The sequence below is a fragment of the Pseudomonas sp. IT-196MI5 genome, assembly GCF_949767415.1.
Taxonomy (GTDB): Bacteria; Pseudomonadota; Gammaproteobacteria; order Pseudomonadales; family Pseudomonadaceae; genus Aquipseudomonas.
Genome location: NZ_CATKPZ010000005.1, coordinates 55,812 through 112,951, shown reverse-complemented (window position 1 = coordinate 112,951; position 57,140 = coordinate 55,812). Strand labels below are relative to the sequence as shown.

General features: G+C 57.2%; 51 protein-coding genes, 1 tRNA gene and 3 pseudogenes (2 of these 55 cut by a window edge). 31 read left to right on the top strand and 24 right to left on the bottom strand.

The window, feature by feature from the left end; genetic code table 11:
- Window positions 1–754: the 5' portion of a glutamate--tRNA ligase gene (gene gltX, locus ACM6IK_RS03890; protein ID WP_108217797.1), read on the bottom strand. Its footprint begins 728 nt before the window's first position; only the first 754 of its 1,482 coding nucleotides appear in the window; the start codon lies at window positions 752–754; its stop codon lies off the left edge, out of view.
- Window positions 755–973: 219 nt separating this feature from the next.
- On the opposite strand from gltX, the gene ACM6IK_RS03885 reads away from it, so the two are divergent.
- Together ACM6IK_RS03885 and ACM6IK_RS03880 are read left to right on the top strand one after the other, a co-directional pair.
- Complete coding sequence (locus ACM6IK_RS03885) at window positions 974–2,062, top strand: HlyD family secretion protein (protein ID WP_414873230.1); 1,089 nt, start codon at window positions 974–976, stop codon at window positions 2,060–2,062.
- Between the two features lie 49 nt (window positions 2,063–2,111).
- Window positions 2,112–3,602 carry an MDR family MFS transporter gene (locus tag ACM6IK_RS03880; RefSeq protein ID WP_414873262.1) on the top strand — a complete coding sequence of 497 codons (1,491 nt, stop codon included), beginning with the start codon at window positions 2,112–2,114 and terminating at the stop codon, window positions 3,600–3,602.
- A gap of 103 nt (window positions 3,603–3,705) precedes the next feature.
- On the opposite strand, the gene uvrB is transcribed toward ACM6IK_RS03880, so the two are convergent.
- Window positions 3,706–5,721 (bottom strand): excinuclease ABC subunit UvrB, encoded by a 2,016-nt coding sequence (gene uvrB / locus ACM6IK_RS03875; protein WP_414873229.1) that lies wholly within the window; start codon window positions 5,719–5,721, stop codon window positions 3,706–3,708.
- A gap of 335 nt (window positions 5,722–6,056) precedes the next feature.
- Here uvrB and ACM6IK_RS03870 point away from each other — a divergent pair, with 335 nt between their 5' ends.
- Window positions 6,057–7,253, top strand: coding sequence for an amino acid aminotransferase (locus ACM6IK_RS03870; protein WP_414873228.1), 1,197 nt, complete (start codon window positions 6,057–6,059; stop codon window positions 7,251–7,253).
- 238 nt (window positions 7,254–7,491) lie between these two features.
- Window positions 7,492–7,710, top strand: a complete 219-nt coding sequence (locus ACM6IK_RS03865; RefSeq protein WP_414873227.1) for a hypothetical protein — start codon at window positions 7,492–7,494, stop codon at window positions 7,708–7,710.
- Here the strand turns inward: ACM6IK_RS03865 and ACM6IK_RS03860 are convergent.
- On the bottom strand, window positions 7,707–7,937 hold the full coding sequence (locus ACM6IK_RS03860) for a hypothetical protein (protein WP_414873226.1): 231 nt from the start codon (window positions 7,935–7,937) through the stop codon (window positions 7,707–7,709). The two genes, ACM6IK_RS03865 and ACM6IK_RS03860, sit on opposite strands and share 4 nt — an antisense overlap.
- Before the next feature lie 227 nt (window positions 7,938–8,164).
- Here ACM6IK_RS03860 and ACM6IK_RS03855 point away from each other — a divergent pair.
- The 4 genes and pseudogenes from ACM6IK_RS03855 to ACM6IK_RS03840 all read left to right on the top strand — a co-directional run.
- A tRNA-Asn gene (locus tag ACM6IK_RS03855) sits at window positions 8,165–8,240 on the top strand.
- Between the two features lie 161 nt (window positions 8,241–8,401).
- Complete coding sequence (locus tag ACM6IK_RS03850; RefSeq protein WP_414873225.1) at window positions 8,402–9,724, top strand: tyrosine-type recombinase/integrase; 1,323 nt, start codon at window positions 8,402–8,404, stop codon at window positions 9,722–9,724.
- A gap of 906 nt (window positions 9,725–10,630) precedes the next feature.
- Complete coding sequence (locus tag ACM6IK_RS03845; protein WP_414873224.1) at window positions 10,631–11,611, top strand: integrase domain-containing protein; 981 nt, start codon at window positions 10,631–10,633, stop codon at window positions 11,609–11,611.
- Window positions 11,608–11,877, top strand: a pseudogene (locus tag ACM6IK_RS03840) (hypothetical protein); the annotation flags it as partial. The gene ACM6IK_RS03845 and the pseudogene ACM6IK_RS03840, both read left to right, overlap by 4 nt.
- 341 nt (window positions 11,878–12,218) lie before the next feature.
- Here the strand turns inward: ACM6IK_RS03840 and ACM6IK_RS03835 are convergent.
- The 3 genes from ACM6IK_RS03835 to ACM6IK_RS03825 all read right to left on the bottom strand — a co-directional run bounded on the left by ACM6IK_RS03835 (window position 12,219) and on the right by ACM6IK_RS03825 (window position 14,542).
- Window positions 12,219–13,097 carry a LysR substrate-binding domain-containing protein gene (locus tag ACM6IK_RS03835; protein WP_046026913.1) on the bottom strand — a complete coding sequence of 293 codons (879 nt, stop codon included), beginning with the start codon at window positions 13,095–13,097 and terminating at the stop codon, window positions 12,219–12,221.
- Between the two features lie 51 nt (window positions 13,098–13,148).
- The gene (locus tag ACM6IK_RS03830; protein ID WP_414873223.1) at window positions 13,149–13,925 is read right to left on the bottom strand and encodes a creatininase; all 777 of its coding nucleotides are present in this window, start codon (window positions 13,923–13,925) and stop codon (window positions 13,149–13,151) included.
- Between the two features lie 65 nt (window positions 13,926–13,990).
- Window positions 13,991–14,542: a VOC family protein gene (locus ACM6IK_RS03825; protein ID WP_052961850.1), complete on the bottom strand. Its 552-nt coding sequence runs from the start codon at window positions 14,540–14,542 to the stop codon at window positions 13,991–13,993.
- Between the two features lie 244 nt (window positions 14,543–14,786).
- On the opposite strand from ACM6IK_RS03825, the gene ACM6IK_RS03820 reads away from it, so the two are divergent.
- Window positions 14,787–15,437, top strand: coding sequence for an FMN-dependent NADH-azoreductase (locus ACM6IK_RS03820; RefSeq protein ID WP_414873222.1), 651 nt, complete (start codon window positions 14,787–14,789; stop codon window positions 15,435–15,437).
- Window positions 15,430–16,785, top strand: coding sequence for an amidase family protein (locus ACM6IK_RS03815; protein WP_414873221.1), 1,356 nt, complete (start codon window positions 15,430–15,432; stop codon window positions 16,783–16,785). The genes ACM6IK_RS03820 and ACM6IK_RS03815 overlap by 8 nt, the downstream gene beginning before the upstream one ends.
- A gap of 48 nt (window positions 16,786–16,833) precedes the next feature.
- Here the strand turns inward: ACM6IK_RS03815 and ACM6IK_RS03810 are convergent, their stop codons facing one another.
- Entirely contained in the window at window positions 16,834–18,252 is a 1,419-nt protein-coding gene (locus ACM6IK_RS03810; protein ID WP_046026917.1) for an APC family permease, read from the bottom strand.
- Between the two features lie 733 nt (window positions 18,253–18,985).
- On the opposite strand from ACM6IK_RS03810, the gene ACM6IK_RS03805 reads away from it, so the two are divergent.
- From ACM6IK_RS03805 to ACM6IK_RS03770, 8 genes and pseudogenes are all read left to right on the top strand, one after another.
- Window positions 18,986–19,618, top strand: coding sequence for a DUF1989 domain-containing protein (locus ACM6IK_RS03805; protein WP_414873220.1), 633 nt, complete (start codon window positions 18,986–18,988; stop codon window positions 19,616–19,618).
- Between the two features lie 76 nt (window positions 19,619–19,694).
- On the top strand, window positions 19,695–20,618 hold the full coding sequence (locus tag ACM6IK_RS03800; RefSeq protein ID WP_414873219.1) for a LysR family transcriptional regulator: 924 nt from the start codon (window positions 19,695–19,697) through the stop codon (window positions 20,616–20,618).
- 138 nt (window positions 20,619–20,756) lie between these two features.
- Window positions 20,757–21,989, top strand: a pseudogene (locus ACM6IK_RS03795) (chemotaxis protein); the annotation flags it as partial.
- Between the two features lie 150 nt (window positions 21,990–22,139).
- Window positions 22,140–22,895, top strand: coding sequence for a methyl-accepting chemotaxis protein (locus ACM6IK_RS03790; protein ID WP_414873261.1), 756 nt, complete (start codon window positions 22,140–22,142; stop codon window positions 22,893–22,895).
- A 401-nt stretch (window positions 22,896–23,296) separates the two neighbouring features.
- Window positions 23,297–24,727, top strand: a complete 1,431-nt coding sequence (locus tag ACM6IK_RS03785) for a purine-cytosine permease family protein (RefSeq protein WP_414873218.1) — start codon at window positions 23,297–23,299, stop codon at window positions 24,725–24,727.
- A gap of 1,304 nt (window positions 24,728–26,031) precedes the next feature.
- Window positions 26,032–26,252: pseudogene (locus ACM6IK_RS03780) on the top strand (integrase arm-type DNA-binding domain-containing protein); the annotation flags it as partial.
- 127 nt (window positions 26,253–26,379) lie between these two features.
- Window positions 26,380–26,712: a carboxymuconolactone decarboxylase family protein gene (locus ACM6IK_RS03775; protein WP_414873217.1), complete on the top strand. Its 333-nt coding sequence runs from the start codon at window positions 26,380–26,382 to the stop codon at window positions 26,710–26,712.
- A 44-nt stretch (window positions 26,713–26,756) separates the two neighbouring features.
- A complete protein-coding gene (locus tag ACM6IK_RS03770; RefSeq protein WP_414873216.1) occupies window positions 26,757–27,863 on the top strand; it encodes an alkene reductase in 1,107 nt (368 codons plus the stop codon).
- Window positions 27,864–27,968: 105 nt separating this feature from the next.
- On the opposite strand, the gene ACM6IK_RS03765 is transcribed toward ACM6IK_RS03770, so the two are convergent.
- From ACM6IK_RS03765 to ACM6IK_RS03755, 3 genes are all read right to left on the bottom strand, one after another.
- On the bottom strand, window positions 27,969–28,742 hold the full coding sequence (locus tag ACM6IK_RS03765) for a type 1 glutamine amidotransferase (RefSeq protein ID WP_414873215.1): 774 nt from the start codon (window positions 28,740–28,742) through the stop codon (window positions 27,969–27,971).
- A gap of 67 nt (window positions 28,743–28,809) precedes the next feature.
- Window positions 28,810–29,697, bottom strand: coding sequence for a dihydrodipicolinate synthase family protein (locus ACM6IK_RS03760; protein WP_414873214.1), 888 nt, complete (start codon window positions 29,695–29,697; stop codon window positions 28,810–28,812).
- 41 nt (window positions 29,698–29,738) lie between these two features.
- On the bottom strand, window positions 29,739–30,521 hold the full coding sequence (locus ACM6IK_RS03755; RefSeq protein ID WP_414873213.1) for an aldolase: 783 nt from the start codon (window positions 30,519–30,521) through the stop codon (window positions 29,739–29,741).
- 134 nt (window positions 30,522–30,655) lie between these two features.
- Between ACM6IK_RS03755 and ACM6IK_RS03750 the strand changes: the two genes are divergently transcribed.
- Entirely contained in the window at window positions 30,656–31,192 is a 537-nt protein-coding gene (locus ACM6IK_RS03750; RefSeq protein WP_108217810.1) for a helix-turn-helix domain-containing protein, read from the top strand.
- Between the two features lie 59 nt (window positions 31,193–31,251).
- Here the strand turns inward: ACM6IK_RS03750 and ACM6IK_RS03745 are convergent, their stop codons facing one another.
- The 5 genes from ACM6IK_RS03745 to ACM6IK_RS03725 all read right to left on the bottom strand — a co-directional run bounded on the left by ACM6IK_RS03745 (window position 31,252) and on the right by ACM6IK_RS03725 (window position 37,663).
- On the bottom strand, window positions 31,252–31,581 hold the full coding sequence (locus ACM6IK_RS03745) for a thioredoxin family protein (protein WP_414873212.1): 330 nt from the start codon (window positions 31,579–31,581) through the stop codon (window positions 31,252–31,254).
- Window positions 31,582–31,716: 135 nt separating this feature from the next.
- Window positions 31,717–32,271: an OsmC family protein gene (locus ACM6IK_RS03740; protein WP_414873211.1), complete on the bottom strand. Its 555-nt coding sequence runs from the start codon at window positions 32,269–32,271 to the stop codon at window positions 31,717–31,719.
- 355 nt (window positions 32,272–32,626) lie between these two features.
- Window positions 32,627–33,202, bottom strand: coding sequence for a TetR/AcrR family transcriptional regulator (locus tag ACM6IK_RS03735; RefSeq protein ID WP_414873210.1), 576 nt, complete (start codon window positions 33,200–33,202; stop codon window positions 32,627–32,629).
- A 211-nt stretch (window positions 33,203–33,413) separates the two neighbouring features.
- Entirely contained in the window at window positions 33,414–36,557 is a 3,144-nt protein-coding gene (locus ACM6IK_RS03730; RefSeq protein WP_414873209.1) for an efflux RND transporter permease subunit, read from the bottom strand.
- Window positions 36,554–37,663: an efflux RND transporter periplasmic adaptor subunit gene (locus ACM6IK_RS03725; protein ID WP_414873260.1), complete on the bottom strand. Its 1,110-nt coding sequence runs from the start codon at window positions 37,661–37,663 to the stop codon at window positions 36,554–36,556. Before ACM6IK_RS03725 ends, ACM6IK_RS03730 begins: the two co-directional genes overlap by 4 nt.
- 218 nt (window positions 37,664–37,881) lie before the next feature.
- Between ACM6IK_RS03725 and ACM6IK_RS03720 the strand changes: the two genes are divergently transcribed.
- A complete protein-coding gene (locus tag ACM6IK_RS03720; RefSeq protein ID WP_414873208.1) occupies window positions 37,882–39,342 on the top strand; it encodes an efflux transporter outer membrane subunit in 1,461 nt (486 codons plus the stop codon).
- A gap of 80 nt (window positions 39,343–39,422) precedes the next feature.
- On the opposite strand, the gene ACM6IK_RS03715 is transcribed toward ACM6IK_RS03720, so the two are convergent.
- The 3 genes from ACM6IK_RS03715 to ACM6IK_RS03705 all read right to left on the bottom strand — a co-directional run bounded on the left by ACM6IK_RS03715 (window position 39,423) and on the right by ACM6IK_RS03705 (window position 43,152).
- Window positions 39,423–40,694, bottom strand: a complete 1,272-nt coding sequence (locus tag ACM6IK_RS03715; RefSeq protein ID WP_414873207.1) for an OmpP1/FadL family transporter — start codon at window positions 40,692–40,694, stop codon at window positions 39,423–39,425.
- Between the two features lie 199 nt (window positions 40,695–40,893).
- Window positions 40,894–41,520: a TetR/AcrR family transcriptional regulator gene (locus ACM6IK_RS03710; RefSeq protein WP_414873206.1), complete on the bottom strand. Its 627-nt coding sequence runs from the start codon at window positions 41,518–41,520 to the stop codon at window positions 40,894–40,896.
- 114 nt (window positions 41,521–41,634) lie between these two features.
- Window positions 41,635–43,152, bottom strand: a complete 1,518-nt coding sequence (locus ACM6IK_RS03705; RefSeq protein ID WP_414873205.1) for a nucleobase:cation symporter-2 family protein — start codon at window positions 43,150–43,152, stop codon at window positions 41,635–41,637.
- Between the two features lie 256 nt (window positions 43,153–43,408).
- On the opposite strand from ACM6IK_RS03705, the gene ACM6IK_RS03700 reads away from it, so the two are divergent.
- Window positions 43,409–43,690, top strand: a complete 282-nt coding sequence (locus ACM6IK_RS03700) for a BrnT family toxin (RefSeq protein WP_414873204.1) — start codon at window positions 43,409–43,411, stop codon at window positions 43,688–43,690.
- Between the two features lie 3 nt (window positions 43,691–43,693).
- Window positions 43,694–43,999 carry a BrnA antitoxin family protein gene (locus ACM6IK_RS03695; protein WP_414873203.1) on the top strand — a complete coding sequence of 102 codons (306 nt, stop codon included), beginning with the start codon at window positions 43,694–43,696 and terminating at the stop codon, window positions 43,997–43,999.
- A 55-nt stretch (window positions 44,000–44,054) separates the two neighbouring features.
- Here the strand turns inward: ACM6IK_RS03695 and ACM6IK_RS03690 are convergent, their stop codons facing one another.
- Both ACM6IK_RS03690 and ACM6IK_RS03685 read right to left on the bottom strand, forming a co-directional pair.
- On the bottom strand, window positions 44,055–44,885 hold the full coding sequence (locus ACM6IK_RS03690) for an arylamine N-acetyltransferase family protein (protein ID WP_414873202.1): 831 nt from the start codon (window positions 44,883–44,885) through the stop codon (window positions 44,055–44,057).
- 114 nt (window positions 44,886–44,999) lie between these two features.
- Entirely contained in the window at window positions 45,000–45,794 is a 795-nt protein-coding gene (locus ACM6IK_RS03685) for an exodeoxyribonuclease III (RefSeq protein WP_414873201.1), read from the bottom strand.
- A gap of 209 nt (window positions 45,795–46,003) precedes the next feature.
- Between ACM6IK_RS03685 and ACM6IK_RS03680 the strand changes: the two genes are divergently transcribed.
- Window positions 46,004–46,330, top strand: a complete 327-nt coding sequence (locus ACM6IK_RS03680; RefSeq protein WP_414873200.1) for a hypothetical protein — start codon at window positions 46,004–46,006, stop codon at window positions 46,328–46,330.
- Window positions 46,331–46,399: 69 nt separating this feature from the next.
- Here ACM6IK_RS03680 and ACM6IK_RS03675 read toward each other — a convergent pair whose 3' ends face one another.
- Window positions 46,400–47,971 carry a diguanylate cyclase gene (locus tag ACM6IK_RS03675; protein WP_414873199.1) on the bottom strand — a complete coding sequence of 524 codons (1,572 nt, stop codon included), beginning with the start codon at window positions 47,969–47,971 and terminating at the stop codon, window positions 46,400–46,402.
- A 205-nt stretch (window positions 47,972–48,176) separates the two neighbouring features.
- On the opposite strand from ACM6IK_RS03675, the gene ACM6IK_RS03670 reads away from it, so the two are divergent.
- Window positions 48,177–48,644, top strand: coding sequence for a hypothetical protein (locus ACM6IK_RS03670; protein WP_414873198.1), 468 nt, complete (start codon window positions 48,177–48,179; stop codon window positions 48,642–48,644).
- 157 nt (window positions 48,645–48,801) lie between these two features.
- Here ACM6IK_RS03670 and ACM6IK_RS03665 read toward each other — a convergent pair whose 3' ends face one another.
- The gene (locus ACM6IK_RS03665; RefSeq protein WP_414873197.1) at window positions 48,802–50,556 is read right to left on the bottom strand and encodes a L,D-transpeptidase family protein; all 1,755 of its coding nucleotides are present in this window, start codon (window positions 50,554–50,556) and stop codon (window positions 48,802–48,804) included.
- An 85-nt stretch (window positions 50,557–50,641) separates the two neighbouring features.
- Here ACM6IK_RS03665 and ACM6IK_RS03660 point away from each other — a divergent pair, with 85 nt between their 5' ends.
- The 7 genes from ACM6IK_RS03660 to ACM6IK_RS03630 all read left to right on the top strand — a co-directional run bounded on the left by ACM6IK_RS03660 (window position 50,642) and on the right by ACM6IK_RS03630 (window position 56,155).
- Entirely contained in the window at window positions 50,642–51,343 is a 702-nt protein-coding gene (locus ACM6IK_RS03660) for a murein L,D-transpeptidase catalytic domain family protein (protein ID WP_414873196.1), read from the top strand.
- 107 nt (window positions 51,344–51,450) lie between these two features.
- Window positions 51,451–53,157 carry a copper resistance system multicopper oxidase gene (locus ACM6IK_RS03655; protein WP_414873195.1) on the top strand — a complete coding sequence of 569 codons (1,707 nt, stop codon included), beginning with the start codon at window positions 51,451–51,453 and terminating at the stop codon, window positions 53,155–53,157.
- Window positions 53,158–53,167: 10 nt separating this feature from the next.
- Window positions 53,168–54,055, top strand: coding sequence for a copper resistance protein B (locus tag ACM6IK_RS03650; RefSeq protein WP_414873194.1), 888 nt, complete (start codon window positions 53,168–53,170; stop codon window positions 54,053–54,055).
- 52 nt (window positions 54,056–54,107) lie between these two features.
- The gene (gene copC / locus ACM6IK_RS03645) at window positions 54,108–54,491 is read left to right on the top strand and encodes a copper homeostasis periplasmic binding protein CopC (protein WP_414873193.1); all 384 of its coding nucleotides are present in this window, start codon (window positions 54,108–54,110) and stop codon (window positions 54,489–54,491) included.
- 3 nt (window positions 54,492–54,494) lie between these two features.
- The gene (gene copD, locus ACM6IK_RS03640) at window positions 54,495–55,451 is read left to right on the top strand and encodes a copper homeostasis membrane protein CopD (RefSeq protein ID WP_414873192.1); all 957 of its coding nucleotides are present in this window, start codon (window positions 54,495–54,497) and stop codon (window positions 55,449–55,451) included.
- A 187-nt stretch (window positions 55,452–55,638) separates the two neighbouring features.
- Complete coding sequence (locus ACM6IK_RS03635) at window positions 55,639–55,878, top strand: type II toxin-antitoxin system RelB/DinJ family antitoxin (protein ID WP_223457013.1); 240 nt, start codon at window positions 55,639–55,641, stop codon at window positions 55,876–55,878.
- The gene (locus ACM6IK_RS03630; protein WP_150672807.1) at window positions 55,868–56,155 is read left to right on the top strand and encodes a type II toxin-antitoxin system RelE family toxin; all 288 of its coding nucleotides are present in this window, start codon (window positions 55,868–55,870) and stop codon (window positions 56,153–56,155) included. Before ACM6IK_RS03635 ends, ACM6IK_RS03630 begins: the two co-directional genes overlap by 11 nt.
- A 193-nt stretch (window positions 56,156–56,348) precedes the next feature.
- Here the strand turns inward: ACM6IK_RS03630 and ACM6IK_RS03625 are convergent, their stop codons facing one another.
- Both ACM6IK_RS03625 and ACM6IK_RS03620 read right to left on the bottom strand, forming a co-directional pair.
- On the bottom strand, window positions 56,349–56,732 hold the full coding sequence (locus ACM6IK_RS03625; RefSeq protein WP_414873191.1) for a hypothetical protein: 384 nt from the start codon (window positions 56,730–56,732) through the stop codon (window positions 56,349–56,351).
- On the bottom strand, window positions 56,729–57,140 hold the 3' portion of the coding sequence (locus ACM6IK_RS03620) for a hypothetical protein (protein WP_414873190.1). Its footprint extends 68 nt past the window's final position; only the last 412 of its 480 coding nucleotides appear in the window; its start codon lies beyond the right edge, outside the window — the gene reads right to left on this strand; its stop codon occupies window positions 56,729–56,731. The genes ACM6IK_RS03625 and ACM6IK_RS03620 overlap by 4 nt, the downstream gene beginning before the upstream one ends.

The following is a 57,140-nucleotide window of genomic DNA, read 5'->3' as shown; positions in this document are numbered from 1 at the left end:
GCTTGCTCTTGTCCGGGTTACGCAGCAGCGGCATGTAGCACAGCTCCGGTTGTTCCCAGCCGAAGTACTCGTAAAGCAGGATCAGCTTCGGTGCCGATGGCAGCCACTCTTCGCCGCGCAATACATGGGTGATGCCCATCAGGTGATCGTCGACCACGTTGGCCAGGAAGTACGTCGGCAGGCCGTCGGTCTTCATCAGGACTTGCATGTCCATGCGGTCCCACGGGATTTCAACGTCGCCGCGCAGCATGTCCGGCACCACGCAGACGCCTTCGCTCGGCACCTTCATGCGGATAACGTGCGGCTCACCAGCCGCCAGGCGACGGGCGACTTCTTCCTTGGACAGCAGCAGCGCGCGGCCGTCGTAGCGCGGGGTTTCGCCACGGGCCATCTGCTCGGCGCGCATCTGGTCCAGTTCTTCGGCGGTGCAGAAGCACGGGAACGCATGGCCCAGGTCGACCAGTTGCTGGCAATACTTCTGATAAATATCGCCGCGCTCGCTTTGACGGTATGGACCGTGCGGGCCACCGACGTCAGGGCCTTCGCTCCATTCGATGCCGAGCCAGCGCAAGGCGTCGAAAATCTGCTGTTCGGACTCGCGGGTCGAACGCAGTTGATCGGTGTCTTCGATCCGCAGGATGAACTCACCGCCGTGCTGCTTGGCAAAGCAGTAGTTGAACAAGGCGATGTAAGCGGTACCTACGTGGGGATCCCCGGTAGGCGATGGCGCGATGCGAGTGCGGACGGTGGTCATGGCATGTCTCGAAAAGAAAAAAAGCAAAGTTCAAACAAGGCGCGAATGGTAACAGGCGACACCCGCCCGGCTCCAGCGAACAGGGCATTTAAGCCAAGGTTGCGGCTGTAACGCCTGTATGCCGTGGATATCGGCCGACGGCATTTACCGTTTATCGGCTGTATGCCAGATTCACCTGCCGATAACTTCCCTTACAATTTCTCGACTACAGTTTTCCTCATGCCTGCCCAACTCAAGCGTCGCCTCTTCACCTTCCTGCTGATGGTCCTGTTGATTGCGGGGGGCCTGTTTGCCCAGTGGTTCTTCAAGGGGCGCTTTTATGAAAGCACCGACAACGCTTATGTCCAGGGCGAGATCACCCGTGTGTCGAGCCAATTGGGCGCGCGCATCGATCAGGTGCTGGTGCAGGACAACCAGCATGTCGAGAAAGGCCAGTTGCTGGTCAAACTCGAAGGCGACGACTTCCGCCTCGCTGTCGACCGCGCCAATGCCGTGCTGGCCACCCGCCAGGCCGAGCGCCTGCAAGCCCAGAGCAAACTGACCCAGCAGGCCAGCCTGATTGCCGCCAGCGAAGCGCAAGTCGCGTCCAGCCAGGCCAGCCTGGGCCGTTCGCAGATCGACCTGACCCGCGCCGAGACCTTGCGCAAACCCGGCTATGTCTCGGAAGAACGGGTGACCACCCTCTCCGCCGAATCCCACATCGCCCGCTCGCAAGTGGCCAAGGCCCAGGCCGACGCACAAAGTCAGCGCCAGCAGGTCAATGCACTGACCGCCGAGATCAAACGCCTCGACGCACAGATTGCCAACGCCGAAACCGATCGGGCCCAGGCCGAACTGAACCTCACCCGCAGCGAAATCCATGCGCCCATCAGCGGCCTGATCGGCCAGCGCGCTGCACGCAATGGCCAGTACGTGCAGGCCGGCGCTTACCTGCTGTCGATCGTGCCCGATGAAGACATCTGGATTCAGGCCAACTTCAAGGAAACCCAGATCGGCCACATGCAGCCCGGCCAGAAAGCCGAGCTGACCTTCGACGCCTACAGCGACACCCCGATCGAAGGCCGGGTCGACAGCCTGTTCGCCGCCTCGGGCGCGCAGTTCAGCCTGTTGCCGCCGGACAATGCCACCGGCAACTTCACCAAGGTCGTGCAGCGGATCCCGGTAAAACTGACCTTCGCCGCCGACAACCCGCTGCGCGGCAAGATCCGCCCGGGCATGTCAGTGACCGCCAAGGTGAACATCAAGGACGCCCCTGAGGACGTCACCAGCAAAGTGAGCAGCAAAGACGCCGCTGACAATGGCCGGTGATCAACTGATCCGCCCGGTCGGCGAACCGACCCGGCGCGACTGGATCGCGGTGATGAGCGTGATGCTCGGCGCCTTCATGGCGGTGCTCGACATCCAGATCACCAACTCCTCGCTCAAGGACATCCAGGGCGCGCTGTCGGCGACCCTGGAAGAAGGTTCGTGGATTTCCACCTCGTACCTGGTGGCGGAAATCATCATGATTCCGCTCACCGCCTGGCTCGTGCAGTTGCTGTCGGCGCGACGCCTGGCCGTGTGGGTGTCCCTCGGGTTTCTCGCGGCCTCCCTGCTCTGCTCCATGGCCTGGAGCCTGGAAAGCATGATCATGTTTCGCGCCTTGCAGGGCTTTACCGGCGGCGCGCTGATTCCGCTCGCGTTCACCCTGACTCTGATCAAACTCCCGGAACACCACCGCGCCAAGGGCATGGCCATGTTCGCCATGACCGCCACCTTCGCCCCCTCCATCGGCCCGACCCTCGGCGGCTGGCTGACGGAAAACTGGGGCTGGGAATACATCTTCTACATCAACATCCCGCCCGGCCTGATCATGATCGCCGGCCTGATGTACGGCCTGGAGAAGAAAGAAGCGCACTGGGAATTGCTGAAAAGCACCGACTACGCCGGCATTCTCACCCTCGGCGTCGGGCTCGGTTGCTTGCAAGTGTTTCTGGAGGAAGGCCATCGCAAGGACTGGCTGGAGTCGAACCTGATCGTGACCCTGGGCAGCATCGCACTGGTCAGCCTGATCACCTTTGTGATCGTGCAGTTTTCCAAACCCAATCCGCTGATCAACCTTGGCATCCTCGGCAACCGCAACTTCGGTTTATCCAGCATTTCCAGCGTCGGAATGGGAGTCGGGTTGTACGGATCGATCTACCTGCTGCCGCTGTACCTGGCGCAGATCCAGAACTACAACGCCTTGCAGATTGGCGAAGTGATCATGTGGATGGGCGTGCCGCAGCTGTTTCTGATCCCGCTGGTGCCCAAGCTGATGAAGTTCGTCTCGCCGAAATGGCTGTGCACGCTGGGCTTCGGGCTGTTCGGGTTGGCGAGCTTCTCTTCGGGCGTGCTGAACCCGGACTTTGCCGGGCCGCAGTTCAATCAGATCCAGATCATCCGCGCCCTGGGACAGCCGCTGATCATGGTCACCATCTCGCTGATCGCTACTGCCTACATCCTGCCCCAGGATGCGGGATCGGCCTCGAGCCTGTTCAACATCCTGCGCAACCTCGGCGGCGCCATCGGCATCGCCCTGCTCGCCACCCTGCTGGATGCGCGGACCAAGGTTTACTTTGACTACCTGCGTGAGTCGATCGTGCCGAGCAATCCGCAGGTGGCCGAGCGCATTGCCTCGCTGACCGACCGACTGGGCAGTGAAACGGCGGCACTGGGCAAACTCAGCGAAATTGCGCATCAACAGGCGTCGATCATGGCCTATAACGATGCGTTTCATTTTGTCGGGATTGCGCTGGGGATCAGCATGCTGGCGGTGTTGCTGACCAGGAAATTGCCGGTGGGGTTGAAGGCTGGGGAAGCGCACTGAGACCGAGTTGCCCCAATCGCGAGCAGGCTCACTCCTACAGGGATCACATTGAACCCTGTAGGAGTGAGCCTGCTCGCGATGAGGCCAGTTCAGGCACTAAAGATCAAACAGTCAGTAGGCGCTCGCGCAACTTGGTAATCTCGTCGCGCATCTGCGCCGCCGCTTCGAACTCCAGGTCGCGGGCAAGCTGATACATCTTCTCTTCCAGGGCCTTGATACGCTTGGCGATCTCGCCCGGCGAGCGCAATTCCGCTTCGTACCTGGCGTTTTCCTCGGCGGCCTTGGCCATTCCTTTGCGCTTCTTGCTGCGCGAACCGGGTACGGTGGCGCCCTCCATGATGTCGGCGACGTCCTTGAACACGCCTTTGGGGGTAATGCCATTGGCCAGGTTGAAGGCGATCTGCTTGTCGCGGCGGCGCTCGGTTTCGCCGATGGCGCGCTCCATCGAGCCTGTGATCCGGTCGGCATACAGAATCGCCCGACCATTGAGGTTACGCGCCGCCCGGCCGATGGTCTGGATCAGCGAGCGCTCGGAACGCAGGAAACCCTCCTTGTCGGCATCGAGGATCGCCACCAGCGAGACTTCCGGCATGTCCAGACCTTCACGCAACAGGTTGATCCCCACCAGCACATCGAAAGTACCGAGACGCAGATCGCGGATGATCTCGACCCGCTCCACGGTGTCGATGTCCGAGTGCAGATAGCGCACGCGCACGCCGTGGTCGGCCAGGTAATCGGTCAAGTCTTCAGCCATGCGCTTGGTCAACGTGGTGACCAGTACCCGCTCTTCAACCGCGACGCGCTTGGTGATTTCCGACAGCAAGTCGTCGACCTGGGTCAGTGCCGGGCGGATCTCGATTTGTGGGTCCACCAGCCCGGTCGGGCGCACCACCATGTCAATGACGCGCCCGGCGTGCTCGGCTTCATAGTTGCCTGGCGTCGCCGAGACGAAAATCGTCTGTGGGCTGATGCTTTCCCACTCATCGAAACGCATCGGCCGGTTGTCCAGGGCCGAAGGCAGGCGGAAACCGTATTCCACCAGCGTCTCTTTACGCGAGCGGTCGCCCTTGTACATGGCGCCAACCTGCGGAACGCTGACGTGGGACTCGTCGATCACCAGCAAGGCATCGGCCGGCAGGTAATCGTAAAGGGTTGGTGGCGCCGCGCCGGCTTCGCGGCCGGACAGATAGCGCGAGTAGTTTTCGATGCCGTTGCAGTAACCCAGTTCGAGGATCATCTCCAGGTCGAAACGGGTGCGCTGCTCCAGGCGTTGGGCTTCCACCAGTTTGTTGTTGGAGCGCAGGTATTCCAGGCGCTCCTGCAACTCGACCTTGATCCCTTCGACCGCGCCCATCAGGGTTTCCCGTGGCGTCACGTAGTGGCTCTTGGGGTAGAAGGTGAAGCGCGGCAGTTTGCGAATGACTTCGCCGGTCAGCGGATCGAACGCCGACAGGCTTTCCACCTCATCGTCGAACAGCTCGATGCGGATCGCTTCGAAATCGGATTCCGCCGGGTGGATATCGATCACGTCGCCACGCACCCGAAAGGTCGCGCGGGCAAAATCCATGTCGTTGCGGGTGTATTGCAGGTCGGCCAGGCGACGCAGCAATTCGCGTTGATCGAGCCGGTCGCCGCGGTCCACGTGCAACACCATCTTCAAATAGGTTTCCGGACTGCCCAGACCGTAGATGCAGGACACCGTGGTGACGATGATCGCGTCCTTGCGCTCGAGCAATGCCTTGGTCGCCGACAGACGCATCTGCTCGATGTGGTCGTTGATCGACGCATCCTTCTCGATGAAGGTGTCCGAGGACGGCACGTAGGCTTCCGGCTGGTAGTAGTCGTAGTAGGAAACGAAATACTCCACCGCGTTGTTCGGGAAGAACGCCTTGAACTCACCGTACAACTGCGCCGCCAGGGTCTTGTTCGGCGCCAGCACCAGGGTCGGGCGCTGCACCTGGGCGATCACGTTGGCGATGCTGAAGGTCTTGCCCGAGCCGGTCACACCGAGCAGCGTCTGGTGCGCCAGCCCGGCTTCGATGCCCTCGACCATCAGGCGGATGGCTTCCGGCTGATCGCCGGCGGGCTCGAAGCGGGTGACTAGCTGGAATTCAGACATGAAATACCTCTGGATCACTCTTGCCGGCAAAACCGGCACGAACGAAAAAGACCGCAAACGACCGATGTCGCCCGAGGAAAAAACTGGATTGTGCTCAATGTGGAGCCGATTGCCAGCGCTTTCAAGGCAAACGTCCTACATCCGGTAAAGCCTGCGACACGATCAATCGATTAACGGTCGAAAAATAATCGGAAAAACTTAACCGAAAAGCCGAATCGCCTGTCGCCAGCAATCGCCGATGGCCTCTATACTAGCTCCCCGTTTGTGCACCGCTCTAGTGCATTCGGCTGGAGCGCGACACGTCCCTCCACTCTCCATTCAGAGCCGCCGCAATAATGAGCCTGTTCTCCGCTGTCGAAATGGCACCACGCGATCCAATCCTGGGCCTCAACGAAGCATTCAACGCCGATACCCGTACCAACAAGGTCAACCTGGGGGTCGGTGTTTACTGCAACGAGGAGGGGCGAATTCCACTCCTGCGCGCCGTTGTCGAAGCCGAAACCATTCGCGCCGCTCAACACGTTTCCCGTGGCTACCTGCCAATCGACGGTATCGCCGCCTACGACCACGCCGTGCAGAAATTGCTGTTCGGCAATGACTCGCCGCTGATCGCCGCTGGCCGCGTCATCACCACCCAGGCCGTTGGCGGTACCGGCGCTCTGAAAATCGGTGCCGATTTCCTCAAGCAACTGTTGCCGAACGCCGTTGTGGCAATCAGCGATCCGAGCTGGGAAAACCACCGCGCGCTGTTCGAAACCGCGGGTTTCCCGGTGCAGAACTACCGCTACTACGACGCCGCGACCCACGACGTGAATCGCACCGGCATGCTGGAAGACCTGAAGGCGCTGCCAAACGGCTCGATCATCGTGCTGCACGCCTGCTGCCATAACCCGACTGGCGTGGACCTGAGCCCGGCCGACTGGAAAAACGTCCTGGAAGTCGTTAAAGCCAAAGGCCACGTGCCATTCCTCGACATGGCGTACCAAGGTTTCGGCGATGGCATCGACGAGGACGCCGCTGCCGTGCGTCTGTTCGCCGAGTCGGGCCTGACCTTCTTCGCCTCCAGCTCGTTCTCCAAATCGTTCTCGCTGTACGGCGAGCGCGTCGGTGCCCTGTCGATCGTCAGCGAATCGAAAGAAGAAAGCGCGCGCGTGCTGTCGCAAGTCAAACGCGTGATCCGCACCAACTACTCCAACCCGCCGACCCACGGTGCCAGCGTTGTCGCTGCAGTGCTGAACAGCCCGGAACTGCGCGCCCAGTGGGAGGCCGAACTGGCCGAAATGCGTCTGCGCATTCGTGGCATGCGTACCCAGATGGTCGACCTGCTGGCACAAAAAGCGCCTCAGCGCGATTTCAGCTTCGTCGGTCGTCAGTGCGGCATGTTCTCGTACTCCGGCTTGAGCGTTGAGCAGGTTCACCGCTTGCGCAACGAGTTCGGCATCTACGCCCTGGACACCGGCCGCATCTGCGTGGCCGCGCTGAACCAGAGCAACATCAAGGCCGTTACGGATGCCATCGTTCAGGTGATCTGAATCGCGTCGTGATACAAAAAACGGGAAGCCATGGGGCTTCCCGTTTTTTATTTGTCGCAGATAAATCTCAAAGCACGGGCTCAGCCCTCTAAACTCCACACAATCCAAAATGTAGGAGCGAGCCTGCTCGCGATAGCGATGTACCAGTCACCATTGATGGTGAATGTGCTATTGCCATCGCGAGCAGGCTCGCTCCTACAGGTTTTGTGTACACCCTGGAATTCCTGCGAGAACCCACATGAAAAACGATGACCTTCGCGCTGACCGCGATGACCTGGATGACCTGGATGACCTGGATCACTTCACCCCCCGCGCCCCGACAAAACGCGGCAACAACCTGGTGATGCAAGTGGCCGCCGGTGTGTTTCTCGGCGGCCTGGCCCTGTGGCTGGTGCAATTGGGTGCCACGGCGCTCTACGCTAAACTGATGGTTGCCACGATTACCTTCGGCGGTTAAGCCAGCTCGGTCGCACGCTGACTGACCGCATCGTCATAGGCGACGTAGAGCGATTCGGCGACCTGACCCTTGATCGCCTTGGTGCTTTCCAGGCCGAGGACAAACCCTTCGGCCTTGCCGCCAGCGCGGTTCAATGCTTCAGCGGTGCCGGCCTGAGTGATGGCGTCGAACAACTTTTCGGCGTGGGGGCCGACACCTTTGGGCAGGCTGATCTGAGAGATGCTCATGGGCGCCCCTCATAGTGTCGAGGTGTGAGGGTCAAATGATTCATGGCGCATACCTTTTCGGCGAATGGCCGGCAGCGCGTGTCACCACTTCCGGGCGGCCATGGTAGACCTCTGGGGCGATCCTGGTAACCGCCAATCGCCGCTAAACCACCGCCCATCCCGCTGATTCGCTCCAATTGTTATTCGATGCTTGACTTCTCTTTTTGAATCAGTAAGATACGCGCCATTCCGCGATAGCTCAGTTGGTAGAGCAAGTGACTGTTAATCACTGGGTCCCTGGTTCGAGTCCAGGTCGTGGAGCCAGACAAGGTTCCAGAGAAGGCTTTCAAAATCTCTGAAACCCCCGAAAACCCGCCTTCTGGCGGGTTTTTTCGTTTTGGCGTTCTGTCGGATTCCGGTGGATACCAGCCATTTTAAGGGTAGAGTTTGGGATAAAGGTCAGTTCGATAAAAGGGAGTACCCTTATGTCGCGCACTACTGCTCCACTCTCCGACGCCGCTTGCCGTTCGGCCAAGCCCACAGACCGCGCCTACAAGCTTTTCGACGGCGACGGCCTTTACCTTCTAGTCCAACCCAATGGCCGCAAAGGCTGGCGTCTCAGATACGTCAAACCTGATGGCCGGGAAGGACTGACCTCATTCGGCAACTACCCCATCGTTGGCCTCGCGGATGCGCGCCGCAAGCGCTTGGAGGTCAAGCGAATGCTGGCGGATGGCATTGACCCTATAGGAGCCAAGAACCAAGCCAAGACGGACGCTCTGATCAAAGGCCGCACCTTTGAAAGCGTTGCCCTCGGCTGGCACATGGAAATGTCAGCCAAGTGGGCACCGGACTATTCCAAGACAGTGATGAGTCGCCTCAAAACTCATCTCTTCCCGCTGATCGGCGCCCGCGCCATTGTCGACCTTGATACCCACGACCTTATGCGGCCCCTGGACGCGATTAAGAAGCGCGGAACGATAGACATTGCTTTAAGGGTACAAAACTACCTGCAGAGCATCATGCGCGAGGCAAAGCGCCTCCGGCTTATCACCGTAAACCCTGCTTACGACCTCGTAGGCTCGATCAAAGCCTCGCGGGTCGTCCACCGCCCCGCCTTATCCTTATCGCGCTTGCCTGAATTGCAGGAACGGATCGACACCTATAAAGGCCGCGCACTTACCCGGCTGACGGTCTTGCTGTCGCTGCACGTGTTTGTACGCTCCAGCGAGCTGCGCTTCGCCCGCTGGAGCGAGTTCGACCTCAAACGTGGCGTCTGGGAAATACCCGACACGCGACCAGCGTTGGAAGGCGTACCCTTTTCCACAAGGGGTACGAAGATGGCAGGCGATATCCATCTTGTACCCTTATCGCCGCAAGCGATCGCCCTGCTCGAGCAGATCAACGCAATCACAGGCAAATTTGACTTGGTGTTCGCAGGCGATACCAAGTCTTGGAAACCAATGTCCGAAAACACGGTGAACAGCGCGCTTCGGAAGATGGGGTACGACACCAAATCCGAGATCTGTGGGCATGGGTTTCGTTCGATGGCCTGCAGCGCACTGATCGAGTCAGGTTTGTGGACGGACACAGCCATCGAGCGGCAGATGAGCCACAAGGAACGCAACAACGTCCGCGCCGCTTACATCCACAAGGCCGAGTTCATCGAGGAGCGCAGGCTGATCATGAACTGGTGGAGTCGCTACCTTGAGGCTAATCAGCAGAAGCATGTCAGCCCACGCGAATTCGCCAATGAGACGGGTGCGAATGTCACTCGCCTAAAAGCAAAACGTGGCGCAACTGAGTAAGCGCTCGGTCCTCATATCTCAGTGATCCGCTTGTCCACGCGGGTCCATGCAAGCAGGGCTGCAAAGCCGCCCTACTTGCATGGACCTCACTTAAAAAATCTAAAGCCAACGCAACTATCTGTGGAAAACCACGGTTTTCCATTAGTGGATAATTTCATCCACAGCCGCAGAACTCCCAAAAATTCGAGCATTGACCCGAACTCTTCACAGGCGTAGAAAAGTTCGGGCAAAGCGCTGTCGTTGACAGCAACCCAGGTAGCCAGAACCTTTAAGGCTACGCCACACCGTGGTGGTTCTCCCAAAGTGCGATTAGCGTCCGGCGGCTCGCACAGTCACAGCGATGTGATGGATGCCTACTTACCAGCGTACCCACTGCGGCAACTCACTCCCTTTCATAGCTGCTCTGCAGCAACCTATCCGCTTGGCCATTTCCTTGCGCCAACCTGCGCCCGTCTCTTTCCTCCGGAAAGAGACGGGCGCTCCTACCACTGCTGCAGCCCAACTCGTACAAGGCTTTGCGGCATTTCCCCTCGTGACAATCGGCGTGACAAACACCGAAGTCACCAGCAACAGCGATGCAGATGATGGTGCCGCAGTCCACGGAATGGACTGCACCTGACTGACAGTCAGGTATGCCCCGGTCATCGCATAGCTGCCTTCACCCAACTCAGGATCTCGCGGCGCCGGTCTCGTCAGCCAGTGCAGCCTCCACCCGCCCACCGCTATCGGTGCTCAGGAGGCCAGATTATGAGATGCCCAAGCTCCCGGTCGTAAGGAGCCGCCAGTCCCGCGTTAGTGGACAAACCTCACAGGTCGCAGGGGCCTTGATCCCTGATAACACTCAACATTCTTGGCGGGATGACGTGGGGAAGGTTTTCAGAGCTTGGCTTCGAGAGGAGTTTGATCATGGCATTGGTAGGCAGACGGGATGGGCGGAATTTTGGCTATGGCCGGCAATTGAGCTATGCCGGGCCGCAAGCGCTGAAAGATCTGTTTGGCGGTGGGCATTACGGGACGGTCAAAGCGCACAGTGATCGCTGGCAGGCGTTTGTACGGTGGTGTCGGTCGGAAGATGGGCCAGGGTATAACGATGCTCGGCAGATAGATCGGCAGACCTTGTTGGACTATGCCGGACATCTGCGGCAGCAAGTTGAACAAGGGGCTATCTGCATCGCCACCGCGCAAAACCGGTTGTCCAGCGTGAACCGAACGATGGCGGCGCTTCGCGGTGATCAATATGTGAAAGTACCGAGTCCGAGCAAGGCGCTGGGAATGCAGCGCACCAGTGTTCGTCGCTCGGTACCGCAAGGCCAGGACCGCGAACACGTGCAGCAGATCGTCGGGGTGCTTTGCGAACACCAGCAGCCGCGCGCCGCGGCCATCGCTCAGTTGGCGCGAGCCACCGGCATGCGCTTGCGCGAGGCCACTTTGGCCGACCTACCGCGCCTAAAACGTGAGGCCGAACACTACGGCAAGATCAACATCCAGGATGGCACCAAAGGGGGCCGCTCAGGTGCCTCGGCACCTCGCTGGATCAGGGTGGATGATCATACTCACGAAGCGCTGAGATTCGCCGAACAGGTCTCACCCGACGGCAGCCGCAACCTGCTTGCCCCGAACGAAAGCTACCTCGATTTCCAACGAGTAGTTGTCCGGCCCGCCCGAGATATCCTCCACACGCACAAACTCAAAGGCTTCCACGAACTGCGCGCGGCCTATGCGTGCGAACGTTATGAGCAGATCACCCATCATCAAGCCCCCATCAACGGAGGTAGGTGCTACCAGCTCCACCGATACCTCGATGGGGAAGCCCGCACACAAATCAGCTATGAGCTGGGGCACGGGCGTATCGACGTAGTGTCGGCTTACATTGGTGGTCAAGCATGAGCAGGGCATTCGATATGGAGCTTTTCCTAGCGGGCTTCCTGACCGGAGCGCATGCCACACGCCAACGCCATCTTCGTCAGGCGAAGGCTATCCAAACAGCAATCGCTGAACGCTGGCAACGCGACAATCCATGGACTTGGCAGTAAAAGCATCTCACATGGTTCCTAAATCACCATGTGTACCAGCACGCTGAATCGACGCGCTACTACTATCTGCTGACCGTGCACTTACTTGCTCATCGCCTAGGAAAGGCCTGGCAGTTCAACCGTCAGGCGAAGGTCAACAACCGGCCGAGGTTGTGTAAAAACGTTTTTGAGCGCGACAGGTACTCAAAAACAGACTGGAAATCGCGCATCTACTCGAAACCCAGATGTGCTGACGTGCCGATAAATTTCAGATTTAACATAGACTCGCACACTTCAATTTGGTGAAGCTTTTTACACACTTTTGGCCAAAAGCTGCCGTTAGGTCACTGTTACTAATCGCTCCAATCTGCCCCAAGGTATTGTCCATACGCAACTGTCATCCTGCACTTGTGAATGCTGTAGGCACGCATTCCTACAAGCACTATCCGATGGAAAACTCGTAAGCATTCAAGGTAAGGAAGTTACGGCGCGCGGAGCATCTCCTTGAGCACCGTAATGAACTCCAGAGCGACCTGGGATGGTTCTTCCTGGATTGGAAGTAATAACGCAATTTGGTACTTGATGGCCGGAAAGAAAGGTTTCGTCACCAAATTCTTTGTGAATGGGAGGCTCACGACAGGGTCGATGATGCCCACCCCCATCCCGCAGCACACCAGCTCACAGGCCGTTGAGAAAAACTCGGTTTCAGCTACTACATTCCAAGCTGCCTCATAGTCGGAAAAGGCAGTGGCCATTTGCTGATAAATCGGGTCACCTTTAAAAAGCGATATAAAGGGTACACCGTCAAGGTCGGTGGGTGTAATGACGTCCAGTTTGGACAGTGGATGATCCATCGGCATCATGCATTGGCATTCGTATGAAATCACCTCCATGTTTGATGACGGATAGTCGAGTGGCAGTTCGGCAATGGCGAGATCAAATTGCTGCGTGGACATAAGTTCGCGTATCGTCTGGGAATTGCGCGTGATGATTTTTATCTGAAGGCCAGGACGCTCTTTTGCGAAGTTGGCGATCAAGCGCGGCAGTACGTTAATGGAGACACTGGCATAAGCGGCGATAGCCAAATGTCCTCGTTTGCCCGTCCGAATTTCCTTTGCGATGCGCGTTGTTCTTTCTACCGCCTCCAATGCTCTCTCAGTTTCGACAAAAAACAGGCGAGCTTCCGGTGTCGGGTGCAGTCGCCCCCCTTTTCGGACAAATAATGACAAACCCGTTTCGTGTTCCAGGGTCGCGATAGTGGTGCTTATAGCCGGCTGAGATACTCTGAGCAGCTCTGCCGCTCGGGTCATTGTGCCGTGAATCATCAGAGTTCTGAAGCACTCAAGCTGACGTATACGCATCTCAACCTCTTGCTAATGTCTCGCGCAATGGCCGCGGAGGACAACGATTTCTCAAGATGCCTCCGGCAGTAGGAACTCATACCGAACCGCTCTCGAAATCCCTTCCACCACATCATCTACAAGTAGCTTCCCCTTCTGAGCCGTCGAGCCCTTAGCCGATGACAGAACACCACTTTCTGGAACCCACTCAATCCGCGTCGGGTAAATATCGTAAACGGGGAATTCTGCAGGTCCGTGTTCCGGGATTTTATCCAGCGCCACCATATCCGGGTGATAGTGCAGCATCATCGAGGTTTCGATGACGGCGGCATGTTCAAGGGCAATACCTGGGAAGCCATTGGGGAATATCGTTGCCAGAGTCGATGCGTTGACGAACTCCCAGTGCTCCAGGCGCATGACTTCCAATCCGGTGTCGGACCCAATGTCGCGCAGCGCCAGCTCAATGCCTTCGGTGACGAACCACTGGTTCTCGTAATGGCCGATAACCAAGACCAATCGTTTGACGCCATGGCGATGAAACTCTTTGACGGCATCGCGAACTATAGCCGTCAGCGTCGCCCCGTCGACACTAGTGGTACCGCAGAAATGCTGCCCGCCGCCACACTTGGGCTGCGATTTATAACCGTAGGACAGCGCGGGAGCGACGATACCATTTATAGCAAGTGCAACGTCCTCACTGATCGCGCTGGCCAGCAAAGCATCCGTGCCAAGTGGCAGATGCGGACCATGTTGCTCGGTAGCGCCGCAGGGCAGAAAGACAACCGCACCAGCCTTGACCCGATTTTCGTATTCAATCCAGCTCATGTTGTCCATGCGCACGTTGTTCATGGTGAAATCTCCAGAAGCATCAGAGGCAATTCCGGTGCGCCTGCCAGGCACACCGGAAATGGATATCAGCCGCGCGCGGGGTACCACTCGTCCGGCTCTGGGTATACCCAGTCATCGGGGAAGGCATAGGTTTCGAAAACGGTGGTTGTGTCCGCTTCAGTGCCAAAGAAAGCAAAGTGGTTACGACCCAACCAGGAACCAGACTGCACGCATTTGAAGCCACGACGCTCCAGTTCAGCGATTCGATCCTCGAACGGGATGTTGTTGCAGTCATAGGCAACGTGCTGAATGCCCTCTCCATGCTTTTCCAGGAAGTCGGCGAAGATGGTTGGGCCCGAGACCGGCTCCATCAATTCCCACACCATGTTGCCGCTCTGGGCAAAACAGACCGTGAGAACAAACTCCGCAGGCTGTCCGTGATAGGTCTGATTCTCGGTGTTTTTAGGGCTGAAGGTATAAACGCGCCAAGGCCCGATACCGAGTTTAAGGAGTCCGTCCATGGTACGTTTATGGTCAGCCGTGACGATTGCTATCTCCACGACGTTGCCCAGAAACGGGTCGACCTCAGCGCCGTCGGTCAGTGCGTTGAGCACGTTGTTCTGTAGTAGGGTGGACATGGGTTACCTCAATGTCGGATGGGAACAGAGGTATTTAAGCGGCGGGGCAAACTAAGCGAAATCGAGTAATTCTCAAGCGAGGTTGAGAAAATCTTTTTCTTCAGGTCGACCTAATAAGCAGATCCGTGACTTGAGATAAATTGCACTCATGCAAAAAAAATATCGAATGTGATACCTCCCGGGGTCATGGCCCACTTCGCCTCTACGGTAGGGAAAGTACCTGCCGTCCATTGAGGAATGTGCCATGACCCATCTTCTACACATCGATGCCAGCGCCCGGGGCGAACGATCCCTAAGCCGAAAGCTGTCCAGAGCATTTATCCATGCGTGGATTGAGGCCGATCCGAACGCCCAAGTGATTGCGCGCGATATCGGAGCCAACCCTCCGCCCTTCATGACCGAAGACTGGATCGGCGCTGTTTTCACTCCAGAAGAAGATCTCACCGTCGTGCAACGTGAACGGATCCAGCTGTCCGACGAGTTGATCGATGAGATTGATCGTGCCGATGTGATTGTCATTGGTAGCCCCATGTACAACTATGGAATGCCTGCCGCATTGAAAGCCTGGTTCGATCAAGTGATCCGAATCGGCAAGACGTTCACATTCGACCTGGCGCGCGGCGACTTCCCGCTGGAGCCGATCATGAGCGGCAAAACCTTGGTAATCTTGAGTTCACGGGGTGAATTCGGCTTCGGTGCGGGCGGCATCCGCGAAAAAATGAATCATCTGGAAACGCATATTCAAACATGCGCTCATTATCTTGGCGTCGAACAGACCCACGTCATCACCATCGACTTTCAGGAGTTTAACGACGCGCGTCACGAAGTCTCGATTGCCGAAGCTTTCGAGGCAATTCAGCAACTGGTGGGTGAGTTGGTGCATTGCCATGAATAATTCTGAGAACAGGATGGAAACGGTCGTAGAGACCCTGAAAAAACTGCACGACGGAAGCATCAGCGCAACTCAGTTGGTGCAAGCCGCCTTTATCCAAGCGCGGGAGGCCGACTCAGTATTCATCTCGCTGCTCGAAGAATCGGCATTGGCAATGGCCCATGACTCCGATATTCGACGCCAGCATGGGCAACCCTTGAGTCCGCTCGACGGGTTGCCGCTGGCAATCAAGGATCTGTTCGACATCGAAGGCACCGTGACCACCGCAGGTTCCACCACCCGAAGCGCAATCGCGCCAGCCACACGGGACGCTGCTGTAATAGAAAAACTTCGAGCCCTTGGCGTGGTGTTCATTGGCAAGACTAACCTCAGCGAATTTGCCTACTCTGGACTCGGGCTAAATTCGTACTATGGTACGCCCACAGCACTGTTCGCGAACTGTGATCCTCGAGCGCCAGGTGGTTCATCATCGGGATCGGCCATCGCGGTCCAGCGAGGGATTGTGACTGCGGCCCTGGCCACGGACACAGCCGGGTCAATTCGTGTGCCGGCCGCGTTCAATGGGCTAGTCGGTTTTAAGACATCCACCAGTCGACATGACATGAGCGGTGTCCATCCGCTGGCCGTGACTCTCGACAGCCTCGGCCCCATCGCCCAAACAGTGGAAGATTGCAGGTTGCTGGACAATGCAATGCGTGGCCTCTCAGACTCTCCCACCAGCGCTGTCGACCTGAGCGAAGTGCGCTTCATCGTCGACACCAAAGTCTTGCAAGACCCTCGACTCCAACCTGCAGTAGCACGCAATCTCGAACGCGTCATGGACATCCTGCACCAATGCGGAGCTCAAATAGAAAGGCGCCCGGTGCGCGCCGTCGAGCGTGCTCGGGAGCTGATTTCGTCGGTGGGCTGGCTCGGGGCGATCGAGGCCTGGAAGCTATTAATTGCCGTGGTTGAAGGGCCTGATGCAGAGCGCATGGATCGCCAGATCAGAACCCGCCTGTTGAAGGCACGGGACCTAACCGTCGAAAAAGAAGTTCAGCTACGCGTTGTTCGTCAGCAGTTGATCGCAGACATGGCCGAGGAACTGGGTGATTCCATTCTGGTACTGCCTACGGTATTCCATGTGGCGCCTGCCTTGGCACCGCTGGAAGCTGACGACGCGTTGTTCGCTCAACTCAATCTGGACACGCTGGCAATCACCATGGTCGGCAGTCTGCTGGACATGCCTGGCGTCGCGATGCCTTCGGGCGTCAATGAATCAGACCTGCCGACCTCCATCCTGTTCTCCAGCATTACCGGGAAAGACGATCGCTTGCTAGACATCTGCTGCGCCATCGAACGCGCGCTTTGATCACCCCGGCTCGGCATCACAACCACGATGCCGAGCCGGTTCCAGCACTCAGGATTTGACCGGGAATCGCCGCTGGAAAGGACGCGCCTGAATCAGGATCAAAAACACCCCAGAGGCCAACGTCAGCGCTCCAAGATACCAAGCGGTGTATTGATCCTCGGGTGAAACCGGGTTGGCGCCAGCGGTATAGCCGATGTAACCGAGCATCAGTATCGCCAGCACCGCCGGCACACTAAGAAAGAACGACACCCAGCCGCCTTGCCGTTTCCAGGTCATCGCAATGAACGCCGCAATCGCGGCCATGTAAGACATCACCAAAGTGATTGTGACCACGTCGTAATACCAGACGATTTTGTCCAGTGGCTTCCACCACAATAAACCGATGGCAACCAGCGAGACGATCACGTTGGCCAGCCATGGAGACTTCGCCACATTCACCGAGCTCAACGCGGTAGGTAAACGACCCTCCTCGCTCATGCGGTACAACGTCCGCGCGGCAGCACTGGAGGATATCTGCAGTCCGGCACACGCCGATGTAATAACCACGAACAATGCAATCCAGGCCATAGACGGCGGAAGATAAACATTTGCTACGGCAGCGATAGGGCCGCCATTGCCGTCCTCGACGATAGCCGCCAACTTCTCTACCGGCACCGCGAACTGCCAGCCAATCGCGGCTAGGCTGTAGATCACGAAAGCCGCTGTCAGCACCAGCAACAGTGAACGCTGAACCGTGCGCACAGGAATCCGCGCTTCTTCGATGTAGTTAATAGCCGAGTCGAAGTTGGCCAGCATCCACACCCCGAACAACACGCCGGGACCGATCACCGACCAACCACCCGCGTCTTCCAGCGAATACATCGACAACACTGAAAGGTCTGGCACTTGTGGATTCACCAGCCCGAGCACACCCAGCCCGGCGACGACAGCAATCTCGAATACCAAAAGCACACTCGCCACTTTGGCAGTCAGGCCGACGCCTTTGCAGGAGATTCCCAAGAACACCACCACCAGTGCTGTGCCGATGCATTTAGCCGCCAGCGCGCCTGTGAGCGAAGGGAATAGCGCCTGGATATATTCAGTGCCGATGATCGCGCACATCGGTGTCACTGCCATGCAGGCCACGGCGTACGCCCAGCCCAACACACTGCCTATGTGGGGGTGCAAAAATCGGCTGGCGAACGTGAAAATTCCGCCCGCCGACGGCGCCTGCCGAGTGAGCGCAACCATGCACAGTGCCATGACCAACATTGGGAAGAAATACGCAATAAGGATCGCCAGCGGTGCGTGGTGACCGGAAATCGAGTACAGAATCGACATGGAGGACGCCGCGATCCAGCCCGGAGCGTTGAAGCCCAGCGCCGAGAATGTTACATCACGAGTCGTTAGGGTACCCTTGTCGAGGTTGGTGTCCAGTTCGCGGACCGTGCCATTACGGTCGTAACCAATCAATTGTGAAAGATTCATTTTTCGAGACTCTGATTCTGTGCAAAGAGGGAGTGTTACGCCTACGACAAAGCCGTCGACGCACAGTTTTTTATGGTCCAGCTCAGCAGTACGGTACGAATGCCGAGAACAGCTCCGTAGAAGAAATCAAATCGTCGAGTCAGGCTCGGTGATTGTTGTTTTTGAATCGGGCGTCAAAGGGCGTGACGATTTTGCTCAAGTACCTCATGTTTGAGCCAGTCGATGAAACGCTAGACACCACGCTTTTGGGTGGGAGCGAGGCGCTCGATTTTCACGAGTAAACCTCGCAAGTACGGTCCCTCGATTCTGCACATGCGGTCGATGCGCTATTCCTCAGCAAACAAAAATTTCCTACACAACAGCAATCCCAATCCGCGCACTGCAGCATGTAGCGCGAGCGTTTCGTCGCGCACTCGAGTTGGAATTGCTTACGTACAGGTGATCATGGGGCAACACTAAAATCCAATAATATAATTTAGGTTAGTTATAAATTTAATTTATAGAGTGAGGCCATACGCCCCTCCTTTGACTTCACACGCTCCTACTTCTCTGATGTTTTATGGTTATCAGTGAACTTACGCGGACAGGCAAGCTATCTAGCTCGCCTACTTACACCTATAAAACCCTCTTATACAGAGGCTAAGTTTTATTATTGTATTTAGGTGTTGCGCTGTGATTTCCTAGGCTTCTCAGTGCAGGATCGTTGGCACATTGACGAATTAGGAGAATCAGAATGAACGCAATCTCGGCAGTCCAGCACGATGAACTCGTGTGCCTTCCTGCTCGTCGTGGTACAGCGATCAAGCTCGAAAAGGGGCAAATAATTAAGGTGATCAATACACACGGTAAGCAGGTCGTCGACACTTGGGCTTTCAACCCTAATGACCTTCACGAGGCGATGTCGATGGAGCATTGCCGCGCTTCGTGGCTGAAGGTCAACCCTCAAGTTGGCGACACCCTGATCACCAACAATCGTCGTCCCATTCTCACCATCGTTGAAGACACCACTCCTGGAGTGCATGACACCTTGATTGCAGCCTGCGATCACACTCGCTACCAGCAGCTCGGAGTTGTTGGCCATCACGATAGTTGCAACGAGAATCTGTTCCTCGCACTGGATGCTCTCGGTCTGGTCGCAGAGGCGCCCCCTAGCCCACTGAACCTTTTCATGAACGTTCCCTTATCTGCCAATGGCCAAATTAAGTTTGCTGAGCCTGTGAGTAAACCGGGGCAATACGTGGCACTGCGAGCTGAAATGGATTTGATCATTGTGTTATCTGCGTGCCCCCAGGACATCACCGCAGTCAACGGGATGATGCCCGCTGACGTGCATTACGCGGTCGTCTGTCCTTCACATGAGCAATAGAAATACAGGCCAGGCAAGCGTCAGAGGTTTAGGCTATTGACAGTTTGATTGACGTTCGATCGTCGGGAGTCTAGCCATGCGTAAATTACCCCCCCTCAATTCGGTACGAGCATTTGAATCCGCGGCCCGGCACCAAAGCTTCACTGCTGCGGCAGCTGAGCTTTGTGTAACCGTTACCGCTGTGAGCCATCAGGTTCGTCAGCTCGAATCGTGCATCGGGCACAAGCTGTTTGAAAGGACGGGGCGGAACGTGGAGCTTACTCCGGTAGGGAGGACGATTTACCCGTTTCTGCGTGATGGCTTTGATCAGATCGCGCATGCCTTCTCGATAATCAGCGCTCCGAAAGACGGCGATGCTATTCAGCTCTCCACCACCCGCGCATTTGCCGAGCGCTGGCTGATGCCTCGTTTGGCTCGATTCAATCAGCTCTATCCAAACATCGTCGTGCACATCCATGGCTCAGAAAAAGCAGTCGACTTGCGCTGTGAAAGTATCGACCTTGCTATTCGATACGGCCCAGTCGAAGACTGTGATCGGGGTTCGGTAATATTGGAGGACTTTTACATTGCAGTCGCGGATCAAAGCCTTTGTCCTGCGGACAGATGTGCAACCATTGATGATTTTAGAAACCGCCCACTGCTTGCCTATAAGTGGAAGAACCAGGATTTGGAAGCGCCTGCCTGGTCTGCATGGTTGGCGCGAGTTAATTATCGTCAGGGTACGGATTTCCGCATTTCCTGGTACAGCGAGGAGACTCTCGCGCTCCACGCCGCTGAGCGTGGCCTAGGCCCATTGTTATGCAGTGACGTGCTCATTGAGGACGAGATCCGATCTGGGCGTATGCGTCAGATTGAAGGTCCGCGCATGCCTGGCTTTGCATACCGATTGGTTGAGGTTTCCTCTCCTGGTCGCAAGCAAAGTCTCGCGATATTTATCGATTGGTTGAGACAAGAGGCGGATCTGTGTCGAGGTATGCCAGCACTTTCTGTAGTCAAGTAATTAAAGGCTCTGAATAAAATAAACGACATCGAACATCCTTTTTAACGTTTCTTGGCATACCCAGATGTGCTTTCGGATAGTTATTGGGTTTTATTAATTCCCAGTGCGGACAACTATGATTTGTCATGGGCGACTAACATGTTTAACAACGTATCTTTTCGACTAAAAGTAGTTTCTATGACAGGATTTTGTCTGTTTGTAGTTGTTGCGCTTGTTGTGAGTGTGAATATTTATCAAGCCAACTCCAGTACTAGACAAGTGAGTACCGAGAGCGAGCAGATGATTGCCAAAAAAGTCAAAGACATTCTTAAAAGTAACGCAAGCGAGAAGGCGGCCAAGTTACAGAACAAGTTTTATGCGAGTCGTGCTGTTGTCAGTGCACTGGCGGATCAGCTACTAAATATCCGCGCTCAGGGACTGCGTCGCGGTTTACAGCCCGCAGCCTTGAGAGAGGACCTCAATGAAGCACTTAAGAAAGTATTTGACCGCAACACAGACGTCCTTGGAGTCTGGATGGCATTTGATCCTAACGCATTAGACCCCACCGACTCAAAATTCAGAGAAGATATGGCACACGGTTCGAACGAGGCCGGAAGGGTATCGAGTTATTGGAGTCGCCCCGATGGGAAGGGCCAGAATACAGCATTTCCTGAAAGTTATTTTAGCGATGCCTCTGTAGGTGCCGACGGAACTCCGTACAACAACTGGTACCTCTGTTCTAGGAGCAGCGGGAAAGAGTGTTTGTTACAGCCTTACTCGGACACGGTAGGCGGTCGTTTGTTGCTCCTAACCACCATCACCTATCCACTGGTCGTGGATCAGAAAGTCATCGGCACTGTTGGCATCGACATCACCCTGGACTCCATTCAAAGCGAAGCGCAAGCATCCCAACGTGATTTGTTTGATGGTGCCGGCAATGTTCTGATTGTCTCTGGCAGTGGAGTTCTTGCCGGGGTTGGAACCAACCCAACAATGGTCGGTAAAAACATCAAAGAGGCAACAGGCCTTGAAGCAACGATGATTGCAGAACTCATGAAAGCGGTGACACCCGAAGTGGCCGATACAGGCGATCAGATATCCGCTTTGCATACATTCACACCTGTCGAAGGTACGCCGGCGTGGAGAATCATTATTAGCCTGCCCAAGAAAGTCGTCCTGGCCGACGCGCTAAAACTGCAAAAGACGCTCGACGACTCCTTAAGCGCCAGTACACACCAATCCGTATCCGTTGCTTTGCTGGTCGCAGGTATGGGTCTACTCATGATGTGGGTGGTGGCGTCTGGCGTCTCTCGGCCGATTAGTGTTGTGGCGGCAATGCTGAAGGACATAGCGAGCGGCGACGGCGATCTTACGCAGCGTCTGAAGTACTCAAAGCGAGATGAACTTGGCGAGTTAGCCGACTGGTTCAATCGCTTTCTAGACAAACTGCAACCCACCATCTCGCAGATCAAGCGGAGCGTTGTTGATGCCCGATTTACGGTGACTAAGTCCTCTGAAATATCTCAGCTCACCAGTGGTGGTATGCAGGCACAATTTCGGGAGATTGATCAGGTCGCTACCGCTGCAAATGAAATGAGCGCGACAGCGCACGAAGTCGCTTTTAGCGCGTCAAACGCAGCTAGTGCAGTGCGGGGTGCAGGCCAATCAGTCAAGGAGGGTGTTGCGATATTTGAGCGAAGTACGCATGAAATCGATAGCCTCGTTCAAGAGGTAAGCAAGGCCGTTCGAGAGGTTGAGGAACTCGCGAAGAACAGCGAAGAAATCGGTTCGGTGTTGGAGGTCATCCGTAGCGTTGCCGAACAAACCAATTTACTTGCATTGAACGCAGCTATCGAGGCCGCAAGAGCCGGGGAAAGTGGACGTGGATTTGCAGTGGTTGCCGATGAAGTCAGAAGCTTGGCCAGGCGAACTCAAGATTCTGTGGGAGAAATCGGTAGCGTCATTGAGCGTATCCAGAACGCGACGCAAGGAGTAGTGACAACGATGCACTCAAGCCAGACCAAAGCTCTCGACAGTGCTAAGCAAATTCAACTGGCATTGTCAGCGCTAGGCAGCATCAACGATGCAGTCACCATAATTAGCGATATGAACTTGCAGATTGCTAGCGCAGCTGAAGAGCAGAGTGCAGTCGCGGAAGAGGTTAGTCGCAATGTTTCCGCAATCCGGGGCGTTACGGAAAGTCTAGCCGAGCAAGCATTGGAGTCTGCCAATGTCAGCAGCCAACTTGATGCGCTGGCAAGTCATCAATTTAGTTTGGTAAACCAGTTCAAAGTTTAACATCTTGGACCATCGTCCCGCGGCGCAATAGCGTAATTCCGAAATAGAAGTAGCTGTTATTGACCGAAGCCTGGTTGTGATTCCTTGGTTAAAACTGGCCATCAATTTTTCCTGCCTGCCTTCACTGAACCTGCAGCTTTATTTCGTCATCCGATTCTCACACAGAAAATCATCAGTGATATGAGGCTCACGACTTCGACTCGTGAATGGCATTGCGACATCAGTCATGTCCAGCACGCTTCAATCTACCGTATTTAAAACAATTCAGGCCATTGACTATTTTTATATGGTCTATTTTTTCTCAACCATTCTTGAGAACTACTCAATACCGCTACCTTCCGCTTCTCACTTAAAATAGCCCCTGAGCGATTCGTTATTGCCGACCAGCGAGGAAAATAAAAATGTCAGCAAATCGTGCCACTGAGTTTAGTACAACTGCTAAGTCGCATTATGACGCCTCGGGAATTGAGAAAGTTCCTGACGAATATCGAACTTCGAGCCAACTGGATCAATTCTGGATATGGGCTGGAGCGAACGTTGCACCCATTAACTGGATTCTGGGTGCTATTGGGATTCAGTCAGGTCTTAGTCTAGTTGAAACTTTAGTTGTGATCTTACTTGGCAATCTTTTGGGAAGTGCGCTGTTTGGAGCAATGTGCATAATGGGACATCGTACTGGTGTGCCACAGATGGTTCTTTCTCGTCTCGCATTTGGTCGTCGAGGGGCATATCTCCCGACGGTCATGCAAGTGCTCATGCCGATGGGCTGGGTTGCGATGAATACTTGGATTGTATTGGATCTGGCGGTTGCTGCTCTTGAACGCATGGATATCAGAGGTGGAATGGAGTTGAAATTTGGTATTGCTCTAGTAGTCATGTTCATCCAAGTAGGAATCGCGGCTTGGGGGTTCAACGCCATCAAATACTTCGAGCGCTACTCGATGCCTTTCATCCTGCTAATCATGGTGGTGATGACCGCATTAGCCTTTACGCACGTAGACGTACGCTGGCAACAGTCGACAATCCAAGGAATCAGCAAACTCTCAGCGATGAGCAGCCTCATGACGGCTATCGGGATTGGATGGGGTATCTCGTGGTTGGTGTATGCATCGGACTACACTCGTTTTACGCAGACCAAGCTCACTGACCGTCAGGTCTTCCGCTCAACTTTTCTGGGCATGTTCGTGCCAACGGTATGGCTGGCATTCCTAGGAGCTGCAATTGCCTCTGCTGGTGGTGGTTCTGACCCTGCCCAACTGATCATCGCAGTGTTTGGCGTGATGGCTCTTCCAGTTCTGCTGGTTCTGCTTCACGGCCCAATCGCTACCAACATCGTTGTCATTTACTCCGCAGCGCTAGCAACGCTTTCTCTCGATATGCGTGTGCCACGTTGGATTGTCTCAATTATCTCTGGCATTGTGGCCTTGTTCATTCTCTACCTGTTCGTTCAGTCCGCAGAGCTTGTCCATGCGTTTGAAAACATGATGATTTTCTTCGTTGTGTGGATTAGCCCATGGGCAGGAATAACACTTGTCGATTTCTTCATGCTTCGCCGTGGAGATATTGATGTCAACTCTCTCTATTGTCATCACTCCACAAGTCATTATGGGGATGTCAACTGGCGGGGAATTATTTCGTTGGCATTTGGCGTCGTTGCGGCTTGGCTTTTCCAAGTTGGAACTATCGAGTCAATGCAAGGGCCGATCGCTATGGCAATGAGTGGTATAGATCTCTCATGGCTTGCCGGCTTCAGTGTCGCTGGCTGTATTTATTACACACTACATCGCTCTCGAAATTCAAAAATCAACAACCAGGCCCTGATCACAGAATAACTAGCGACTAAGGCTTCATGCATTTAATCCACCCACTTCGAGAAGAGACAACTGTTGTTTCAACATCAACAAAAAAGCATACTCGATTCTCTATCTAAACTATCTTGAGAGGAAAACGATAACGGACTTCAACGTGAAGCCCATTTCAGAGCCTCTCGTATAACCGTGACTTCGTGTTTACAGTTTTTCCAAGCTTCACGAGCTTTGTAGCCCGGTGGGGAGCGTGTGTCTTCGTAATTCTCGGGGCCTTTCATCGCGCGTATTAATGCGGATGTCTCGTTACACATTTAAAGGGAGGCTGTGGATAAGGTCACATCCATCACCACTGTGATGAGGTAAGCGGCAGCACGTCGCATGTGGTAACACTGTTCGCGCTGTCGAACCTGTGGATGGCACGCAGATATCTACTGTCGAGTGTAGAAAAGGGGCGCCTGCAATGTGGAAAATGACTGCAGCGAGGCGCTTGCGTCAGCTAAAAACACAGACGTGAACCGGTAATCTGATCGTTTTAAATCGATTCACCGCATTCAAAATCCGCGGGGGCTGAAGTCGGCCAGAAAACATGACTACTTCAGCCCATCCTTAAAAGGATGCATAGCCGTTTTAACTGTTCCTGGAAACGTTATGGTCTTGTTCAGCTTGCGAAACGTGAGCACGGTCTCCTAGCGTCGATATTGAAAACTCAATCTGATTTTTTATACACTCTGGGTCGATAGCGACCCTTGTCGAAAGATCGGCAGATTATGTTGAAAAAGTCGGCTTCTGTTTCCACGGCAGAAAAGTATGCGTCTGAGATTGAAATCTGTGTTTTACGCAGAACGTTCAGGCCTCAGATTTAACGTAGCAGCGTAAAAAAAGCGCTTTCACCGCTTAATGCATGGATAGCCAGGCCGGGGCGACTTTTTCAACACACTCGGTCAAAAGCAGTCACTTGGATATGTTTTCCTGATCCAGCACAGAATTTCCTGCGTACGCCACCTTCGGCAGCTTGCTGCTACCGTGCTCATGGGGTATCGAAAGAACTCCAATAAAATACGGGCTTGATTAGGATAATCGTAGGGATATGAATACTAAAAATCAGCATAATTTCATTGTAAAACAGGTGCTTATTTTTCTATTCGAGTCCAGGTCGTGAGCCAGACAAGGTTCCAGAGAAGGCTTTCAAAATCTCTGAAACCACCGAAAAAACCCGCCTTCTCAGGCGGGTTTTTTCGTTTTGGCGTTCCGTGGGGTCCCGGTGGATACCAGCCGTTTCAAGGGTAGAGCCTGGGATAAAGGTCAGTTCGATAAAAGGGAGCACCCTTATGTCGCGCACTATTGCCCCACTCTCCGACGCCGCTTGCCGTTCGGCCAAGCCCACAGACCGCGCCTACAAGCTTTTCGACGGCGACGGTCTTTACCTTCCAGTCCAACCCAATGGCCGCAAAGGCTGGCGCCCGAGATATGTCAAACCTGATGCCCGCGAAGGACTGACTCGTTCGGCAACTACCCCATCGTTGTCCTCCCCGATGTGCGCCACAAGCGCTGCAGGTCAAGCGAAATTGCGTTGATAGTGAACATCAGCACGAGTACTTTGTTTGCCTACCAACTGGATGGTAGCTTGTTAGCAAGTTTTAAATAACTGCAATCAACACCATCCCTGTGAGAATCCCATGCAAGACTGGAAGCAAACCCGCAAAGACATCAATGCTCGCCTGGTAGAACTAAACGGCCTGTCTCCGGAAACAATGAAAGGCATGGCGGCGCTCGGCGCTGCCGGCGGCAAGACCAATCACCTGGACGCGAAGACCCGGGAACTGATCTCCCTCGCCGTGGCCGTGACCACCCGCTGCGACGGCTGCATCGCCTTCCACGCCGCCGAAGCCAGGAAACTTGGCGTCACCCGTGAAGAAGTCGCCGAAGCACTGGGCGTGGCCATCAACATGAACGCCAGTGCCGCGTTGGTGTACAGCACACATGTGCTGGACGCATTCGACAAGTCGTAAATCAAACGCTGACTTTCAACCTGTCAATGACTTCGAGACTCATCATGAATAAGCTGCTCACCCCTTACGAACTGTCCGGTACTGCGCTGAAAAACCGGGTCGTCATGGCCCCCATGACCCGCACCCGGACCCTGGACAACATCCCTGACGAGTTCACCGCGCTGTATTACGCACAGCGTGCTTCTGCTGGTCTGCTGATCACCGAAGGCCTGCCGATTTCCGACGAAGCCCGTGGTTACCTGTACACCCCAGGTATCTATGCCGACGAACACTTGTCAGGCTGGCGTCAGGTCACCGACGCGGTGCATGCCAAGGGCGGGAAGATCTTCGCGCAGTTATGGCACGTTGGCCGCATGTCCCATATTTCGGTGCATGGCATGGTGCCGGTTTCTTCGGGTACTCAGCCGGCGGTCGATACCACGGTATATGCCTGGATCGAGCCTGGCGAATCCGGTCCTGTGCAACCCAGCGTGCCCCGTGCGCTGGAAACGGATGAAGTGAAACGTGTCATCGCTGACTTTGTGAAGTCTGCGCGCATGGCGATGGAGGCCGGTTTTGACGGTGTCGAAATCATGGCTGCCAACGGGTTCCTGTTCGATCAGTTCCTCAGCAGCACCTTGAACACCCGTACCGACCAGTACGGTGGCTCGATCGCCAATCGCCAGCGCTTTCTGCTGGAAACCATTGACGCGATTTCTGCCGAAATCGGCGACTCGAAGATTGGCGTACGGTTCTCGCCGTTTGGCCGCCTGTATGACTTTGGTGTGTACGAAGGTGAAGCACAAACCTGGATGAGCATGGCGGCAGCGCTGAATGAACGCGAACTGGCCTACGTCCACCTGAACTACCAACCGACCATCGTCGCCGCTGAAACGCCGTCGGGGTTCGGCGCCGCGTTCCGTGAAGCCTACAAGGGCACCTTGATGGCCGCCGGTGGGTTTAACCAAGCCCTCGCTGAGTCGGAACTGGTTAAAGGTGAACTCGACTTGATCGCCTTCGGTACGGCCTACATCGCCAACCCCGATCTGGTGGAGCGCATGCAGAACGGCTGGCCACTGGCAGAGGGCGACCGCGCGACTTACTACGGTGTCAGCGATCGCATTGCCAAGGGTTACACCGATTACCCGGGATACGTTGCAGCCAAAGCCTGATTATTTGCACGGCCATGACCGGCAGAGAACGACTCAATATAGCGGCCTGTTGTAGCTGGCACACAAACGCCACTGCCTCCTGAACAGCGACGTTGTCTTGAGTCGTTACTCGGCCTGGTAATCGGCAACGAGCTTGTCCAGAAATACGAATAGCTGCTGGTTCATCTCATCGTAATCGTTAGCCCGCAACGCGGCGGGTTGCTGAACAAAACGCCGGTCAGTGAGTGTTATCAGTTCCGCCTCCGATGCCTGGATCAGCAGTTCCACGACGTCTTTGGTGAGTTCCATATGGCATTGAAAGCCGTACACCAGTTGGCTGTATTCAACGATTTGACGCGGGCAGCCCTGGCTGTACGCAATGATCCTGGCGTCCAGGGTGAGCCCTGGCATGTCATTGTGCCAATGGCCGACTTCCAGGGCTTTCCCGAAGTGCGAAAACTTCGGATTAGCCAAACCCTCTTGGGTTAAATAAATCGGGAATTTGCCAATTTCCTTTTCGGGGCTGTGGTTGAACGTGGCACCCAGTGCTTCCCCGATCAATTGCGACCCCAGGCAAACCCCAACCACAGCCCGCCGGGCCGAGATGGCTTTGCCAATGAGTTCGCGCTCGGCCAAGGCATTGAAATGTGGGCATTGCTCCAGCGTGGTCGCCGGATCTTGCGGACCACCCAACACCACCAGAAGGTCGAACGATTCTGCGGTATCTGGCAGGACATCATGTTGGTAGACGCGGGAATAGGTGGCTTGATAACCGCGAGCTTTTACCCAGTCCTCAAATGCACCGGGTGCTTCGAAGGACTCGTGCATCACGAAATGGACTTTCAACGTTTTACCCTCGGCTTCCAGATATTCAGGTCTATGGTGATCGCGCTTGCGCAATCACGAAAATAACAACGCTCGCTGCCCTGTAGGCAGCGAGCGCCTCATACGCTGCGTCGACCAGCGACTACGATGCCAACTCGTCCAGCAGCCCTTTCAGGAAGATGCCACCTTGAGTATCGAGCGGCTGAAGTGGAAGGCGGGGGCCACCGACGTCAAGCCCCTGCATCTTCAAACCTGCCTTGATAGTGGTCGGCAGGCCACGACGAGTGATGTATTCCAGCATTGCGTACTGGCGATAAAATAACGTCCGCGCTTCTTCCATCTGGCCGCTCTGAACAGCATCCCACAGCGCCAGGTTCAGCTTGGGAATGAGGTTGGGGGCGGCGGTACACCAACCCGTCGCACCGGCAACCAACGCCTCCAGGGCCAACGGGTTGCAGCCGTTGTAGAAGGCCACCTTGCCATCTGTGGCCTTGAACAGGCGGTGCATGCGTTGAATGTCGCCAGTGCTTTCCTTGACCATGGTGACATTCTTCACTTCGCTCAGAATGCGCAGGATCAGATCGACCGACAGGTCAGTGCCGCTGGTGCCTGGGTTGTTGTACAGCATGATCGGGATGTTGATGGCTGCACCTACAGCCTTGAAATGATCGACGATTTCCGTATCAGTCAGCTTCCAGTAAGAGACCGCAAGCACCATCACAGCCGTGGCACCACACGACTCAGCCAATCGGGCACGCTGTACGGTACGGGCAGTGGTCAGGTCTGAAACGCTGACGACAGTCGGAACTCGACCCGCAATCTGTTCCTGGCTGAAGCGGACAACCGACTCCCATTCGCTATCGGAAAGATAAGCCCCCTCTCCGGTACTCCCCAGAGGGGCGATGGCATGCACGCCGGAAGCGATCAGCCTATCGATGGATTGCCCCAAAGCGACCAGATCCAGTGAGCCGTCGACTGCGAATGGAGTGATGGTGTAGCCGATAACGCCGCGAATTACAGAAGTAGACATACAGTCACCTTTGCCGTTTCTATGAATGAGTGGAGGTACGATCAGGCCAGGCAGTCGCCATGAGCACGCAATGCGCGCCGTGCGTAGTAGCTGAATGCAGCACCGTGACGTTTCGGGGTGGAGATCCAGTCGTGAGCTTCTTTGCCTAACGCTTCGGGAATGGGGCGAATTTCCCCTGCGCTCATGGCCAACAATTGCATCCTGGCCGCACGCTCGAACAACAGCGCCAGCACGCAGGCCTCTTCAATCGAACCACCCGCAATCAGCAAGCCATGGTGGGAGAGCAAGATGGCGCGTTTGTCACCGATAGCCTTCGCAATGATCTCGCCTTCTTCATTGCCCACCGGGACACCTGGCCAATCCTTGAGAAAAGCGCAGTCGTTGAAAAGCGGGCAGATGTCCATATGGGAAACCGCGAGCGGAACTTCCAGCATCGACAGCGTGGCGCTGTGCAGTGGATGCGTATGGATGATGCAATTCACATCCGGGCGGGCCCGGTAGAGCCAGCTGTGAAAGCGATTGGCAGGGTTCGCCATGCCTTGGCCCTTAAGCACGTTGAGGTCTTCATCGACCACCAGCAGGTTCGACCCGCAAATCTCGTCAAAGCCCAGGCCCAGGCACTGGGTATAATAGGTGCCCGGCGTTTCGGCACGGGCGGTGATCTGCCCGGCCAGCCCTGAATCATGGCCGCCGTCAAAAAGAATTCGGCAGGTGAGTGCAAGCTTCTGTCTCGGGGTATATTCGTTATCGATCAGCGCAGTCACCATTTGCTTCTCAGCGAGGGTGACGAGCTGATCCTTCGGGGTCTGCATGGTCGTGGTCACGGTCAGTACCTGGTCGAAAACAGTTCAAATTGCCAAGGAGTCGCTGCAACGGCTCCAAGGACACAGAGTGATCCTAATGACACCTTGTGTCATAATCAAGCCAAGTGTCATTATTTTTCAAGGAACAGCGTTGGATGGCGGTACAGCTGAGAATTTTGCGTAAGAAGATGGGGATAACCCTGGAGCAGCTGGCCGGGCAAACCGGATTGACCAAGAGCTACCTGTCGAAGGTGGAGCGAGGTGTGAGTTCGCCCTCCATTGCGGTGGCGCTCAAACTGGCCAAGGCATTGAATGCCCAGGCCGAAGAGTTGTTCAGCACCGAAGCGGTGCCCGCCGAAGGCTACAGCCTGGTGCGACGCCAGCAGCGCGAGGCCAATGAAGGCGGTGTACCAGCGGCTCACGTACCGCTGGCGCGCCATATCGGTCATCGGGCATTGTTGCCATTTCTGGTCTATCCGCCACGCTCGTTTGGCCAGTCCGCCTTCAAGGAACACTTGGGAGAGGAGTTCATCTACGTGGTTCGTGGCCGTGTCGAGGTCGATTTCGGTAACGAACGCCAGACCCTGGATGAAGGCGACGCCCTGCATTTCAATGCGCAGAAATCTCACCGTTTGCGCACAGTGTCTGACGAGCAAGCAGAGTTGCTCGTAGTCGTACATAGCTCGGATTAGGCGCTAGTCAAATCCGATGCAATCGGTGGTCAGAACGAATGCAAATGGAGGAGGTTCGGTTAAACCGCCTCTTCCAACTCCGCAAGAATGGCTTTTTTCATGGCTCCAACTGAACGGGATCCGGGCATGACCCGCAGCAACCGCCCCTCATGGAACACCCCCAGGGATGGCACCGCCCGGATACCGTACATTTGCGCGATCGTCGGCGACACCGCCACATCAATCTTTGCAAAAGCCGCTACGCAGTGAAGCTTTTCTTCCAAAGCATGAAAGACCGGCTTCATCTCCTGACAAGGCTTGCACCAGGACGCTGAAAACAGCACGACGCTGCCGCCTTTGGCCACAAAGCGGGCGAACTGCCGAGCACCCAACTCAACGATACGGCTCATCTGGATCTCGCTCTCAATATGGATGAAGGGCGGCACAACCCAGTGCCGCACCGCTTCTGCCGATCAAATTTTGCAGCCACCAAGGCGGCTGGCTACGGGTGCACGCAAGGTTTGAATCTCTTTGAAACGAGCGAATCAGTCCTCACGCACTTCGAGGGTTGGCACCATGCGGATGGCTTTCGAGAAGTTGGCGTAGTTGACCGAGGTTTTGAGCACCACTTTGTGCAGCTCTTCAACGCGCTCACGGGAGGCGTCGGTGTGCAGTCGAATCACCACACTCACTTCGTCGTAACCCGGGTTGACGCTCTCGTCGAGGCCCAGAAAGCCGCGCAGGTCGAGGGTGCCGTCCGTTTCGATTTCCAGGCTGTGAATCTTGATACCCATCATCGCGGCGTTGGCGGCATAACCGACCGACATGCAGGCGTTGAGAGCGGCCATCAGCAGCTCTTGAGGGTTAGGCGCAGTGTTTTGGCCCAGCAATTCATCAGGCTCATCGGCGACGATTTCGAAATCCCGCGAATAGGTTTCACCGGCCAGACTGTAGCGATTGACTTTGGCCACAGAGCGAGTCTGGCCTTTCCACTGAGTCTTGACGTTGAAGCTCGCGTGGCGCATGGCCCCATCCTCAGCAACGCCTTGGGCAAACTGCTGGAGTGCGGCGACATCGATACCATTCAGGTTATTGCTCATGTGTTCGTTCCTCTTCGGATGGACCGGGCGTTTGGCCCGAAATAGAAACAAGCCTACCAACTAGTAGGTTGTCCATCAACAGATTATTCTTCTTATAACCAATCGCAAAAAAAACAGCTTAGAAAGAGTTTTCTGAGCAGGGATAACTGCGGTCACACACCGCAAGTTTAGACATGGGCAGGTATCCGCAGCCCAAGTGCGAGACCAGGCGTCCGCTCGTCAGATTGAGTGCGCGCAAAAAGAATTCAGAGCGTGTGAGCCAAGTGGCTGAAACCACTTACGGGGCGGGAAAGCGGACCGAGCCAGCAGGGGCAGAATCGGTCGTTTCATGACGCAGAAAAAGGCCGGTCGAACCTCAGTGATGCGTTTCGGTAACCCGAAGTCCATCTAAAATGAAATCAAATCCGGAAGACTGTTCGTAATTGTCGCTCAGCGCCCAAGATACAAAGCTGCCACCTTCCAGCGTATTCAAGATGAACCTGGCAACCTTCACGCCGTCCAGCTCGGCTTTGAGTTCCCCTGCCGCTTGGCCCAGTGCGATATTGGCCTGAAGCCAATTGAGATGGATGTCGAAAAAGTCCCGCGTCAATTCCTTCAGGCTTTCAGGCAAAGCCAGCAATTCCGCCGCCAGAGCGCCGCAGAGTGGAAGCATCGCGTTTTGACTGCTTTGTGCGAACATCAAGGCGAAGGCATTGAGCCGATCGATAATGCCGGTATTTTCATCATTGATGCATTCCAGCTGAATCTTGAACCGGAACAGATAACTCTCAACGATGGCAATCGCCAGACTTTCCTTGGTGGGAAAGTGGTGGTGAATACTCGCCTTCTTGATACCGATGTCTTCCGCCAGATCGGCATAACTGAAAGCTGCGTAGCCCTTGGTACGCAACAGAATCTCAGCGCTGGTCAGGAGGTCGGAACGTGTACTCATGATGCCGTTTCCAGATTTATCAATGCGGCATCATAAATTAGTACTTCTTCATAAGACAGCGCTCAGCTTGCGCACCTATGCCCTCCCGAAAAACCCGCCTTCTGGCGTAATGCTGTTCCGTGTAGGAGCGAGCTTGCTCGCGATGGACTCAAGAGCGCCGCGTTTAGCCTGTAAATACGCGTTATCGTTAACGACCATCGCGAGCTCGCTCCTACAGTGTCTGGTGAGCGGCGAGTGGACGGGGTGGCGTCCTGTCCACCAGGCCTGCCTGCTTATTCGCGGCTTCAGTTTGCCCCGTATTGTCAGGACGGATCTTGAACCAGATGGCGTACATCGCCGGCAGGAACACCAGCGTCATGATGGTTCCGACGAAGGTGCCTCCGATCAGCGTGTAGGCCAGCGTCCCCCAGAAGACGGAGTGTGTCAGCGGAATGAATGCCAGGATGGCCGCAAGCGCTGTCAGCAGTACCGGGCGGGCACGTTGTACCGTGGCTTCGACCACTGCGTGAAACGGGTCCAGCCCTGCTTGCGCGTTGTGATGGATTTGCCCAATCAGAATCAGCGTATTGCGCATCAAAATGCCCGACAGCGCGATCAGGCCGACCAGAGCGTTGATACCAAACGGCTGCTGGAAGATAAGCAGTGTCGGCACCACACCGATCAAGCCCAGTGGCGAGGTGAGGAACACCATGATCATCGCCGAGATCGAACGCACCTGCACAATGATGACCAGCAGCGTCATGGCAATCATGATCGGGAATAACGGCAACATCGCTTTACCGGCCTTGCCCGACTCCTCGATTGCACCCGCCTGCTCGATCCGGTATCCGCCAGGCAGCTTGTCGATGACCGGCTGCAGCTCCTTCATGATCACGCTCGAGACGTCCGGTGGCTGCAAACCTTCGGCAATGTCGCCACGCACGGTGATGGTCGGCGTGCGGTCACGACGCCGCAGGACCGGATCTTCCATACGCACATCGACCGCTCCCACCTGAGACAACGGAATCCGCTGACCCGCCGCACCTACCAGCGTAAAGCCTTCTATCCTGGCGGGATCGAGCCGGATATCACCCGCTGCGCGACCCACCACCTGCACCGAACGAATGTCCTCACGAACCGCGGTGATCGGTACTCCGGTCAGCAGGAACTGCAGTTGCTGCGCGACTGAATTCGACGTCAACCCCACCGCCTCCAGGCGATCCTGATCCAGAGCAAAATGCAGCGTCGGCGTCAGCGATCCCCAATCGGTGTTGACGGTTCTCATCATCGGGCTCGACTGCAACACGTCCTGTACCTGGCCCGCAATCTCGCGCAACTTTGACGGATCAGGTCCCATCACCCGGTAGGCAACAGGGAATGGCGAGTACGGACCAAACACAAGTTGAGTCACCCTGACCCGCGCTTCCGGGGCAAGTCCCTCAGCCGTCGCTTCGCGGATACGGAACTTGAGGGCCTCGCGCGCCTCCTGGCTGTCCGTCAGCACCACAATCTTCGCGAACGACGGATCAGGGAGTTCCGGCGCCATTGCCAGATAGAAACGCGGCGCGCCCTGCCCGATATAGGCCGTGACGATCTTTGCCTCATCCTGTTTTTGCAGCCAGGCCTCTATCCTCGCGGTGGTCACGCTGGTCTGCTCAATGGAGGCCCCATAAGGCATTTGCACTTCAATCAATACCTCGGGACGGTCAGAGGTCGGGAAGAACTGCTTCTTGACCAGGCTCATGCCGAGGATCGCCACGACAAACGCAGCGATGACAGTGCCGGCCACCAGCCATTTGCGAGCGATGACTCGCGTCAAAACCTGGCGGAAGCGGTTGTAGAAAGGCGTGTTGTAGATGGCCGCATGACCACCCTCGACTTTCTTGATGTCCGGCAACAGCTTCACCCCCAGGTACGGGGTAAAAGCGACCGCAACCACCCAGGAGGCAATCAGGGCAATGCCCACGATCCAGAACATGTTGCTGGTGTACTCGCCGGCTGTCGATTGCGCAAAGCCGTTCGGCATAAAGCCGATAGCCGTCACTAACGTACCGGAAAGCATCGGCGCGGCCGTATGACTCCAGGCGTACGCGGAAGCTTTGATGCGGTCGTAGCCCTCTTCCATTTTCACCACCATCATTTCGATAGCGATGATGGCGTCGTCCACCAGCAGGCCGAGCGCCAGAATCAACGAGCCGAGGGTAATACGGTCAAAGTTCTTTCCGGTGGCCGCCATCACCACAAACACCACGGCCAATGTCAACGGCACAGCCGCTGCGACCACAACGCCTACCCGCCAGCCCATGCTGAGAAAGCAGACAAGCATCACCACAAGCAGCGCGACGAAGAATTTGACCATGAACTCGCCGACCGCCGAACCGATATTCACAGATTGATCGGTGACCTTGGAGAGCGTCATGCCCAACGGCATACCTTCATTTATCCTGGTCGTCTCCGTGTCCAGCGCCTTGCCGAGGTCAAGGCCGTTCCAGCCCTCACGCATCACGACCCCCAGCAACAAGGCTTCTTCACCGTTATTGCGCACAAGAAAGGTGGCCGGATCTTCATACCCACGTTCGATCGTCGCCACGTCGGCGAGCTTGAGCGTGCGCCCCTGAACCGCAATGGGCGTGTCACGAATCTTCTGCACCTTATCGAAGGCGCCATCCAGCCTGAGGAAGACCTGTGGCCCATTGGTTTCGATCGAACCGGCGGGCGTGAGCACGTTTTGATTATTCAGCGCGGCAAAGATGTCCTGAGGAGATACACCCAAGGTGGCCAACCGATCATGGGAAAAGGAAACAAAGATACGTTCGGGCTGTTCCCCAATAATGTTGACCTTCTTCACGCCCGGCACATGCAACAGTTGTTGGCGCAACGACTCTGCATCACGCACCAACAGTCGCTGCGGCTCGCCTTTGGCTTTCAGGGCGAAAAGCGCAAATGTCACGTCCGAAAACTCGTCGTTGACCATTGGCCCGATGACACCCGCCGGCAGCTTCCTGGCCTCGTCGTCGAGTTTTTTACGCGCCTGATAGAACGCCTCCTGCACTTGCGAGGGCGGCGTACTATCGAGCAGTGACACCATCGTGAAAGCCAGGCCAGGACGGGTGTAGGTTTCCGTGCGGTCGTACCATTTCAGTTCTTGCAGGCGCTTTTCAAGTGGCTCTGCTACCTGATCCTGCATTTCCTGCGCCGTGGCGCCCGGCCACGCGGTAATGACCGTCAACTGCTTGACCGTAAACGGAGGATCTTCCGCTCGCCCCAGCTGAAAGAACGCCAGGATGCCCGCAACGGCAATCAGGAAGATCAGAAACACCGTGATCGAGCGCTCACGAACGGCGATCGCGGAAAGATTGAAGCGCCCCTCGCTCATGGACGCCCCCCGGCAACTTTGACGTCATCCTGTTGAGGCACTCTCACCTCTTCACCTTCGCGCAACAGATGTGCGCCTAATGCTACGATCTGCTCGCCGACCTTGAGGTCGCCCGCGACTCGCACGGTGTCGTCGCTCAAGCCCAGGACTTGGACAGGTCGCCAGGCCACCTTCGCCGGTGTACCGGTGATGACCCACACGCCAGAGCCTTGGCCTGGGTCATAAACGGCAGCGATCGGTACTTGCAGCCCCTGCCCTTGCGTGGTGCCTTCAGCGATCCGAAGCGTGACGGTCGAACCTATCGGTGCATTGGCCAGCGCGCCCTCAAGCACATACCGCGCCTCGAAGGTACGTGTCATTCGGTCGGCCGAGTCAGACAGCAGCCTCAGCTTCGCTGTAACAGCATCCGTGGCATTGCCATACAGCGTCGCCTGCGCGGTGGATCCTGCGGCGGGGCGCAACGTCTCGGGCAGGTGCACGATCGCTTCGCGCTGCCCTGCCCGCGCCAGTCGAACCACGGGCTGTCCCGGGCTGACGACTTGTCCGGGTTCGGCGAGCGTCTCCACCACCACGCCGTCGGAATCCGCCAACAGCAGCGCATAACCAGAAGCATTGCGGGCTACATCAGCCTGCGCTTGGGCGGCGCCAAGCTGCGCCTTTGCGGTATCCGCTGCGGCTTTGATCTGGTCGTAGGCCGATGCAGAAATAGCGCCTGCGGCGACCAGGTTGCGATATCGAGCCTCGTCATCTGCTGTCTGCCTGGCTCGGGCCCGAGCGGCCATGACCGATTCCTGCTGTGCTCGCGCCTGCAACCCCAGGTCGATCGGGTCGAGGCGCATGAGTGGCTGACCACGTTTAACGGTCTGACCGGTGTCAACCAGACGCTCGAGTACCTTGCCTGATACCCGAAAGCCAAGGTCCCCCTGGACGCGGGCCACCACGACACCCGTGAAAGAACGCGAGACGTCGGACGAGGCCTGAACAGCAGCGGACCTCACCAAAGGGGCATGCGTGCGTGGATCCTCAACGGTGGATGAGTCGCCACATGCCGTCAGGACGAGAGGCAACAAGCAAGCGGCAATGGGGAAAGGTCGAAGCCGGCGCATAGGTTCCCTTACTTGAAAATAGGACGAGTGCCACATTCTCAGTCTAGTGACTATACGTGTCAATGGTCACTAGTCGTGAAACATCCAGCTTCTGACACTCAACAGCGAAACCGCCGCTATCATTGAGTAAAGCCAAGAATCTGATCAAAGCACCTCAATTGACAGAGTGTGACTATTGCGTAATATGGTCACAAACATCCTCTGCTGAAGGACTCTCAATGCCGCCCTTCCGTCCCATTGCTCTTTTGGTCAGCGCCAGCCTATTGGCAGGTTGCGCGGTCGGTCCGGACTACCATCGTCCAGACGCTCCGCTTTCGGATCGTTACCTGGGTCAGCCCTCTGTCGAACAGCGGCGTGGAGCGACACCGACCAGCCTTGTCGCCTGCTGGGAAGGCTTTGGTGATCCAGTGCTGACCGACTTCATCTCCAAGGCGCTCGAGCAGAATCCGGACCTGGCGCAGGCATCGGCGCGAGTCACGCAGGCGCGGGCCGGACTGGGTGCTGCAAATGCCGCTTTACTCCCCTCAGGGAACATCAGCGCACAGGCCGCGCGCTCCTACCAGTCAATCGAGACGCCGCTCGGCCAGGTGTTGAACTCAACGCCTGGCAATGATCGGTACGCAAGCTCCTACGAGGCCAACCTCGATGCCAGCTGGGAGGCCGATGTCTTTGGCGGAATGCACCGCGCACGCGAGGCCGCTCTGGCCGAGTACCAGGCTTCCCGGGCGGGCGTCGCTGCCACACGACTGGCCATCGCCGCGCAGACCGCTGATATCTACATCACTATCCGCGGACTGCAGACCCGGCTGGACATTGCGAATCGGCAAGTCAAAACGCAGCAGGACTTGTTAGAGAAAGTCCAATTGCTCTACAGCAAGGGGCTCGCCGCCAATTATCAGGTTCGCCAGACCGAGGGGGAGCTATCGCAGGTCCAAGCGACAGTGCCGGTCCTGCAGACCGGTCTGGATGCTGCCATGAATGCGCTGGATGTCATGCTCGGCACACCGCCAGGCACTCACCGCACGCAACTGGCAAGTGCGGGGAGCATTCCTGTAGCGCCGCAGATAAAGGCGATGGGAACGCCGGCCGATCTGCTGCGCCGCAGGCCGGATCTCATTGTGGCTGAGCGCCGTCTTGCGGCCTCAAACGCACGCATCGGCGAGGCGATTGCCGAGTACTACCCGAAATTCTCCCTTAGCGCCTTGCTGGGCAGTGCCACGGCCGTATCCGCAGGCAACCTTTTTACCGGCGGCGCCAGCCAGTCGGCGGGCGTATTGGGACTGCGCTGGAGACTCTTCGACTTCGGTCGCATAAACGCCCAAATCGACCAGGCCAAGGGCCAGGAAGCCGAAACCCTGGCCGCTTACCGTCAGTCAGTGCTGCGCGCCACCGAGGATGTCGAGAACGCGTTGTCCTCACTGGTGAACCGGGAAGCTCAAGCAACCATCCTCACCGCTGGAGAGGCGTCTCTGACACAGGCTCGCCAATCGTCGTTCATTGCCTATGAGAAAGGCACAGCCAGCCTGATCGACGTCCTGCACGCTGACGAGACGCTGCTGCAGGCTTCCGATGCCCGGGCTCAAGCACGGACGGAATCGGCACGAGCCGCGGTTGCGGCATTCAAGTCGCTGGGGGGTGGCTGGCAACCGCCTGAAGCCCAGCCTGTTGCGACACGATGAGCTGATAAGGTGACGTGTTCTTAAAAGTCGGGAGGCAACGCGTGCTCCCGACCGGGCAGTTATCGCGTAACAGCACTCGACTAGAAGCGGTAACTGACGGAAGTACCGAGCCCGCTCGCACTGTTCTTGTATCTGGCACTGTAGGCACCTCTGGTCGGCGAGGTTTCGTTGACCTGCACGCTCTCCTCCCACAGGTAGGAATAAGCAACATCGATCGTGACGTTGTCCGCCGGAGTCCAGCCAGCACCGAAGCTGATAACCTTGCGGTCGCCTGTAGGAATGCGTGGTCCCCGGTTGGTGTTGTTGGTGGGCGACTGATCAACCGAAAAACCTGCGCGAAGTACCCATTGGTTGTTCAGTTGATACGCCGTACCGATAGCGTGAGCCCAGGTATCGTGCCAATTCTGTTCTTCGGTAATGGTGCCCAGCGCGCCGCTCAACGCAGGGGGTAAACCTGTGTTCTCGATGGTTAACTCCTTGAAGCGACTCCAGCGAGTCCAGGTGCTCCCCAAGTAGAGGGTCCAGTCGTTATCAAGCTGATGAGTCACCGAGAAATCCACTGACTCTGGTGTATTCACATCCAGCGAAGCGTCATAACTCCGGCCGCTGACCCCCAACACGCTAAAGATGCCGTCAGTGACCTTGGTCTTGGCATCCAATTGATAACTGACCTTGGAATGGTAGGTCATGCCCAAACGGGTTCGGTCTGTAGCCTGCACCAGGATACCGGCGTTGAAACCGAGGGCCGTGTCGTCGCCAGTGCTTTTGAGTTTTCCGTCGTTGCGACCAGGACTGAGTGGATTGAGCACCATACCGGACAGCTCACCGCTGATACGGTTGATGGTCGGACCGAACCCGATCGAAACTTTGTCGTTAAAGGCATAGCTGATGGTGGGCTGGAACGTATAAGTCGTGACCTCGCTTTTGTTGGCGTAGTAACGCCCGGCATAACCGCTGCCATAGTCAGTCATCAGACCGAAAGGTACATAAAACCCCACACCGAACGCCCAATGCTCATCGACAGGTTTGACGTAGTACCCCATAGGTACCGTGGTGGTCGGAACCATGTCGCCGTCTTCCTGGCCTCCAAATGTACTGCGGGTCTGGCTTATGTCGGACTTCGCGAAAAGAGTCGCCGCCCCCACGCTGACCTGCTCTCTTTTCAAGCGAGACATTCCCGCGGGATTACCGAAAACCGTGCTCGCATCTTCAGCGGAGGAGGAGCGACCGGCAAACCCGGATCCCATCCCACTGATGCTTTGTTCATTGAGAGCGAAGCCGCTTGCAAAAACGTTTGAGGATGCGAGCACGACAGCAAGGCCCAATGGGCTCTTGAGCAATATTGTTTTCATTGTTTGAACTCTATGGGTATCACTGAGATGAAACAGTAGAAGCGACGGATCCCCATATTTATTCATGTGACCAATTCAGTCAATAGTCACAAAGCAGATAAATAAAATGCCCTTCAACCGATGGGAAGAAGGGCAAAGTGAGAAGCCGTTTTGATGATCTGGTGCTGACCCGGGTATGCCGTAAACCTTTAGCCGAAGATCAAGGCATGAGGCTACGCAAGATGAGGTTGGAGGTGAGCGTGGGCGCTTCCTCGACGAAATCGAGGTTGTATTGCAGCAGCAAAGGATTGACGAATGGCCGCAGCGCGAGATGAATCGCTTCTACTGTTTCGTCCAGTGGAGTCTTGCGTTCAAACTCGCCAATTTCTCGCCCTTCCCGCACGATTTGCAACACGAAGTGTTTGATCTGTGCGTCATAAACCTGCGAACTGGGCCAGCTTTCCGACGCCGCGAACGCTGCAATGTCATACAGTTTTCGGTCGTTGAAGAACAGATTCACACCTGTGGCGATCAGCGTCTTGACCAAGCGTCGAAAGCGCTCCGTCGGCGACAGGTCTACTACATTGATAGCCTGCTCCACAGCCGCGACGATCTCTGCCAGACAATTTGCGCAGATGGCTTCACCGATCGCCTGCTTGGAGTCGAAAAATTTGTAGATGTAGGCCTTTGAAAACCCGATGGCCTTGGCCAGGTCGGAAACCGTGGTTTTGCCGTAGCCGTACTGACTGAAATGTTCATTGGCCGCCGCGACAATCTGGTCTCGAATGTCGTGATCGGCTGGGCCACGGAGGCTGGGCGAAGATGAAGATATCGATGGCTGATTCATGAGTACAGCTTACTCACCCTATCGAAGACTGACAACTTGTGACCGATTAGTTTTATAGTCACAAAACCGATCTGTCTATTCGACAGATCGGCCCTTTTTCAGTCGCCGTGAACGTCAGACATGCTCACTGCTTTTTAAGTGCGCCGCGCGTGGCTCGCCATGCCCGTGGTCCACCTCAACCACCGGAATCTCCTTGCCGTCGCAATCGTGCAGTTTACCGTCGCTGAAGTAGTCCCCTTCGCGCAACGCCGCCAGGTCCTGATAACGCAGCACCCGCTCGGTACCGGCCGCAAACACCGATTGCTGGTCAGAGTTACCGGCGGTGAGATGGTTGAAGGTCAGGTTCAGCACGATGGCCATGATCGCCGAAGAACTGATGCCCGAATGGAAAATGGTCGCGAACCAGCTTGGGAAGTGATCGTAGAAGTTCGGCGCCGCGATCGGGATCATGCCGAAGCCGATCGAGGTCGCGACGATGATCAGGTTGACGTTGTTGCGATAATCGACCTTGGACAAAGTCCGAATGCCGCTGGCGGCGACGGTACCGAACAGCACGATGCCGGCGCCACCCAGTACCGAGGTCGGCACGGCGGCGATGACCCGGCCCATGAAGGGCAGCAGGCCAAGGATCACCAGGAACAGACCGCCAGTGGCCACCACGTAACGGCTCTTGATGCCGGTGACCGCCACCAGGCCGACGTTCTGGGCGAAGGCGCTCTGGGTGAAGGAACCGAAGATCGGCGCGAACATGCTCGACAGCATGTCGGCGCGCAGACCGTTGCCCAGGCGTTTGGAATCGACCTTGGTGCCGATGATCTCACCGACGGCAAGAATGTCCGCCGAGGTCTCCACCAGCGTCACCATCACCACGATGCACATCGACAGGATCGCAGCGAAGTGAAAGGTCGGCATGCCGAAGTGGAACGGCGTCGGGAAGCCGAACATCGGGCCCTGGGTCACGGACGAGAAGTCCGCCATGCCGAGGAACACCGCGATGATCGTGCCGATCACCATCGCCAGCAGAATCGACAGGCGGGAAATGGTCGCACTGCCGACTTTGCTCAGCAGCAGCACCAGCACCAGCGTTACCGCCGCCAGGCCGATGTTCGCCATGCTGCCGAATTCCGGTGCATGGCTGTTGCCGCCCATGGCCCAGCGCGCGGCTACCGGCATCAGCGTCAGGCCGATGGTGGTAATCACGATGCCGGTCACCAGCGGCGGGAAGAACCTGGTGATACGCGAGAACACCGGGGTTATCAGCAATCCGATCAGGGACGCCGCTATCACCGCCCCCAACACCGACTGAAACCCACCCTCCCCGCCACTGCTGACAATCGCCACCATGGTCGCGACGCCGGAGAAGGATACGCCCTGTACCAGCGGCAATTGACAACCAAAAAACGGTAAGCCCAGGGTTTGCAGCAACGTTGCCAGCCCCCCTGCAAACAGTGAAGCAGCAATCAACAAACCGATGTCCGCCGGCGAGAGCCCGGCCGCCTGGCCGATGATCAATGGCACCGCGACAATACCGCCATACATGGTTAGAACATGTTGCAGGCCATAAGCCATATTCGCGCCGATCCCAAGATTTTCGTCCTCGGGCCGTTGGTGTGAAACATGGGGCGTTTTCATGGTAGGGGGTTCCCTGGTTTTTGTTATTCGCACACTGTATGCAATAGTCAGGACAAATGTCTATAGAGTTGTATACAACTTATCAGTCACAAAATGGATACCTGTCCATTTCCTCCTGCTACCCATCCTCCAGGCCCCGCCAAAAAACCTTGAAATACATCCCGCCCTGTCCAAACGCGGGTGCTGACTAGTCTTTCGAATTCCTGGCGACCATCGGTAAGGTCCGCCCCTTCTATATACATATAAAGTATGCATAATGAAGCCATTCGAAATTCAGTTCCACAAGGCAAAGAACGTAGCCAACAAACTCAAGCACCAAGGCATCAGCCTCGCAGAGACTGAACCGGTATTCCATGACGAACGAGCGCTGACCATCGAGGACAACCACCATGATGAACAACGCTGGATCACCCTGGGGCTGGATGCCAAAGGCCGGTTGCTGGTCGTCGCATACACCCACCGCGACCCGAATTTCGTTCGAATCATTTCCGCGCGCATCGCCACCAAAAGCGAGCGCCGTCAGTACCTGGAGGCATGACCGATGAAAGACGAATACGACTTCAGCAACGCCAGGCGCGGGGCCGTAGTGCCCGCCAAAGGCAAGACCCGCATTACCATCATGCTCGATGACGCTGTCATCGAAGCCGCCCGGGCCCTGGCAGAAAACGAGGGGTACGGCTACCAGACGGCGATCAACAATACGTTGCGCCGGGCCCTGCTCAACGAAGGCCAGACCACACACCTGAAACAAACCCTCACCCCTGCCGAACTCAAGGGCCTGGAGCAGAAGCTGGCAGAGGCCTTGCGCGAAATTCAACGGGTGATGGAGCCGGGTGTTCGGCTCTGAAACTCCAAGGGCCGATCAATCGGATCAGCCCTTGGTGATGTCTACGATCAGCCCGCTATTGCGGCGCTGCGATCAATCGTTCCAGTGTCCGCACCAATTGCGCCTGTTCCGGTACGCGAATGCCGAATTCGCTGCCCAGCAGGCCGATCAATTCCTGCACATCCGTCACCTGCCGCCGCTCGCTGTCCTGGCCAATCCGGTGGATCGCGAAGTTGCCGTTGTTGAGCGTACGCCGCCACCCCTCCCCGGTGCGCGCCACCATCAATTGCCCGGCGAAAGTCGACTCGGGGTGGGTCGAGACGTACCAGTTGCCCACCGCAAAATCGATAGCTTCCTGGCGTTGCAGGTCGAAGATGTACATCGCTCGCCATTCCCCCGCAACGTTGGCGCGCAGGGTAAAGCCGTCGACGTGCAGGTCGATGCGATACGGCTCGTGAGGGGTGAGCTGCTCGACGCGGGAATCGAGCAACAGGGGCGCGGTCGGTACCATGCCGCCGAAGCCGACGTCGGTGATGTAGCGCACGTCATCGATGATGACCAGGCTCAGGCGATGGGTCCGGGCCGTCCAGGCACCCTCCGGCTGGCCCATCACCACCCGGCCGCTGATGGCGCGGGCGTCGAAGCCCAAATCCTGAAGCAAGGCCAGGAACAGGTTGTTGAGTTCGTAGCAGTAACCGCCACGCCCATTGTGCAAGACCTTCTGCTCGATGGACGGCAAGTCGATCAGCACCGGTTCGCCGGATAACGTGGTGAGGTTTTCAAACGGGAAAACGCCGGTGTGGCGCAGTTGCAGTTGGCGCAAGGTTTCCAGGGTCGGTGCCGGAGGTGCGTCGAAGCCCAGGCGTCCCAGATACAAAGCACGGTCAGTCAGGCATGGCTCGCTCATCGCTCAATCCTTTTGCACGCAAGCGGCGGATTACTCCGCCAGTGGCCGCTATGTATAAGGGATCAAGCACTGCCGCCGACAATTGATTTAGCCAATCGCCCGGCATGAAAAAGCTCAACGCCACTTGTGCGAACCCAATTCAATCCAGGTCGGCGCGTGGTCGCTGGCATGGGGCTCGTTGCGCACCCACGTATCCACCCCGGCATCTTGCAGATACGGGCTCAGGGCCGGGTTGAGCAGCAGATGATCGATGCGCAGCCCCGAGTTCTTCTGCCAGTGCTGACGGAAATAATCCCAGAACGTGTAGAGCCTGTCCTGCGGATGCAAGTGCCGCAATGCATCGGTCCAGCCCTGGTCCAGCAACCGCTGGTAGCACTCGCGACTTTCCGGTTGCAGCACGGCGTCCTTGAGCCAGGAGCGCGGATTGTAGATATCCAGGTCGGTGGGCACCACGTTGTAGTCCCCCGCCAGCACCACCGGATGTTCGCTGCCTTGAAGTGTCTGCGCGTGACGAATCAGCCGTTCGAACCACGCCAGCTTGTACTCGAATTTCGGCCCCGGTTGCGGATTGCCATTGGGCAAATACAGGCAGCCCACCAGAACCCCGTGGACAGCGGCTTCCAGATAACGACTGTGATTGTCGCTGTCATCGCCGGGCAATCCGCGTCGCCTTTCCAGCGGCTGCGCATCCCGCGCCAGGATCGCCACGCCGTTCCAGGACGCCTGCCCCTGCCAGATGGCGCCGTAGCCGGCCGCTTCAAGCTCGGCAGCCGGAAATGCGCTGTCCACCGCCTTCAACTCCTGCAAGCAGGCGATGTCCGGTTTCTCCCGCTCAAGCCAGGCCAGCAGAATCGGCAGCCGTGCGCGCAGGCCATTGACATTGAACGTGGCTATCCGCAGTTTCTTCATGAACGGACACTCCTGAGGACAAGGTGCCTGACGTGTGACACCAGCACGTTTCGCAGGTTGCGTCAGCAATCACGGGTGCGGTAGTACCTTGAGCGTAAACTGGATGATGATGATGGCCGGCGCTGAGACAGCCATTCGTCATCCGGTTGGCACCCACCGTGTGCCTCTTCACACCAACATCTGGTAACGACTCATCCCGGGAGACGACCATGATGAACATCAAAATGACTTCGCTGCTCATGGCCGGATGGTTGTCGGCAACGTCCCTGGCCACCTTTGCGGCGTCCGGGGATGGCCCTGGCGCGCCCGGTACGGCACCCGGAGCAACCCGCAACTCAACCCTGCTGCCAGACAACAACCGGTCCAGTGCCCCTTCGGGTAACAACAGCAGCAGTCATGGCCCCAGCTCGTCAAGCGGCAGCACCGGCGTCAATGGTCCGGGCAGTGGCGCGGGTGGTGGAACCGGCGCCCCCGGAGGTGGAACCGGCGGTGCTGGCGGCGGGACGGGTAGCTGGACAGGCAAAAGCAGCCGATGACGTGCAGTCATTGGCTGCTTTTTGTCACCTGAGGTTTACATCGGCTTGACCAGCGGCAGGCAAAGCACTTCAACGGTCGGAACGCATCAACGCCTCGACTCCACCGGCCATCGACAACGTTGCCACGCGGTTTCGTCCCGAATGCTTGGCCTGATACAACGCCGCATCCGCCCGCTCGACAAACACGTCCATGCTGTCACGCCCCGACGGCACGAACGAATAGCAGCCCAGACTGACCGTTACGTAGCCATTGGGCGAGCCGGTGTGACTGATGCTCTTGTCAATGACGCTGCGGCGGATCTGCTCGGCAATCGTCATGGCGCCGTGGATGTCGGTGTCGGGCAGCAGCACCGCAAACTCTTCACCGCCGTAACGCACCGCCAGATCGGCCTTGCGGTGGCAGCAACTCTTCAGCGCCCGTGCCACTTCGGCCAGGCAGTGATCCCCCACCACGTGGCCGTAGGTATCGTTGTAGCGCTTGAAGTAATCGATATCCAGCATGATCAGGCTCAAGGGGCTGGCCTGCCGGGCGCCGCGCCCGAACTCAATGCCCAGCGCCCGCTCGAACAATCGGCGGTTGGCCAGCCCGGTCAGACTGTCGTGAGTGGCGATCAGCTCCAGCGCTTGCTGGGCCTTGCGCAAATCCGCCTCGACCCGCTCGCCAACGCGCACCTGATGCAGGAACACCCAGCCGAACAACCCTACGCCCAGCAACACCAGGGCCACGATGAGACTGGAGCGAAACGCCGTGTCGTACCAGTCCGCGAGAATGGATTCCGTGGACGATGCAGCGGCAACGACCAACGGATAGGCCTCCAGCTGTCGGTAACTGTACATGCGTGGCACACCATCGATGATGGAGGTGAACAGCGCATTGCCGGAGGTGGTCAGCGGCAGGAACTTCTGGAAAATCTCGCCCTGGGCCAGCGATGTACCGATCTGCGCTTCTACAAAAGGTCGACGCGCCAACAACGTGCCATCGGTCAGGCCGAGAAACATCGAGCCGTTGTCGTCGAGGCTGAAGCTTTTGAAGAACTGGTCGAAGTACGACATCTTGATGCCGGCCAGCAACACGCCCTGGAAATGCCCGTTCCTGTCGTTGACCCGCTTGGAAACCGGAATGATCCACTCGCCGTTTTCCCGGCTGCGGATGGCCGGGCCGATGTGCGCCACCGACGATACGTTCTGCTGGTGATACTTGAAGTATTCACGGTCCGCGACCCCGGCTCCCCGGGGCAGGTTTTCAAACGAGGTCACCACCCACTGGCCTTTCTGGTCGAACAGCAAGATGCCGTGCAACTGATCCAGCGCCAGCATTCGCCGGGCGAAGGTCTGCTGCAAGCGTGGTCGTTGGTCCGGGCCGAAACCGTCGACCTGAATCCAGTCCACCAGACTGGTCAGCACCAGGTCGGTCTTCATGAAGGTGTCTTCGGCTTGCTGCGCCATGGCCCGCGTCAGGTTTGAAGACGCCACTTGCGCCAGGCTCAGATCATGGTGACGGGACTGTTCCAGTTGCAGGTAGAGCAAACCGCACAGGCACAGGCACACCGTGGCAATGAACAACACCGCGGCCTTGCGCAGCGGTATGCGTTTCAATGCGACGCCAGGGGCGTGGTCCGGATTGTTGAGGCCTGTGGGCAAAAGTTCATCCTGTCGGGGCAAGGCATGGGCAACGCCCCAAAGCCCTCAGTCTTTGTGGGCCGTAGTCTACGGGGTTATCCATGACAAATGGCGGCCATTTGCCCAGTGGTACCACACCTGCCCGGTGGTGCAAACATGACCCAAGGCAAGCGCGTCCCCGCATCTACGAGCTACGATTAGTCTGAACTCCACACAGGGAATCGACATGAGCAAGGCAGACGAGCTCGCGGCAAAATTGAAACAGACACGGCTGACCAGCGCGGATCAGGCGATCGATGCCTGGCCGGGCCAGGTCTACGAACTGTATCAACGGATAGAGACCTGGCTGCTGCCCTTGACCGAAGCGGGCCTGGTCCTGCGGCGCAACCCCACCCACGTGTTCGAGAGTCACCCCAATGGCGACTCTTACAACTACGCCATCGACCAGTTGGTGATTGCCGGCAACGGACACAGCATGACCTTTGACCCGGTGGCGCGCTTCACCGCCGATGGCGAGGGGCGGGTCGAGATTCACTCGCAAGGCAACGAATTCGCCCTGTTGCGCACCGTGGACGAACACGGTGAAACACACTGGTGGCTACAAACGATCGAGCAGGCCACAGCGCAGCTGGACGCGGTGGCGCTGACGGAAAGCGATCTGCTGGCAGTGGTGCAACAAGGGTTGGCGCTTTAGGGGTTTGGCTGAATACCAGTCTGTTGAATGCCAAAAATCCTGTAGGAGCGAGCCTGCTCGCGATGGACTCAAGAACGCCGCGTTTAGCCAGCAAGTACGCGTTATCGTTAACGTCCATCGCGAGCAGGCTCGCTCCTACAGTGTCCGCGCCTGGTCATTACTGTTGGTTCTGCCCCTTCACCACCAGCGATACCTCTGCACGACGCAAGTCCAGAGCGGGCAACTTCGTCGGCTGGCTCAAGCCCTGCAACACCCTGGTGTCGTAATCATAAATGTCGGGCTTGAACGTCACCCGCCCGTCCTTGCTCAGGTCCACGGTCCAGTAAGCCAACAGCACCGGCACCTTCACCGGTAGCTGGATGTTCTCGGTCCTGCCATTGGCCAACTGCTTCTGAATGCCGGCGCTGTTCCAGCGCACCGGGTCGTTGAACAACAACTCGACCAGTTGCAACGGGTTTTCCACGCGGATGCAGCCTGAACTGGTGGCCCGAACCGTTTTGGCAAACAGTTCGCGGTGCGGCGTGTCATGCAGGTAAATCGAATAGTCGTTGGGGAAGCGGATCACCACCTGCCCCAGCGAACTGTCGGGCCCGGCATCCTGACGCAGGTGGATGCCTCGCGGGTTGCTCCAGTCAACGCTCGACGGATCGAGTACATTGCCTTCCCGATCAAGCACGCGAATCCGGTTGGCCTCCAGATAGCCCGGATCGTTCTGGACTTTTGGAATCACGTCCTGCTTGAGAATGGTCGGCGGCACGGTCCAGGTCGGGTTGAACGTGATGTAGGTGATTTCGGCCTGGAACACCGGCGTACTGCGCACCGGTTTACCGACCTGCACCCGCGAACGCCAGATCGGCAGACCGTCGCGATACATTGCCACCTTGTATCCGGCGATATCGACGATCACGAACGTGCCCTGAAGCTTGTACAACAGCCACCGGGCGCGCTCCATGTTGACCCGCACCTGATCGATCCGCGCCTCGACCGGCACGTTCAGTGCCGCCAGCGTCGCCGCCCCCGCCACGCCATCGGCCCCCAGGTATTGCTCGGTCTGATACTTCTTCACCGCGGCAATGACCTTGTCGTCGTAACCGGCCTTTTTCGACAGGTGCGGGTCCAGGTATCCGCCCGCCACCAGACGCGCACGCAGTTGTGCGACAGCCACCCCGTCCATGCCGGGCTTGAGCGATTGCCCTTCGGTGACTTTCGGCCAGCCGCCCGCATCGCGGACCTGGCGCAACCGGGCCAGGCCCTCACGCAAGTTGCGGTAAATCTCTTCCTGCGGAGGCGCCTGGGCAAAGGCGCGCGCCACGTCATGGGCATCGAGGGCGGCGAACAGGTTGTTCATGCCCCCCCGGTCATCGCCGCCGGCAGGCTCGAAATTCCAGTGAATGTCCAGCCGCGACGGATCGACCTTGCCCCGCCGCAGTTGCAGCAGCGCGGTGATGAACGTGCGGGTCGCCGCCATGTCGAACATCGCCCGTTGCGCCGTGGAAGGCACGGCCGCTGCCAGCGACTCATGGGCCAGGGCCAGCTCGCTGATGCGAAAGTCCGCCGGATTCAGGCCGTCGATCCGGGTGTCCTCAAGACTCTTGAGCAACTGGGCGACATCACGATCGTCTGTCCACGCCGCGCGATAGTTGCGATGCATATAGAAATCCAGCACCACCCGGTTGACATCCACGCGCTGATGGCGCCTGGAAGTGAGCAACGGCGGAAAGGCCGAGCGCAGCGGTTCCAGCGTCGCCTGAATCGCCTGGCCGACCGCATCGTCGGGCGCTGCGGCATCGATTGTGCTGCTCGCCGCAGATACCGGCTCAATCGGCGAAGTTTGCCCAAACGCCGCACCGCTGATCAGAAAGCCCATAAAAAACATGCGGCTTATGACGAATGACCTTGTTAAATTCACCATGGATAATCCTTAATCCCCCGTTTCAAACGGCTAGCTTTCCGCTCGCCGTTAGCTAGACTCGAAATTATCATGATGAGACCCGACTATGGCGCTAAACCGCTTTGGCCCTTTATTTGCCATTTTACTGACATGCCTTTCAGTAACGTCAGCCTACGCCGATTCGCTTGAAAACGCGCTGGTCAAAGCCGCACCCGGCGCCGACGCCAAAGTGATTGCCCTGGCAGTTCGCGCCACCCAATGCAGCCTCGCCCACGGTGCCGCCCCCGCCCAAAGACTGGCGGTGATCGATTATTCCCTGCCGTCGACCGAACAACGCCTGTGGGTCTTCGACCTTAAACGGCGCAAGTTGCTGTTTCACGAACTGGTCGCCCATGGCCGCAACAGCGGTGAAAACATGGCCACGCTGTTCTCCAACCTCAACGAAAGCCACGCCACCAGCCTCGGCCTGTTCCGCACCCAGCAAAGCTACCGCGGCCAGAACGGTTACTCGCTGCGCATGGAAGGCCTGGAGCCCGGCTTCAACGATAACGCCTTTGACCGGGCCATCGTCATCCACGGCGCGCCCTATGTCAGCCCGGTGCTGGCCCGCGCCAATGGCCGCATCGGCCGCAGCCTGGGTTGCCCGGCCGTCAGACCGGCGATTGCCCATCGGTTGATCGATTCGATGAAGGACGGTCAGCTGTTGTTTTCCTACTACCCGGACCAGCGCTGGTTGAAGTCGTCTTCCTACATCAACTGCGGCGGCGACACAGTGGCCTCAAGGGAAAAGTCCACTTCACGCCAATAAGCGACGCCCAACCTGTCAAAACTGTAATCCCCGCCTCAGCCTGCTGAAAGACACCGCCTGCTAGCCTTGTCCACAAGTTCAACAGGCTGACGGGCGGAACAAACGGCATGCACTCCCACACTTCAAGACGCACCTTCGTCAAAGGCCTGGCCATCGGCGGGCTCTTCGGCGGCCTCGGGTTATGGCGCACGCCGGTCTGGGCGATCAGCAGTCCCGGCGAACCGCAGGTGTTGGCCGGCCACGATTTCGACTTGTACATCGACGAATCCCCGGTCAACTTCACCGGCCACCCGCGCACCGCCACGACCATCAACGGCGGCATCCCCGGCCCGTTGCTGCGCTGGCGTGAAGGCGATACGGTGACGCTGCGGGTGCGCAACAAACTCAAGGACAGCACCTCCATTCACTGGCACGGCATCTTGCTGCCGACCAACATGGACGGCGTGCCGGGGCTGAGCTTCAAGGGCATCGAGCCGGGCGGCCTGTACGTCTACCAGTTCACCGTGCGACAGAACGGCACCTACTGGTATCACAGCCATTCGGGCTTTCAGGAGCAATCCGGCGTCTACGGCCCGCTGGTGATCGACGCCAAAGACCCGGAGCCGTTCCAGTACGACCGCGACTACGTGGTGATGCTCAGCGACTGGACCGACGAAGACCCGGTCGGCCTGATGAAGAACCTGAAAAAACAGTCCGACTACTACAACTTCCACAAACGCACCGTGGGCGACTTCATCCACGACGTCAGCGAAAAAGGCTGGGGGCCGACCGTCGCCGATCGCAAGATGTGGGCCGAGATGAAGATGAACCCCACTGACCTCGCGGACGTCGGCGGCGCCACTTACACCTACCTGCTGAACGGCCAGGCGCCGGATACGAACTGGACCGGGGTGTTCCGCCCGGGGGAAAAGCTGCGGCTGCGCTTCATCAACGGCTCGTCCATGACCTACTTCGACGTGCGCATCCCCGGCCTGAAAATGACCGTGGTCGCTGCCGATGGCCTGCACGTCAAGCCGGTGAGCGTCGACGAGTTTCGCATTGCCGTGGCGGAAACCTTCGACGTCATCGTCGAGCCGACCGAAGCGGCCTACACCTTGTTCGCCCAGGCGATGGATCGTACCGGCTACGCACGCGGCACCCTCGCGGTAAAAGCGGGACTGATTGCGCCGCTGCCACCACTGGACCCGCGCCCGCTGGTGACCATGGATGACATGGGCATGGGCGGCATGGACCACGGCAGCATGGCGGGCATGGACCACGGCGACATGGCCATGGGCGACATGCCCGGCATGCAATCCCACCCGGCCTCGGAAACCGACAACCCGCTGGTGGACATGCAAGCCATGTCCACCTCACCGAAACTCGACGACCCCGGCATGGGCCTGCGCAACAACGGGCGCCGCGTGCTCACCTATTCCGACCTGCGCAGCACCTTCGAAGACCCGGACGGCCGCGAACCTGGCCGCACCCTTGAACTGCACCTGACCGGCCACATGGAAAAATTCGCCTGGTCGTTCAACGGCGTGAAGTTTTCCGACGCCGCCCCCATACGCCTCAAGTACGGCGAACGGCTGCGGATCGTGCTGGTCAACGACACGATGATGATGCACCCCATCCACCTGCATGGTATGTGGAGCGACCTCGAAGACGAGAACGGCCAGTTCATGGTGCGCAAACACACCATCGACATGCCACCGGGCTCCCGGCGCAGCTATCGGGTCACCGCCGATGCGCTCGGCCGCTGGGCCTATCACTGCCATCTCCTGTACCACATGGAAATGGGCATGTTCCGTGAAGTTCGCGTGGAAGAATGAGGCGCACCCCATGATTCGATTCACCCCGGTTTTTTTCGCACTCGTGACCTCGACGGCGATGGCCGCCAGCGATGACATGCAAGGCATGGATCACAGCCAGATGGACCACAGTCAGATGCAAGGCATGGACGAGGGCCAAATGCAAAGCATGGACGAAGGCCAGATGCAGCCCGCCGCGCCCAGCGAAAGTCGCACACCGATCCCGGTGCTCACCGATGCCGATCGCGCTGCCGTGTATGCCGATCCCGCCGGTCACCACGTACATGACAGCACGCTCAATTCATTCTTCCTCGCCGACAAACTGGAATGGCAGGACGCCGATGACGGCAGCGCCCTGGCCTGGGATTTATCGGGCTGGATTGGCGGTGACATCGATCGCCTGTGGCTGCGCTCCGAAGGTGAACGCACCAATGGCGTGACCGAGGACGCAGAAATCCAGGCCCTGTGGGGCCACGCCATTTCCCCGTGGTGGGACGTCGTCAGCGGCGTGCGCCAGGACTTCAAACCCGGCGCCCCGCAAACCTGGGCCGCGTTCGGCGTGCAAGGCATGGCGCTGTACAACTTCGAGGCCCAAGCCACGGCCTTCATCGGCGAAGGCGGCCAGAGCGCCGTGCGGCTGGAAGGCGACTACGACATCCTGCTGACCAATCGGCTGATCCTGCAGCCGACCGTCGAACTCAACGCCTACGGCAAAAACGACCCGCAACGGGGCATCGGCGCGGGGCTGTCCAACACCGAAGCCGGCCTGCGCCTGCGCTACGAAATCCGTCGGGAATTCGCGCCCTACGTCGGCGTGACCTGGAACCGCACCTACGGCAACACCGCCGACTTTGCCAATGACGAAGGCGAGGACCGCAGCGAAACACGCCTGGTGCTCGGTGTTCGGCTGTGGTTCTGAACAGACTCACCTCAAACCAACAACAACCGCTTCAAGCGGTAAAGGACCTTGCATGCGCCTCATAAAACCCACCGCCGCCGTTATCGCGTTGCTCAGCGGCCTGCTCATGAGCACCCTCGCTCAAGCCCACCCCAAACTGCTCTCCTCCAGCCCGGCGGAAGGCGCGACAGGTGCGCCGCCCGACAAGATCGAACTGCACTTTTCCGAAAACCTCGTCACCCAGTTTTCCGGCGCCAAACTGCTGATGACCGAAATGGCCGGCATGGCCCATGACCCGATGCCAATCAAGGCCAAAGTCAGCGGTAGCAGCGATCCGAAGACCATGCTTATTACTCCTGCCGCGCCCTTGACTGCCGGTACTTACAAGGTCGAATGGCGCGCGGTGTCGTCGGACACCCACCCGATCACCGGCAACGTCACCTTCAAAGTGAAATGATCGATGAGCGACTCGGCCAACGTCGTGCTGCGGTTTGTGTTGTATGTGGATTTGATGCTGTTGTTTGGCGTGGCGCTGTTCGGGCTGTATAGCCTTGAAGGACGGGAACGACGTTCGGGGACCGTGCTGCCCTTTCGCGAATTGTTGGCGGGTTTAGCCGGACTCGGGGCATTGTTGTCGAGCGCCGGCATGGTGCTGATGGCCAGCACCATGAGTGGCGAATCAGACGTTGCCGAGTTGCGCCCTCACATCGAGATGATGCTGTTCGAGACCGACGTCGGGTTGGCCTGGGCCGTGCGGATGATTGCGTTAGCGGTCGTGGGGCTGGCATTGACGTTCCACTCACGCGCCCCCGGCATCAGCCTGGTGATCGCCGCCACGGCCGGCGGCATCGCCCTCGCCAGCCTGGCCTGGAGCGGGCACGGCGCCATGGACGAAGACAGTCGCCGCTACTGGCACTTCACCGCGGACATCCTGCACCTGCTGATAGCGGGCGCCTGGCTCGGTGCGCTGCTGGCGTTTGCCCTGATGGCGCAAACCCGGGCCCTGCAAACCGAAGCACACATTCGCTTACTGGCTCGCGCGGTCAAGCGATTCGAACTTGCCGGCGCGCTGATCGTCGTGATCATCACCCTGACGGGCGTGGTGAACTACCTGTTCATCGTCGGGCCGAAGCTCGATGAGGTTTTACTCAGCCACTACGGAGTTCTGCTAGTGATCAAAGTGCTGCTGTTTGCCGGGATGCTGGTGTTGGCGGCGTTGAACCGCTTTCATCTTGGGCCCTTGCTGGAGCGGTCGTTGCGAGAGGGCCAATATCGCGCGGCGGCCCATGCACTTCGACGCAGCGTGGTGGTGGAAATGGCCGCAGCGGTGTTGATTGTGGGGTTGGTGGCGTGGCTGGGGACGTTGAGTCCGGAAGTGGAAATGAGCCATCTTCAGGGGGAAATTTCTGACACTTAAGTACTGATTTAAACTTGGGCCACCCAGGCCTGGGCAATGGCCCAGGCATTGGGATCTTTGCTGGTTTGCATTTTCATCCTCCCGAGTACGAATTTTCTCTAAATTAGCCGTACGTCTCGGCGGACTTGCCAATGAGGAACTCTTGATTCAATGTAATGACAAATGTCATTACATGAGGATCTATCCCATGGCATCTATCAACATCCGTATCGATGACGACCTCAAAGCTCGCGCCTATCTCGAACTGGAAAAGCTCGGCGTCACGCCTTCCGAACTGATGCGCCAGACCCTGCAATATGTGGCGGAGCGTGGTCAGTTGCCTTTCAAACCTGTCTTGATGACTGAAGACGATGAGGCTTTATTAGCCACCGTGCGGGAACGGCTTGCATCTCCTCAACGAGTAAAGGTTTCTATAGATGACCTATAGCCTTGAGTTTGATGCCCGTGCATTGAAGGAGTGGCAAAAACTTGGCGACACAGTCCGACAGCAGCTCAAAAAGAAGCTGGTGGAGATCCTGAACAATCCACGCATTGAAGCTAACCGCCTGCATGGTTTTCCCGACTGCTACAAGGTCAAACTACGTAGCAGCGGTTACCGCTTGGTCTATCAAGTGATTGACCAGGAAATTACTGTGTTTGTGGTAGCCGTGGATAAACGGGAACGTGAGCAGGTTTATCGCAAGGCGGCTGAACGTTTGAAGTAGTGGTCGATTGACCTCACCAATACCGATACCGATGTAACTGCCGGTGCTCATGTACTTGGCAGCCCGACTGGTCGCATTCACATGAGTGGCGTAACCCGGTATCTGCCCCGGCGCACCAGCCTTGTCCCACTGGCGCATAGGGCTACGATTGGAAATCTCGAGTGCCCTCTTCAGCTTGGAGTATTCGTCCATCCTATAATCTGAATTCCAATAGCAGAGATGCAATCAACAACCAAACACCGCTCCCAACCAACATCACTGCTTTGATCTTCAGAAGACGCTTGAGATGCGGAGGGAAGTTTTTGAAATCCACGGGGTCCAGTTCACCGATGCGGATTGATGCTTTGGGCATCATCACCATCCCTGAGATTTTTGCTACCAGCATTAAGCACCCAAACCAGCCCTGTTTCTGCAGACCCGGGCCCCAGATGTAGATATAACGACTGTTCTTCAAAGCTTCCATCATGGCGTCCAGATGACGGCCCAAATAAAGGGAGTACGCGATGCCCGCAACTCCCAAGAGAAGTGGCCCGCCATTGAAAATGAGAACCGCCCAGACAGGCCAATTGCTGATCAAGGCTGAGCAGCCTCATACAGTGTCTCGCCGATAACCTCTCCCCGTTGACCACCTCTGGTCGTACCCAACCATGCGCCAACACCAATCACTGTTGCCACGCAGATAACTCCACCGACGCCGGTAGAGAATCCAAGCGCCAGACAGACAGGTCCACTTGCATACTTGCCTATCTCACCACCGATAACTCCGCCAACAGTAGACCCAGCAAATTTCCCACCTTCAGTAAACCTGACCTTCTCGCAGGCCGCTCCAGAGTCATCAACACACACCTCCTGAATAGCCAGCAACGAAGAAACCCCACCAATGCCAATGCCGATGTAACCGCCGGTGCTCATGTACTTCGGCGCCCGACTGATCGCATTCACATGGGGCGCGTAACCCGGTATCTGCCCCGGCGCACCAGCATTG

Bases quoted from the DNA above. Each gene is read 5' to 3' on its own strand.
- ACM6IK_RS03690 (WP_414873202.1), bottom strand. From the start codon at position 44,885: ATGAGCGAGCCATGCCTGACTGACCGTGCTTTGTATCTGGGACGCCTG.
- ACM6IK_RS03655 (WP_414873195.1), top strand. From the start codon at position 51,451: ATGCACTCCCACACTTCAAGACGCACCTTCGTCAAAGGCCTGGCCATC.
- ACM6IK_RS03835 (WP_046026913.1), bottom strand. From the start codon at position 13,097: ATGCGTATACGTCAGCTTGAGTGCTTCAGAACTCTGATGATTCACGGC.
- copC (WP_414873193.1), top strand. From the start codon at position 54,108: ATGCGCCTCATAAAACCCACCGCCGCCGTTATCGCGTTGCTCAGCGGC.
- ACM6IK_RS03710 (WP_414873206.1), bottom strand. From the start codon at position 41,520: ATGAATCAGCCATCGATATCTTCATCTTCGCCCAGCCTCCGTGGCCCA.
- ACM6IK_RS03785 (WP_414873218.1), top strand. From the start codon at position 23,297: ATGTCAGCAAATCGTGCCACTGAGTTTAGTACAACTGCTAAGTCGCAT.
- ACM6IK_RS03735 (WP_414873210.1), bottom strand. From the start codon at position 33,202: ATGAGTACACGTTCCGACCTCCTGACCAGCGCTGAGATTCTGTTGCGT.
- ACM6IK_RS03770 (WP_414873216.1), top strand. From the start codon at position 26,757: ATGAATAAGCTGCTCACCCCTTACGAACTGTCCGGTACTGCGCTGAAA.
- ACM6IK_RS03695 (WP_414873203.1), top strand. From the start codon at position 43,694: ATGAAAGACGAATACGACTTCAGCAACGCCAGGCGCGGGGCCGTAGTG.
- ACM6IK_RS03715 (WP_414873207.1), bottom strand. From the start codon at position 40,694: ATGAAAACAATATTGCTCAAGAGCCCATTGGGCCTTGCTGTCGTGCTC.
- ACM6IK_RS03745 (WP_414873212.1), bottom strand. From the start codon at position 31,581: ATGAGCCGTATCGTTGAGTTGGGTGCTCGGCAGTTCGCCCGCTTTGTG.
- ACM6IK_RS03825 (WP_052961850.1), bottom strand. From the start codon at position 14,542: ATGTCCACCCTACTACAGAACAACGTGCTCAACGCACTGACCGACGGC.
- ACM6IK_RS03885 (WP_414873230.1), top strand. From the start codon at position 974: ATGCCTGCCCAACTCAAGCGTCGCCTCTTCACCTTCCTGCTGATGGTC.
- ACM6IK_RS03680 (WP_414873200.1), top strand. From the start codon at position 46,004: ATGATGAACATCAAAATGACTTCGCTGCTCATGGCCGGATGGTTGTCG.
- ACM6IK_RS03870 (WP_414873228.1), top strand. From the start codon at position 6,057: ATGAGCCTGTTCTCCGCTGTCGAAATGGCACCACGCGATCCAATCCTG.
- ACM6IK_RS03850 (WP_414873225.1), top strand. From the start codon at position 8,402: ATGTCGCGCACTACTGCTCCACTCTCCGACGCCGCTTGCCGTTCGGCC.
- ACM6IK_RS03665 (WP_414873197.1), bottom strand. From the start codon at position 50,556: ATGGTGAATTTAACAAGGTCATTCGTCATAAGCCGCATGTTTTTTATG.
- ACM6IK_RS03820 (WP_414873222.1), top strand. From the start codon at position 14,787: ATGACCCATCTTCTACACATCGATGCCAGCGCCCGGGGCGAACGATCC.
- ACM6IK_RS03760 (WP_414873214.1), bottom strand. From the start codon at position 29,697: ATGTCTACTTCTGTAATTCGCGGCGTTATCGGCTACACCATCACTCCA.
- ACM6IK_RS03800 (WP_414873219.1), top strand. From the start codon at position 19,695: ATGCGTAAATTACCCCCCCTCAATTCGGTACGAGCATTTGAATCCGCG.
- ACM6IK_RS03660 (WP_414873196.1), top strand. From the start codon at position 50,642: ATGGCGCTAAACCGCTTTGGCCCTTTATTTGCCATTTTACTGACATGC.
- copD (WP_414873192.1), top strand. From the start codon at position 54,495: ATGAGCGACTCGGCCAACGTCGTGCTGCGGTTTGTGTTGTATGTGGAT.
- ACM6IK_RS03830 (WP_414873223.1), bottom strand. From the start codon at position 13,925: ATGAACAACGTGCGCATGGACAACATGAGCTGGATTGAATACGAAAAT.
- ACM6IK_RS03775 (WP_414873217.1), top strand. From the start codon at position 26,380: ATGCAAGACTGGAAGCAAACCCGCAAAGACATCAATGCTCGCCTGGTA.
- ACM6IK_RS03725 (WP_414873260.1), bottom strand. From the start codon at position 37,663: ATGCGCCGGCTTCGACCTTTCCCCATTGCCGCTTGCTTGTTGCCTCTC.
- ACM6IK_RS03720 (WP_414873208.1), top strand. From the start codon at position 37,882: ATGCCGCCCTTCCGTCCCATTGCTCTTTTGGTCAGCGCCAGCCTATTG.
- ACM6IK_RS03685 (WP_414873201.1), bottom strand. From the start codon at position 45,794: ATGAAGAAACTGCGGATAGCCACGTTCAATGTCAATGGCCTGCGCGCA.
- ACM6IK_RS03810 (WP_046026917.1), bottom strand. From the start codon at position 18,252: ATGAATCTTTCACAATTGATTGGTTACGACCGTAATGGCACGGTCCGC.
- ACM6IK_RS03805 (WP_414873220.1), top strand. From the start codon at position 18,986: ATGAACGCAATCTCGGCAGTCCAGCACGATGAACTCGTGTGCCTTCCT.
- ACM6IK_RS03815 (WP_414873221.1), top strand. From the start codon at position 15,430: ATGAATAATTCTGAGAACAGGATGGAAACGGTCGTAGAGACCCTGAAA.
- ACM6IK_RS03860 (WP_414873226.1), bottom strand. From the start codon at position 7,937: ATGAGCATCTCTCAGATCAGCCTGCCCAAAGGTGTCGGCCCCCACGCC.
- uvrB (WP_414873229.1), bottom strand. From the start codon at position 5,721: ATGTCTGAATTCCAGCTAGTCACCCGCTTCGAGCCCGCCGGCGATCAG.
- ACM6IK_RS03635 (WP_223457013.1), top strand. From the start codon at position 55,639: ATGGCATCTATCAACATCCGTATCGATGACGACCTCAAAGCTCGCGCC.
- ACM6IK_RS03750 (WP_108217810.1), top strand. From the start codon at position 30,656: ATGGCGGTACAGCTGAGAATTTTGCGTAAGAAGATGGGGATAACCCTG.
- ACM6IK_RS03740 (WP_414873211.1), bottom strand. From the start codon at position 32,271: ATGAGCAATAACCTGAATGGTATCGATGTCGCCGCACTCCAGCAGTTT.
- ACM6IK_RS03650 (WP_414873194.1), top strand. From the start codon at position 53,168: ATGATTCGATTCACCCCGGTTTTTTTCGCACTCGTGACCTCGACGGCG.
- ACM6IK_RS03700 (WP_414873204.1), top strand. From the start codon at position 43,409: ATGAAGCCATTCGAAATTCAGTTCCACAAGGCAAAGAACGTAGCCAAC.
- ACM6IK_RS03845 (WP_414873224.1), top strand. From the start codon at position 10,631: ATGGCATTGGTAGGCAGACGGGATGGGCGGAATTTTGGCTATGGCCGG.
- ACM6IK_RS03630 (WP_150672807.1), top strand. From the start codon at position 55,868: ATGACCTATAGCCTTGAGTTTGATGCCCGTGCATTGAAGGAGTGGCAA.
- ACM6IK_RS03670 (WP_414873198.1), top strand. From the start codon at position 48,177: ATGAGCAAGGCAGACGAGCTCGCGGCAAAATTGAAACAGACACGGCTG.
- ACM6IK_RS03705 (WP_414873205.1), bottom strand. From the start codon at position 43,152: ATGAAAACGCCCCATGTTTCACACCAACGGCCCGAGGACGAAAATCTT.
- ACM6IK_RS03730 (WP_414873209.1), bottom strand. From the start codon at position 36,557: ATGAGCGAGGGGCGCTTCAATCTTTCCGCGATCGCCGTTCGTGAGCGC.
- ACM6IK_RS03790 (WP_414873261.1), top strand. From the start codon at position 22,140: ATGCAGGCACAATTTCGGGAGATTGATCAGGTCGCTACCGCTGCAAAT.
- ACM6IK_RS03865 (WP_414873227.1), top strand. From the start codon at position 7,492: ATGAAAAACGATGACCTTCGCGCTGACCGCGATGACCTGGATGACCTG.